The sequence below is a fragment of the Parasegetibacter sp. NRK P23 genome (genome assembly GCF_023721715.1).
GTDB lineage: Bacteria > Bacteroidota > Bacteroidia > Chitinophagales > Chitinophagaceae > Parasegetibacter.
This window is the reverse complement of the sequence record NZ_JAMDLG010000001.1, coordinates 1-57671: the sequence shown is the minus strand read 5'-3', so window position 1 is coordinate 57671 and position 57671 is coordinate 1. Positions and strand designations below refer to the sequence as shown.

The 57671-nt window shown below is 50.0% G+C and carries 35 protein-coding genes (1 of these 35 running past the window's edge); 18 read left to right on the top strand and 17 right to left on the bottom strand.

Annotated features, from left to right (window positions below):
• A protein-coding gene (locus tag M4J38_RS00175) for an AraC family transcriptional regulator (protein ID WP_251757503.1) crosses the window boundary here: on the top strand, positions 1–631 show its 3' portion. It extends 248 nt beyond the left edge of the window; the window shows 631 of its 879 coding nt (coding positions 249–879); the start codon falls outside the window, past its left edge; it ends in the stop codon at positions 629–631.
• A 259-nt stretch (positions 632–890) separates the two neighbouring features.
• Here the strand turns inward: M4J38_RS00175 and M4J38_RS00170 are convergent, their stop codons facing one another.
• Positions 891–3185, bottom strand: coding sequence for a S9 family peptidase (locus M4J38_RS00170; protein ID WP_251757502.1), 2295 nt, complete (start codon positions 3183–3185; stop codon positions 891–893).
• A gap of 448 nt (positions 3186–3633) precedes the next feature.
• Here M4J38_RS00170 and M4J38_RS00165 point away from each other — a divergent pair, with 448 nt between their 5' ends.
• The 3 genes from M4J38_RS00165 to M4J38_RS00155 are packed head-to-tail and all read left to right on the top strand — an operon-like array spanning position 3634 to position 9290.
• The gene (locus tag M4J38_RS00165) at positions 3634–6717 is read left to right on the top strand and encodes a SusC/RagA family TonB-linked outer membrane protein (protein WP_251757501.1); all 3084 of its coding nucleotides are present in this window, start codon (positions 3634–3636) and stop codon (positions 6715–6717) included.
• 10 nt (positions 6718–6727) lie between these two features.
• Positions 6728–8317, top strand: a complete 1590-nt coding sequence (locus M4J38_RS00160; protein WP_251757500.1) for a SusD/RagB family nutrient-binding outer membrane lipoprotein — start codon at positions 6728–6730, stop codon at positions 8315–8317.
• Positions 8318–8342: 25 nt separating this feature from the next.
• Positions 8343–9290 carry a DUF1735 domain-containing protein gene (locus tag M4J38_RS00155; RefSeq protein WP_251757499.1) on the top strand — a complete coding sequence of 316 codons (948 nt, stop codon included), beginning with the start codon at positions 8343–8345 and terminating at the stop codon, positions 9288–9290.
• Between the two features lie 76 nt (positions 9291–9366).
• Here M4J38_RS00155 and M4J38_RS00150 read toward each other — a convergent pair whose 3' ends face one another.
• Together M4J38_RS00150 and M4J38_RS00145 are read right to left on the bottom strand one after the other, a co-directional pair.
• Positions 9367–11925 (bottom strand): alpha-L-arabinofuranosidase C-terminal domain-containing protein, encoded by a 2559-nt coding sequence (locus tag M4J38_RS00150; RefSeq protein ID WP_251757498.1) that lies wholly within the window; start codon positions 11923–11925, stop codon positions 9367–9369.
• Between the two features lie 32 nt (positions 11926–11957).
• Positions 11958–14381, bottom strand: coding sequence for a beta-L-arabinofuranosidase domain-containing protein (locus M4J38_RS00145; protein ID WP_251757497.1), 2424 nt, complete (start codon positions 14379–14381; stop codon positions 11958–11960).
• 272 nt (positions 14382–14653) lie between these two features.
• Between M4J38_RS00145 and M4J38_RS00140 the strand changes: the two genes are divergently transcribed.
• A complete protein-coding gene (locus M4J38_RS00140) occupies positions 14654–16090 on the top strand; it encodes an APC family permease (RefSeq protein WP_251757496.1) in 1437 nt (478 codons plus the stop codon).
• Positions 16091–16123: 33 nt separating this feature from the next.
• Positions 16124–19006 carry a hypothetical protein gene (locus M4J38_RS00135; protein ID WP_251757495.1) on the top strand — a complete coding sequence of 961 codons (2883 nt, stop codon included), beginning with the start codon at positions 16124–16126 and terminating at the stop codon, positions 19004–19006.
• A 335-nt stretch (positions 19007–19341) separates the two neighbouring features.
• On the opposite strand, the gene M4J38_RS00130 is transcribed toward M4J38_RS00135, so the two are convergent.
• From M4J38_RS00130 to M4J38_RS00110, 5 genes are all read right to left on the bottom strand, one after another.
• Positions 19342–21057, bottom strand: coding sequence for a DUF885 family protein (locus M4J38_RS00130; protein ID WP_251757494.1), 1716 nt, complete (start codon positions 21055–21057; stop codon positions 19342–19344).
• A gap of 16 nt (positions 21058–21073) precedes the next feature.
• Positions 21074–22318, bottom strand: coding sequence for an FAD-binding oxidoreductase (locus M4J38_RS00125; RefSeq protein ID WP_251757493.1), 1245 nt, complete (start codon positions 22316–22318; stop codon positions 21074–21076).
• Positions 22319–22378: 60 nt separating this feature from the next.
• A complete protein-coding gene (locus tag M4J38_RS00120; protein WP_251757492.1) occupies positions 22379–23380 on the bottom strand; it encodes a 4-hydroxyproline epimerase in 1002 nt (333 codons plus the stop codon).
• Between the two features lie 191 nt (positions 23381–23571).
• Positions 23572–25128 carry an aldehyde dehydrogenase (NADP(+)) gene (locus M4J38_RS00115; RefSeq protein ID WP_251757491.1) on the bottom strand — a complete coding sequence of 519 codons (1557 nt, stop codon included), beginning with the start codon at positions 25126–25128 and terminating at the stop codon, positions 23572–23574.
• Positions 25112–26056 (bottom strand): dihydrodipicolinate synthase family protein, encoded by a 945-nt coding sequence (locus tag M4J38_RS00110; protein ID WP_251757490.1) that lies wholly within the window; start codon positions 26054–26056, stop codon positions 25112–25114. Before M4J38_RS00110 ends, M4J38_RS00115 begins: the two co-directional genes overlap by 17 nt.
• 336 nt (positions 26057–26392) lie before the next feature.
• Between M4J38_RS00110 and M4J38_RS00105 the strand changes: the two genes are divergently transcribed.
• The 3 genes from M4J38_RS00105 (at position 26393) to M4J38_RS00095 (ending at position 31214) form a co-directional block, all read left to right on the top strand.
• Positions 26393–28777: a TonB-dependent receptor gene (locus M4J38_RS00105; protein ID WP_251757489.1), complete on the top strand. Its 2385-nt coding sequence runs from the start codon at positions 26393–26395 to the stop codon at positions 28775–28777.
• 12 nt (positions 28778–28789) lie between these two features.
• Positions 28790–30019, top strand: a complete 1230-nt coding sequence (locus M4J38_RS00100) for a PepSY domain-containing protein (protein ID WP_251757488.1) — start codon at positions 28790–28792, stop codon at positions 30017–30019.
• 94 nt (positions 30020–30113) lie between these two features.
• Positions 30114–31214: a DNA alkylation repair protein gene (locus tag M4J38_RS00095; RefSeq protein WP_251757487.1), complete on the top strand. Its 1101-nt coding sequence runs from the start codon at positions 30114–30116 to the stop codon at positions 31212–31214.
• Here M4J38_RS00095 and M4J38_RS00090 read toward each other — a convergent pair whose 3' ends face one another.
• From M4J38_RS00090 to M4J38_RS00070, 5 genes are read right to left on the bottom strand one after another with little or no spacing between them, the layout of a single operon-like run.
• Positions 31215–32063 carry a phosphatase PAP2 family protein gene (locus tag M4J38_RS00090; RefSeq protein WP_251757486.1) on the bottom strand — a complete coding sequence of 283 codons (849 nt, stop codon included), beginning with the start codon at positions 32061–32063 and terminating at the stop codon, positions 31215–31217.
• Positions 32060–34465 (bottom strand): GAF domain-containing protein, encoded by a 2406-nt coding sequence (locus M4J38_RS00085; protein WP_251757485.1) that lies wholly within the window; start codon positions 34463–34465, stop codon positions 32060–32062. Before M4J38_RS00085 ends, M4J38_RS00090 begins: the two co-directional genes overlap by 4 nt.
• Positions 34466–34490: 25 nt before the next feature.
• Positions 34491–38087, bottom strand: a complete 3597-nt coding sequence (locus tag M4J38_RS00080; RefSeq protein WP_251757484.1) for a metallophosphoesterase — start codon at positions 38085–38087, stop codon at positions 34491–34493.
• Between the two features lie 58 nt (positions 38088–38145).
• The gene (gene ppk1, locus M4J38_RS00075) at positions 38146–40938 is read right to left on the bottom strand and encodes a polyphosphate kinase 1 (protein ID WP_251757483.1); all 2793 of its coding nucleotides are present in this window, start codon (positions 40936–40938) and stop codon (positions 38146–38148) included.
• Between the two features lie 19 nt (positions 40939–40957).
• Positions 40958–42190, bottom strand: coding sequence for a Pycsar system effector family protein (locus M4J38_RS00070; RefSeq protein WP_251757482.1), 1233 nt, complete (start codon positions 42188–42190; stop codon positions 40958–40960).
• 219 nt (positions 42191–42409) lie between these two features.
• Here M4J38_RS00070 and M4J38_RS00065 point away from each other — a divergent pair, with 219 nt between their 5' ends.
• Together M4J38_RS00065 and M4J38_RS00060 are read left to right on the top strand one after the other, a co-directional pair.
• A complete protein-coding gene (locus M4J38_RS00065) occupies positions 42410–44794 on the top strand; it encodes a PAS domain S-box protein (protein ID WP_251757481.1) in 2385 nt (794 codons plus the stop codon).
• An 11-nt stretch (positions 44795–44805) separates the two neighbouring features.
• Positions 44806–45489: a peptidylprolyl isomerase gene (locus M4J38_RS00060; RefSeq protein WP_251757480.1), complete on the top strand. Its 684-nt coding sequence runs from the start codon at positions 44806–44808 to the stop codon at positions 45487–45489.
• Here M4J38_RS00060 and M4J38_RS00055 read toward each other — a convergent pair.
• Positions 45479–47146 carry a UxaA family hydrolase gene (locus M4J38_RS00055; RefSeq protein WP_251757479.1) on the bottom strand — a complete coding sequence of 556 codons (1668 nt, stop codon included), beginning with the start codon at positions 47144–47146 and terminating at the stop codon, positions 45479–45481. The genes M4J38_RS00060 and M4J38_RS00055 overlap by 11 nt on opposite strands.
• A gap of 193 nt (positions 47147–47339) precedes the next feature.
• Here M4J38_RS00055 and M4J38_RS00050 point away from each other — a divergent pair, with 193 nt between their 5' ends.
• The gene (locus tag M4J38_RS00050; RefSeq protein ID WP_251757478.1) at positions 47340–48209 is read left to right on the top strand and encodes an AraC family transcriptional regulator; all 870 of its coding nucleotides are present in this window, start codon (positions 47340–47342) and stop codon (positions 48207–48209) included.
• A gap of 36 nt (positions 48210–48245) precedes the next feature.
• Here M4J38_RS00050 and M4J38_RS00045 read toward each other — a convergent pair whose 3' ends face one another.
• Positions 48246–48545, bottom strand: a complete 300-nt coding sequence (locus M4J38_RS00045) for a type II toxin-antitoxin system RelE/ParE family toxin (RefSeq protein WP_251757477.1) — start codon at positions 48543–48545, stop codon at positions 48246–48248.
• A complete protein-coding gene (locus M4J38_RS00040; RefSeq protein ID WP_251757476.1) occupies positions 48542–48790 on the bottom strand; it encodes an addiction module protein in 249 nt (82 codons plus the stop codon). Before M4J38_RS00040 ends, M4J38_RS00045 begins: the two co-directional genes overlap by 4 nt.
• 620 nt (positions 48791–49410) lie before the next feature.
• Here M4J38_RS00040 and M4J38_RS00035 point away from each other — a divergent pair.
• Positions 49411–49905 carry a hypothetical protein gene (locus M4J38_RS00035; protein WP_251757475.1) on the top strand — a complete coding sequence of 165 codons (495 nt, stop codon included), beginning with the start codon at positions 49411–49413 and terminating at the stop codon, positions 49903–49905.
• 11 nt (positions 49906–49916) lie between these two features.
• Here the strand turns inward: M4J38_RS00035 and M4J38_RS00030 are convergent, their stop codons facing one another.
• The gene (locus M4J38_RS00030) at positions 49917–50600 is read right to left on the bottom strand and encodes an arylesterase (RefSeq protein WP_251757474.1); all 684 of its coding nucleotides are present in this window, start codon (positions 50598–50600) and stop codon (positions 49917–49919) included.
• Positions 50601–50671: 71 nt separating this feature from the next.
• Between M4J38_RS00030 and M4J38_RS00025 the strand changes: the two genes are divergently transcribed.
• The 5 genes from M4J38_RS00025 to M4J38_RS00005 all read left to right on the top strand — a co-directional run bounded on the left by M4J38_RS00025 (position 50672) and on the right by M4J38_RS00005 (position 57593).
• A complete protein-coding gene (locus tag M4J38_RS00025) occupies positions 50672–51361 on the top strand; it encodes an ABC transporter ATP-binding protein (RefSeq protein ID WP_251757473.1) in 690 nt (229 codons plus the stop codon).
• Positions 51358–53895 carry an ABC transporter permease gene (locus tag M4J38_RS00020; RefSeq protein WP_251757472.1) on the top strand — a complete coding sequence of 846 codons (2538 nt, stop codon included), beginning with the start codon at positions 51358–51360 and terminating at the stop codon, positions 53893–53895. Before M4J38_RS00025 ends, M4J38_RS00020 begins: the two co-directional genes overlap by 4 nt.
• A 110-nt stretch (positions 53896–54005) precedes the next feature.
• A complete protein-coding gene (locus tag M4J38_RS00015) occupies positions 54006–56198 on the top strand; it encodes a S9 family peptidase (RefSeq protein ID WP_251757471.1) in 2193 nt (730 codons plus the stop codon).
• An 83-nt stretch (positions 56199–56281) separates the two neighbouring features.
• Positions 56282–56881, top strand: a complete 600-nt coding sequence (locus tag M4J38_RS00010) for a TetR/AcrR family transcriptional regulator (protein ID WP_251757470.1) — start codon at positions 56282–56284, stop codon at positions 56879–56881.
• A gap of 82 nt (positions 56882–56963) precedes the next feature.
• On the top strand, positions 56964–57593 hold the full coding sequence (locus M4J38_RS00005; protein ID WP_251757469.1) for a nitroreductase family protein: 630 nt from the start codon (positions 56964–56966) through the stop codon (positions 57591–57593).
• Positions 57594–57671 lie beyond the last annotated feature (78 nt).

Below are 57671 nucleotides of genomic sequence, written 5' to 3'. Positions count from 1 at the left end.
AAGCAAAAAGAAGGTTCAGGCGCTTACAGTATTCTTTAACCCGAATGGGAAACTCCAATACCTTTTTGACCTTTCAGAACTGAAATCCATCCGGACTTTCCTGCAAAAACACCGCAGCGGGTTCAGTATTCCCGAACAATATGTAGCGGATATAGGTCATAAAATGAACCAACTCAGTGAAGCCTCCGGCATAGAACAGTTCCTGCTTTTCGTGGAAATCCTGAAAAAATTCGCCGCTATACCAGATGTAAAAGAACTGGCCACCGTAACGGAACTTTCGAGTGTAAGCGAACACGAAGGTATTCGTCTCAGCAATATCTATCATTTCATTATGACCAATTACGCGCAGCCCATCACACTGGAAGATGTGGCCAAACAGGCGCACATGACCCCGCAGGCCTTCTGCAGGTATTTTAAAAAACGTACGCTCCACACTTTCGTTTCCTTCCTCAACGAGGTGCGCATCAACGAAGCCTGCAAGAAGCTCACCGATGGCGGATTCGACAGCATTTCCACCATTGCCTACAACTGCGGATTCAACAGCATCACCAATTTCAACCGTGTATTTAAGAGCATTGTGGGCCAGGCGCCCAGCGAGTACGTGGAAAGCTATTATAAGAACGCATCATAATAACTCCGGATAGCAAAGCAAGCGCTATTCCGTGTTAATATTCGCAGAATTAAAAGAGGGTGTATCAAAAATTGATACACCCTCTTTTAATTCTAAACGCTCATGAAGACAATTTTCGGTTATGCTATTCTCGGAGGCTTCATTGATTTTTTGGGACAGCCTCTCTTTTTATGAGTATTCCTGATAGAGATAATTTTTATTATACGATACTCGGCACCTTCATTTTATGTTTAGCCATCCTCCTTCACCCTACCGTTTTTTAACGGGTACCCGGTGGCACCGCTATAGCGGCTCCGCTGTTCCGGTCCGGCGGCTCTGCGCCCAGCAGGTTTTTCACGAAAAAATCACGTTTTTTCACCCGCCCGTACGCGCCTCCATCACTGTGGCCCATGCCGGGAACGGCCAGGAAATCGAACGTTTTTCCCGCTTTAATCAGTGCATCCGCCACACGGTAGGTAGACTCCGGGGGCACGTTGGTATCTGCTTCTCCTACGATGAGGAGCAATTTGCCTTTTAACTTGTGCGCGTTGGTAATGTTGGACTGCTCTTCGTAATGCTTCCCAATGGGGTAACCCATCCATTGCTCGTTCCACCATTGCTTGTCTACACGATTATCGTGGCAGCCACAGGCCGAAACCGCAGCCTTGTACCAGGTTGGGTGGAACAATAAACCGCCAAGCGCGTTCTGTCCGCCAGCTGAAGTGCCATATAATCCAACCCTGCCCGTATCAGCCTGCGGGTAGCGGGCCGCCAGTGCGCGCATCCACGAAATCCTGTCGGGGAAGCCGGCATCGGCCAGGTTCTGCCAGCATACATCATGAAAAGCTTTGGACCTGTTCGCTGTGCCCATACCATCGATCTGCACAACGATAAAGCCCAGTTCAGACAAACTTTGCATTTCGCCCGTGGGTGTGAATGATTTCGGTACAAAAGCATCCTGCGGTCCGGCATAGATGTTTTCGATGATGGGGTATTTTTTGGTGGAATCAAAATCGGAAGGGAAATACACCACGCCCCAGATGTCCGTTTTGCCATCCCGGCCTTTGGATACAAATACTTCGGGCAAACGGAAACCTTGTGCCAGGTGCCTGCTGATATCAGCTTGTTCCAGTTGCAGCACGGTTTTTCCATCCGCCACTCTTCCGACAATACTCACCGGAGGCACATTCACAGCGGAATAAGTATCCACGAAATATTTTTTATCCGGAGAAAAACTCAGCCGGTGATTGCCTGGCTGAGGCGTGAGCGACACCAGTTTTTTACCATCAAAACCGATTCTGTAATAGTGAATATGATATGGGTCCTCGCCCGGATTCATGCCGCTCGCCTGGAACCATATTTCCCTTTTCTTTACATCTATACTGTCAATACTTCGTACCACCCATGCTCCTTTGGTTACGGCATTCTTAATGGTTCCGGCCTTTCCGTCCACGAGGTAGATATGGCGCCAGCCGTCTTTTTCGCTTACCCACAGTATTTCTCCCGTATCGGGCATGTAATGGGTAAATATTCTTTGCTCGTAGATGAAGGTATTCGTTTGTTCATCCACGATATTCCGTGTGGAAGCGGTGGCCGCGTCCACTTCAATGATGCGGAAACGCTGGTGTCCGCGGTCCACTCTTTCATACAGGAATTTCCCGGGGCTGTTTTTGAACCATTGCAACCTGGGCGCACTGAAAAAATCGATCACGTCGGTATTGACCTTTTGTGTCGTTTTATTTTCGCGGTTAACGATGTACATTTCGTAGGTGGAAAATTCATCGCCGGGTTGTTTGTAGCTGTGTGATTTCAGTTCTCCCCTGGTGGTTCCTTCCTGTGCCGTAAGAATATAGTATACAGGTTTATCTTCCACCCGGTGCACCCGGTAACCTACGAGGTAACTGCCATCGGGAGACCAGGCCAGGTCGCCGTATGGTTTTTCGGAAGTGCCGTCGGTCGTGTATTGAATAGCGGCCCCGCCATCTTTCGGTTCAATGAAAATATTGTGGTCGCGGACAAGCGCCGTATATTTTCCATCAGGGGAAACACGGGGACTTCTGAACCATTCCCACCGGCCGCGCGTGCGCAATAACCCCGGGTAGCTGGTGGTATCTTTCGGCATGATATCCGTTTTTTCCACCGTATAATCAGCAGGTTTAACCTTCCAGAAATTTCCATCCAACTCAATAATCGCATAAGCGGCGCCGGGAGCAACATACATATTGCGGAGTTGGAAACGATCCTTCGGAATACTTTTACCGGAAGCGGATTCGAGCGCAGCCACCAGTTTATCGCCATCAAATAAGGGGATACGTTTGTTTTTTTGCGTTTCAACATAAATGTATTCCGTGCGTCCTTCCGGTAACCTGTTGGAATACCAGAATGCGGAAGCGCCCGTCCATTGCGGGTTTACACTTGTTTTAAAAATAGTCTGCCTGGAAATACTATCACGCACAGCAGCATTTTCATACCGTTGCGCCATTTCCTGGTTGGAAGGAAAATACGGGGATATCTGAGCGGAAACATCATGCAGCAATAATGCGGCCGCCACCGCGAGCATGGAACGAAAAATCATTTAGAAGGGTATTAAGTTATCCTTCAAAACTACCAAGATAACCCAGGTTGGCATAAACGGATTTTAGCTTGAAGAAGTTGGATTTTGGCCGGATGAAAAAGAAAAAAAAGTTTTTAAATTTTTAACAAAGTTTTTGAAGTGAAATAATATTTTTCCTATCTTGTAGCCACAATCAAGATAACATCTCCTGATATCCTTTTCGAATAACTCCTCCGTTTTACACGATTGCATGCGATCTGAAAAAGTCGTCATTACGCTTGTTTTCCATTATTGCTTCTCTACGTTTATTGTCAACTTTACCTGTTGAATTTTATGCTATACACCAGTCGGCTCCCTGCTGAGGGGAGTAGATAATTCATACATTCTATCACAAGAAAACGCTTAAAATTTATGCCCCTCCGCGGAGGGTGAGTATTCTATTTTTCAAACTCAACCAAATCTAACACACATGAGAAAACTTCGCCGCATTTGCTGGCAGGTTACCTGTATGCTATTGCTATCAGGTGCCGTTTATTCCCAATCTAAAAGCGTATCGGGTAAAGTTACCGATGAGCAAAACGCAGCGCTGGAAGGCGTTACAGTAAAAATCGTAGGCACAAATGCTGTAACAGTAACCAATTCTTCCGGCATCTTTTCCTTAACGATGCCATCTGGCACATCTAAACTGGAATTCTCTTTTATTGGTTATGGTACAAAAACCGTCGCGGTAAGTGGCAATGAACCGTTACAGGTAACCATGGCGCTGAACACCAGTAGTCTGGATGAAATTGTTGTTGGCGCCCAGGGCATTATTGTGAAGAAAAGAGAACAGGGTTACGCTTCCACCACAGTATCGGGCAAACAACTCACGGAAGCGAAGGCGGTGAACCTTGGCGCCGGTTTAACGGCGAAGGTGGCTGGCTTGCAGGTGAATTCCATTAGTGGTGGGGTGAACCCCTCCGTTAGAGCGGTACTCAGAGGAAACAGGTCGTTGCTCGGTGATAACACCGCGCTGATCGTGGTAGACAACGTAGTGGTTCCGGGCACCATGCTGGGTAACCTGAATCCACAGGACGTGGAAGACATCAACGTGCTGAATGGCGCGGGTGCCGCGGCTTTGTACGGTTCAGATGCATCCAATGGGGCCATCATCATCACCACGAAAAAAGGAAAAGCCGGTGTGAACACGGTGAACCTTTCGCATACCACCACCCTCGCTAAAGTAAGTTTCTATCCGGATCTTCAATCAGGTTTCGGTTCAGGCTACCAGGGAGGCGTACCCGATTATGTGCCCTACGAGAATCAGCAATACGGTCCGGCTTACGATGGATCAATGGTACAGATAGGACGTCCTTTGAAAGATGGTTCCATACAAACCGTGCCCTATTCCCCGGTTAACGACCGCAAAACATTCTGGGAAACCGGCGTAACCAACCAAACCGACCTGGCCGTTACTTCCGGCGATCAGAAATCCACCTCTTACATTGCCGCCCAATATGTGGATGTGAAAGGCGTAACCTGGCTCGATAAATACAACCGCTTCTCCATCCGCGCCAATGGCAGCAGGCAGGTGAATAAAACATTTAAGGCGGTGTACAAAGTAAACTATGTACAAAACAGGTACGATCAAACTTCAGCCGGAGGCACCATCTATCAGAACCTACTGAACACACCCGCGCATATTCCGCTGACCGCATACAAAGACTGGCGGAACGATCCTTTCGCGAACCCACAGGGGTATTATAATGATTATTATCAGAACCCCTACTTCTATATTGGCAATAACCGTACAAAAACAAGGAACGATTATTTAACCGGGAACCTGGAACTGAACTGGAAGCCCGCCACCTGGCTGGACCTGGTGTACAGAACAGGGATCACCACACGCAACCAGAGTGATAAATCTACAGTAGGGCGGTTCTTTTACGATAGCTACTATATTACTGGCAGTAAGGCCAATATTACAGGCAGCGTATCAGACGGCGCATTTTATTCCACACAACTTACTGGTGATTTTCTTGCCACGGCTACAAAGCAGGTCAAAGATTTTGACCTGAGCCTTACCCTTGGCCAGCACATCCGCAACAACACCTCAAAGGATATTGGTGTTTCTGTTTCCGGACTGGTTGCGGATGACCTGTTTAATGTAAGCAACAGACTGAATTTCCCCAGCGCCGCTGAATCAAACGCCACCAGCAGACAGGTTGGCGTATACGGAAGGTTCAAAGTGGGATTTAAGGATTACCTGTTTCTTGAAGCTACCGGCAGGAACGACTGGGTATCGGTGCTTGACCCACAGTACAATTCATTCTTCTACCCCTCCGTGAACCTGTCCTTCATACCGCAGGATGCCATCAGCGCCCTGTCGGATATTAGTTGGTTAGACAACCTTAAGTTGAGGGGAGGTTGGTCGAAAGTGGGGAACGTAAACCTGGGCGCATATGCACTGAGGCCCACCTTCGGGCAGGCCAACGGCTTTCCATATAGCACTGGCGCGGGCTTCACCGTTGGTAACAGGATCGTTTCACAGTCACTGAAACCCGAACTTACCACCGGATGGGAAACCGGCTTTGACGCTGAATTTTTCAAAAACAGGATATCAGCCGGCTTCACGTATTACAAAACCAGCACAGTGGATCAAACGGTTCCCGTAAACATCTCCAACACCACTGGCTTTAGCAGCTTCCTTACCAATACGGGCGAAGTCACCAATAAAGGCATAGAAGCATTACTTCACTTTACGCCAGTGCGTACAAAAGATATGGAACTTACCCTGGGAGGAAACTTTACCTGGAACGAAAACAAAGTGGTATCCATCAACGCAGAACTTCCACGCTTGGGATTAGGCAGCCTTACCTTCGCCGTGGCAGGAGAACTCTTTCCGGTACTGATTGGAAGCGACTACCTCCGCGACCCTCAAGGCAGAATTATCGTTGACCGGAAAAGCGGATACCCATCTGTGGATCCGAACACAAAAATACTGGGCAACACAAATCCTAAGCAACGTTTAGGGCTCGACTTCACTTTCAAATACAAAAACTTCCGGATATGGGCGCTGGGTGAATACAGGGGAGGATTCGTGATTTACCAGAATGGAGGCGGCACGTATGATTTCTCAGGTTCTTCGGCCCGCACAGCCTGGTACAACCGCGAACGCTTTGTTATCCCCAATTCTTCGTATGAGGATCCCACCAAACCAGGTGAATATATCGCGAATACCTCTATCACGGTTCGCGACGGAGGAGGTGATTTCTGGCCCAGTTCCGCTTACAACACCGGCATCAACACCAATTACATCACCAAAGGTGATTTCTGGAAACTCCGGGAGGTCTCCATCAGCTACACCGTTCCTTCCACTATTCTTTCTAAAACAAAATACCTGAAAGAAGCCACCATCAGCGTGCAGGGAAGAAACCTGTTTATCTGGACACCAAAATCCAACATCTACACCGATCCAGAATACAACTATTCAGATTCCAACGCCATCGGTGTAACGGCCTTCGGAGAACCACCTGCACGCTTCTTCGGCGGAACCATTTCACTCACCTTCTAATGCCCATACAATGAAAAGAATAAGATCTCAAATATACCTCTTACTCCTTCTGCTCTCCACCTTCACTTCCTGCAAGAAATACCTGGACGTGAATGAGAATCCTAATTCCGCCACTGAAGTGTCGCCCAACCTGGTGCTCCCGCAAGCCCTGGTATATACCGCTTCAACACTCGGCGTTTCTTTCCATGATTACGGTTCCTGGCAGGCCGGGTACTTCGCGAACGCCGGTGGATTCGGCGGCTGGGGCGCCACCATTACGTACGACTACACCACCGGAAGCTTCACCGGATTGTGGAGCAGCACCTACGATAACCTGGAAGACTATGAGTATATTCTTACCACCACCGATAACAATGATACCCTGGCTTATTTCAACGCGGTGGCCAGGATCATGAAAGCTTTCAATTTTCAACTGCTGGTAGATGAATACAATGATGTCCCTTATTCCGAGGCCCTGAAAGGTGAAGGTGGCCTTACCCCGGCTTACGACAACGCGAAAGACATCTACGCCTCATTGGCCAACCAGCTCGATCAGGCCGTTGCAACCATTAATAACGCGAAATTCCCTAACGCGCTGGGTACCGCTGACGTGGTATTCGGCGGCAACATGACCAGTTGGAAAAAATTCGCCAATACGCTTAAACTGAAACTTTGGATCAGGGCCTTCGGAGAAGGTGTTTTCACGGGAACACCCACTTTTACCAACGATGGTTTCCTGACCGACGACGCGTTGGTGAACCCCGGCTACGCAAAGCAGGCGGGCCAGCAAAACCCACTATGGAACACTTACCACAGCTCCGCCACGGGCGCACAGGCCGGCAGTGGAAGATCGAGGATTCCTTCTTACTGGATCGTTACTTTTTATGATGGAACCAAACTCGAAGATTTCGGCCGTGGAGATGTTATCTTCAGAGGATTCAAGAACGGCGTTTATCCCCCAAGGAACCAATTGGGCAATACCACTTCCAGCGCGCAAGCCGCACCTTCCGACAATACTTCCTGGTATACGGAAGCTGTAAACTATGCGAACTCCACCAACAGCGTGGGCGTTTTAAAAGGGCCGTCTCAGGGGCAACCGCTGATATTGGGTGCTGAAAGCTATCTGCTGCAGGCCGAAGCCGTATTGAAGGGACTAATCCCCGGCAATGCCAAAACACTTTTTGAACAAGGCATCACCGCTTCATTCAACTACCTCTATAAAGGAGTGGATGGTAAACTGGCCACAGGATACAATCCCGTGACGGCGGCAGCGGATTACCTGGCCATCAACTCTGCCAGCAAGCTCGCGAACTTCGACCTGGCGGTAACAGATGAAGAAAAACTGGAAGCCATCATCACACAGAAGTATATCGCCTTTAATATGATAGACGGAAGAGAAGCCTGGGCCGAATTCAGAAGAACAGGATACCCACGGATCAGCAACGCCCTTCCGCTGAACCAATACGCCACATTTGTTTCAACGGTTTCCTCCGCCACCACCACGGACAAACTTCCGGGAAGAATCCTCTACCCCACCAACGAGTTCCAGCTGAACCCCGAATTCGTTCCCGATGGCATTACAGTTTTTGGGTCCTACGTATTCTGGGACCGACGCAATTAATTCACTTAACGACAATTGATGTAACATGAGAAAATACGCATTAGTCCTGTGCACCGCCCTTTTCATTTCCATGAGTTCCTGTCTGAAAGATACGGACCAGCTGGATCCCAGCGGCACCAATAATGTAATTGAGTTCCTGAACGTGGACCTGATCGCTTCCCCGATCACCAGCACGTACCCGCTTTATAATGTGAGTTACGACATTACACCCGCCGCCAGCCTGGAGCTCACGGTCAACTATTCCGGCGCTAATGTCGCGCCGCAAGACATCACCGTTGCGGTAGCGCCTTCTCCTGAAGCGCTCACCACTTACAACACAGAAAACGGCACTACTTACACGCTGCTTCCGGAGGCCATGTACAGTATCGCCAACACTACAGTGGTGATCCCGAAAGGACAAAAGAAAGCAACCGTAAACGTTACGTTTAAAACCGATCAGTTCGATCTTACCAAACGTTACGCCATACCCGTAAAAATCACCTCCGCGAGCTATGGTACCATCAGCGGAAATTTCAGTACCAATATCTTCGCCGTAGTGGCCAAAAACAAATACGATGGCGTTTATACGTTAAGGTCGAGGCAGGGCGCGGTAAACGACCGGGCTTTCAGTACTGCACCTTACACCTGGCCCTACGAAGTGTCGCTGATTACAACCGGCCCCAACTCGGTTGTATTGCACAACACCCAGTATGCTAACGATTACACACACCCGCTACAAACACTCACCGGCTGGAGCCGCTTCGGCTCTTACACCCCGGTGTTCACCTTCGACCCAGGTACGGGTGCCCTCACAGGCGCGGCCAATTACTATACCGCCCCTACCAATGGCAGAGGCGGAAAAGTAAACCCTGCCGTAACCACCAGCCGCTACGACGCCGCCGCGAAAACGGTGTACGCCGCCATATTGATGACACAACCAGGTTTTACCGATTATCCTTTCTATGATACGCTTGTTTTTAAACGGGCGAGATAGAACAACAAGTTTTCTATGTTCGATAAGCGGCCGCCTCATTCATGGGGTGGCCTTTTTTTACATAGAAACTTTTACCTTATTGCCGTTTCAACCGCAATACAGTTATTGAATACGGTGCAAATGTGTAAGAAAACCGCATCCCCTTCACACCCAATGCCGTTTTAACCGGAACATATTGCCGCGGCGCAGAAAAACTGTTTTCCACTTCCAATGATGCAGCGCTCAATACGAAAGCATCTCCTGAAGCGACTTCAAAGCCATCTTCTAACCGAACATCAGTAATGCAGGCTTCTTCATGCCCGTTCACCACTTTCAAAATCAGTTCTCCGGTAGCCGTATCTTTCCCCGCCAATCCAATCAGCTTTGAAGGTTCTTCGTAAGTCATCAGCAATTTGTCGTTGAGGTAACATTCCACCTTATCCGGACCTACTTCCAGCCGGATATCGTACCATCTGCCGGTTTCTATCGGAGCAGGAAGCCGGCGTTGCGGGGTAACATCGGCCACGGATTCTCCGGATACAATTTCAAAAGCGGAATTGTTGTTAACGTGTGATCCGATGTGCGCACGGAGGTGTTTGTTTTCATCCTTTACGGCGAACGGAATAATGAATGCGTTGTAGCCACTTATTTTCCGGGCTTTCAGCCTCAGGGTATAGGTCTCGAAATGTTGTCCCGTGAGGATTTTAAGCCGCTGCGCACCCTGCGCTGTTTGCGCCATCGCGCCGTTCTTCACTTCCCATTTGCCGCGTATCGTTTTCCATTCCTCGGGCCTGGTATCAAAATCACTTTTATACACCGTTTTCCCATCGGAAATGACTTCAATATCCCGGTATTCCGTTTCAGTATCCCAGGTGGCGAGGCCAATACCGCCCGCGTATTTAGGACGAACTTTTGCTCCGGCGATCATTTTCAGTTCCGCTTTCAGATTTTGATCGGCCCGGTGCTGGTTCATCATCTGAATAGTGTAGTAGGAAATACGGGCGAAACTTTGCGCGGCGTTAAAATTAATGAGGTTCACGGGCCAGTGGCGCGTATTCACATTTTCAAATAGCGGGGCGTAACTCGACATTTTCACGAGATCACCGTTGTTTTCCATGCCAAGTATATACACGGCATCGTTCAATGCCGCCAGCATGTTTCCGCTGCCCACACCGCCATTGGTGGCGTATTCGCCCACATACACTTCGTAATCCCCGCGTTTGTACCGGTTGAAATGATCATAGTTGGAGAAGGCCCACCAGGCAGCCTTGTAAGCATGTTCATCGGCAATATCGGTAGTATGGATGCTGTCTAGCGTGTGCCGGTTGATGTCCCCGATGCCCATGCTGGAGATGATCTTCAGTTGCGGGTATTTCTTTTTGATGGCATCGTGGAACTGGTTGTATCGTTTCGCGTACCAGGGGCCATGCTGCTCGTTGCCCACTTCCACATATTTTAGCGGAAATGGTTTGGGATGTCCATTGGCCGCACGGACCTTTCCCCATTTGGAAGTAACTGGACCTATGGCATATTCGATGCCATCCAGCACATCATCGATCACCGGTTGCATGGAGGAATCCGGAATAAAAGTGCCGCTTCTGAATTCACAGGACACGCCCGCGTTGAAAACATAAAGGGCATCGGCGTTGATGTCTTCGCAGAACTGAAGGAACTCATGGTAACCGAACCCATCGCTGGACCAGTAATCCCAAACACTGAAGGTACCCGGTCTTTTTTCCACGGGGCCAAGAGATGTTTTCCAGTTGGGCGCACTTTCCACGTTGATGCCTTCTACAAAGCAGCCGCCGGGCCAGCGCACAAAAGCGGGTTTCAGGTCGGCGAGGTATTGTGCCAGGTCTTTACGAATGCCGTTGGGCCTTTTTTTAAATGTTTCCTTCGGGAAAAGTGATACGAAATCGAGCCAGAGTTTACCGGTACTTCCGAAGCGAAAAATAAACTTCGCCTTGCCATCGGTAGCGTTGGGCGTTAAGGTGCAACTGTATTTTTTCCATTGCGCGCCTTTTACGGAACTGAAAGTATGTGAAGCCAGTATAGTGCCGTCTTCCGATTGCAAAGCCACGGTAAGCGGACCAGTATAATCGTCGGCGGAACGGGCATAGAAATAGAGGTTACAGGTCTCCCCTTTTTTCGCGTTGATGCCCCAGAAACCTTCATTCAACAGGTCGTTCTTTCCTGAGGGACTAAGTTTTTTCACTTGTACTTCCATCGAATTGGGCGTGGCCGTATTCAATGGATTTTCTTTCGTGATGCGGATATCAATCTCCGCGTCGGGCGCCGTATTCAACCGCCAGTAAGGGTGTTCCGTTTTCCGCCAGGGCATGCGCCAGTCGGAGGCACGGCCATTCAGGTTATAGTGCGGCGTTCTGTTGGGGACGATGAATCCGTTTTCCAACGTGGTTCCCGGCGGAAGGCGGCTTTCTTCAAATCCCCTGTTCTGGATCATTTCGGCATACAAACCACCTTCTCCTCCATGACTGATCTCTTCAAAGAATATTCCGTGCAGGTTGGGAGAAACTGTGTTTTTTACCGCGCCGGTATGGATCACCATGGATGCGCTTTGCTGGGCGCTGGTATCCACGGAACTGAGCAAAGTTTGCGCGCACAGCACCGCCATGCAGATATTCCGGTATTGCATCAACGAAGTTGTAATATGATGGTTGTAGTTCCTTATTTCACGATCCATTCATGCACACCTGTGGCATGGTCCTGCGGTAATTGAATTTCGATGCGGAGCGCCGTTGTTTTAACGGGTTCGAATTTCACCACGTTGTATTTATCTTTCTCCGTTACATACGGCGCAGTGGTTTTCACCGGCACCCAATTCTCGCCATCCTTGTATAATATCTTCCAGGAAGCGGGAATACGGCATCCGCCGAAAGGACCATCATCGAACCAGTAGACGCTCGATTCTGACACCGTATAGGGCTGGTCGAAATCGTACTGGATCCACTCCTGGGTATTCTTTTTCGGCCACCAGTGCATGTAAACCGCACTGTTGTCCAGGGAGTTTTTCGGTTCGTACTGGTCATTCAAAGCAATCATCATCCTGCGGTCGCGTACGGAGGCAGACACTTTGGCTTTGGAAGCGATGGTGGGTGCGGGTTTGGGACGGGCGGCAGATTCCAGGTAAGGAATCCACACCACCATTTCCCCTGGTCCGCGGTTGTTCCAGGCATAGTAAGGAATGGCTTTTACTTCCTGCTCCTTTTTGATGAGCTGATCGGAATTTAACTGGCGGCTGGTAGAACTTCCTTTTGCGGAAAGCACCAATACCCCGTTCAATAATTCATCGTTGAACTGTGAACTTACAGGCGCCTTTTCATTCACGACAATGTTCTGCACCACGCTATCTGTGTTATCAGGACCTTCCAGGCAATACACCAGTGGGCCACGTTGCAGGGCGAAGCGTCCTTTATCGTCTTCAACTTTGGCATTGGCCAGTACTTTCTCCACTTCCATAGGCAGTTCCAGGGTTACTTTATCCCCTTTCTGCCAGGTACGGTTAAAGACCACGTAGCCTTTGTCCAGCTTGTATTGAACGGGTTTGCCATTCAGTTTCACCACTACTTTCGATCCGGAAGTATCGGCGAAGCGATAAAGATCACCGGGAACAGCTTCCTGGCGTGCCCAACCGGGGATGCGTACCCGAAGCGAGAAGGCTGCTTTTTTAGCTGGATTCACGAGGAGGTCCACATTTCCCTTCCAGGGATACCCGGTCACCTGTTCCAGGGAAAGTTTGGTGGCCGGTAATGTAATATCTGATTTACCCGCGATGAACAGATTCACATACAGATCATTATTACTTTGCGCATATACGTAACCGGGAACAGAAGGCATAAAGCGGGTAACGTTGGAAATGCAGCAGGCGCATCCGAACCAGGCGCTGCGCTGGTGTTGCCCCATAGAGGCCAGCGGATTGGGGTAGAAGAATTTCTTCCCATCGGCCGCGATGCCCGAAAGCAGCCCATTGTACAACACCCTTTCCATCACATCCACATACTTCGCGTCTCCATTCATGAGGAACATCCTGTTGTTCCAGTACACATTGGCGATAGAGGCGCATGTTTCCGCGTATGCCGACATATTGGGCAGGTGGTAGGCCGCACCGAAAGCTTCTCCGGCTCCGGTAGCGCCGATTCCTCCCGTGAGGTACATTTTCTTTTCCACCACATCGTGCCAGATATCGTTGATGGCTTTCAGGTAATCAGGATTGCCCGTAAGCGCGGCAACATCAGCCATGCCGGTGTACATATAGGCGGCGCGTACGGCATGTCCCACCGCTTCGTGCTGGTCGGTCACCATTTTGTGCGACTGGCTGTATTCGGAACCCCGGCCCACGGAACTTTTTCCACGCACATCCAGGAAGAACTTGGCCAGGTCGAGGTATTCTTTTTTACCGGTAACCCTGTACAGCCGGGCGAGGCCCATTTCCACCACCTGGTGGCCGGGGAAAACATCCAGTTTTCCGGGACCGAAATCTTTTACGAGCAGATCGGCGTTTTTGATGGCGATGTTGAGCATCGTTTTTTTACCGGTAGCGATATAGTGGGCAACGGCGGCTTCATACAGGTGGCCGCAATTGTACAGTTCATGGCTCAGGTCCCAGTCTTTCATCCATCTTTTCTCACTGATCCAGGGATGCAGTTTTTCCGGCTTCATGCTGCGGAAAGTATAAAGGTAGCCATCGGGTTCCTGGGCAGCTCCGATGATCGCGATCAGTGAATCGAGTGATTTTTCGAGTGAGGCATCCTTTTTAACCTGGAGGGCGTAAGAAGCGCCTTCAATCATCTTGTAAATATCCGTATCGTCGAAGGGATACTCTGTAATTTTTCCTACGGGCATCTTGCCGGCTGCTTTCAGAAAATTATCTATCCTCCCTGTTTCACGACATTTTTCGAGTACATAAGGAATGGTAACATTGGCGTTCACCTCAATTTTCGGCGCCCAGAAATCATCGTGCAGGTGTACATGCGTGAAGGGAACTGGCTGAATGGGATAATCGCGCTGCATCTGTTGTTGCGCATGAGCTGTGCCCGATCCTATGGCGATCGCAATCATCAGGCCGGCATTCATCACATTTTGTCTCATCATAACGGTTTGCTTTTGTCAAGTGACTGAACGGGAAGAAAAATGAATTTACTGTAATCGATACACTTATAAAGATAGGGATAGTGGCCCGGGGGTGGTTCTTTTGAATTAACTGATGCTGACAGTATTTTATCAATCAAGGAAGGTTTTTTCTCCGGTTGTTCATCAGTGAAAATCTGCCCAACACCGGTGAAAATACGGATAGGCGGATCACACGTGGCACCGATAATATTCTTTAACTTTCCTCCCTAACCAAAATTGAACAACAAGCACTTATGAGTCAATCCAGTTTCAAGCCCACGCTATCCCTTTTTGACGGCACCATGGTGGTGGCCGGTTCCATGATCGGGTCGGGTATATTTATCGTCAGCGCCGATATCATGCGTTACACCGGCAGCGCGGGCTGGCTGATCGCCGTATGGGTGATTACCGGTTTTATGACACTTACCGCCGCCCTGAGTTATGGTGAACTGAGCGGTATGTTCCCCAAAGCGGGTGGACAATATGTATACCTGAAAGAAGCCTACAACCCACTGATGGGCTTTCTTTATGGATGGAGTTTTTTCGCCGTTATTCAAACGGCCACCATCGCCGCGGTAGGCGTGGCTTTCTCCAAGTTCCTGGCCTACCTGGTGCCCGAACTGGGTAATACTTATTTCCTGTTTAATATCGGGCCACTTAATATTTACGCGGGGCAACTGGTCGCCATCTCTATTATCATATTACTTACTTATGTGAATTCAAGAGGAGTGAAGGAAGGGAAATTCATCCAGACCATATTCACTTCCACGAAGTTGCTGGCCTTGTTCGGGCTCATCATATTCGGGTTCCTGCTCGTGAAAGAAAGTTTTTGGGCAGAGAACTGGCAGAACGCTTTCCAGGCCCGCCAGATAGAGCGGGATGCCTCAGGCGCTTTTGTCACCGGTGGCGGCTGGACCAACATCGGCGGAACGGTATTGCTGGGCGGTATCGCCGCGGCCATGGTAGGCTCCATTTTTAGCAGTGATTCCTGGAACAACGTCACTTTCATCGCCGGAGAAATGAAAAACCCCAAACGCAATATTGGATTGAGTTTGCTGCTCGGCACCATGATCGTTACCATCATCTATATCCTCGCCAACCTGATGTACCTGAACGTACTTCCATTGAACGAACTCGCTTTCCCTACCGACGACCGTGTTGCCATTGCCGCAGCGAATAAAATATTCCCGTCCTTCGGCACTTACGTGATCGCGTTCCTCATCATGATCTCCACGTTTGGTTGCAACAACGGGCTTATCCTGGCGGGCGCAAGGGTTTATTACACCATGGCGAAGGATGGACTCTTCTTTAAAAAAGCAGGAACCCTCAATAAAAATAATGTGCCGGCATGGGCGCTCTGGCTACAATGTGTGTTCGCTTCAGCCTGGAGTCTTAGCGGGCAATATGGCCAGTTGCTGGATATGATTTCCTTCGTGGTGGTGGGATTCTATATGCTTACCATCGCGGGCATTTTTATCCTGCGGAAGAAAAGACCCGATGCGGAAAGACCCTATAAGGCATTCGGCTACCCGGTGTTGCCCATTATTTATATCATTATGGGCATGAGCTTTTGTATACTGCTCATCATCTTCAAACCGGAATATACCTGGCCGGGACTTATCATCACACTGGCCGGCATTCCTATTTATTATTTCGTCCGTTCCTCGCGGAAAACAATGGCGGAATCCTAACCAAACGCTAAACAATACAAGCTTTTAACAGATATGAGAATCACCCTTTCCACTGCGGCCCTGCTCCTGCTCACAGGTTCCATCGCCGCACAATCGCCTTACAAACCAACCACCGCCACGCAAAAATCACAAAGTGAACAGCAACGCGGCAAATTGGCCAATTCATCCTGGGTATCGGCGCTCCCATTGAAGAATGTCGGCCCCACCATCATGAGCGGCCGGGTAACGGATATTGACGTGAACCCGGAAAATCCGGTGGAATTTTATGTAGCATACGCCAGTGGTGGATTATGGCATACAAAAAACAACGGACAGAGTTTTACGCCCATCTCCGATAACCTTCCCCATACCTTCATGGGCGATGTTACTGTGAACTGGAAAGAACGCATCATCTGGCTGGGCACGGGCGAACCCAACGCTCAACGTTCCTCTTATTCGGGCACCGGTGTTTATAAAAGCGAAGACAACGGCAAAACCTGGGCCTGGTGCGGCTTACCGGAATCGCACCATATCGGCGGCATCGCACTCCAAAGCGGCAAAAACACCGCGTTGGTGGCCGTTACCGGAAAACTATACACCAACAGCAAAGAACGCGGCATATTCAGAACAGAAGACGGCGGCAAAACATGGCAACAAACGCTATACATCAACGATAGTACAGGCGCCATCGATATTACCAGTGATCCCGTAAATCCGGAAATCGTTTACGCCTGTATGTGGGAGAAAGGCAGAAAAGCCTGGAATTTCGTGGAATCCGGTGAAGGTTCCGGTATCTATAAAAGTACCGATGGCGGGAAAACATGGAACAAACTGAATACGCCCGGCAGCGGTTTGCCCTACGGTAAATATGTTGGAAGAACGGGCATAGCCGTTTATCCGAAGAATCCCGATATCCTTTATTGTGTAGTGGATAACCAGGCACCGCGAAAAACAACGGGCGACAATAGCAACAGCGTCGATGAATACGCACCAAAAGATTTGCTGAAGCTGACCCAAAAAAGTTTTGATACACTCGACAATAAAAAACTGGACGCCTTTATACGCCGTTACCGCATTCCGAATGAAACCGCGGTTTCCGTGAAAGAAAAAGTAAAGAACGGCACCATCTCCCCTACCGCGTTAACGGATTTCATCAGTGAAGACAAATCCATCTTTACCGATCCCTCACCCGATGTTACCGGCGCTGAGATATTCCGCAGCAACGACGGCGGGAAAACATGGAAGAAAACACACGACAAATACATCGACAACGCCTTCTTCACCTACGGTTATGTGTTCGCCCGGATCTGGATATCCCCCGTAAATCCCGATAAGATCGTGACCGTGGCCGTACCATTGCTTTGTTCCGAAGACGGCGGCAAAACCTTCCGTGACCTTGGCAAAGAAAATGTACACGTGGACCACCACGCGTTCTGGTTCGATCCGAAAAACGATGACCATTTCATCAATGGCAACGACGGAGGCATCAACATCAGTTACGACAACGGCGCCACCTGGTTTAAAGCCAACACACCTCCACTGGGACAATTCTACGCCATTACCACCGATAATGCCATTCCTTACAGAATATACGGGGGTATGCAGGACAACGGGGTATGGTATGGCCCCTCCACTTACACCTTCAGCTACAACTGGACCGCAGACGGCAACTATCCCTACAAAAGCATCGGCGGCGGCGATGGCATGCAGGTACAGGTAGACCCCAGGGACAACAACACGTATTATACAGGTTCCCAATTCGGCTACTACTACCGCAACAGCCTTGACCAGTCCGTTCCCTACCTGGGCATACAACCTTCGCATCAATTCGGGGAAAAGCCCCTGCGCTTCAACTGGCAAACGCCCATTCATTTGTCTGTGCACCAGCCCGATGTATTGTACCTCGGCGCCAATAAAGTTTATCGTTCGCTGAACAAAGGCGCGAACATGACCGCCATCTCCCCTGACCTTACCCACGGTTTTGTAAAAGGTGATGTTCCCTACGGTACCATTACCACGCTCCACGAATCGCCCATGAAATTCGGTTTGCTGTACGCCGGTTCAGATGATGGCCGCATTCATGTAAGCAGGGATGGCGGTTTCTCCTGGACAGACATAACAGGTAAACTACCCCAACGCCTCTGGGTATCAAGGGTACAGGCTTCCGCGCACCAGGAAGGACGTGTGTACGCCACATTAAACGGGTATCGTTATGATCATTTCGAACCCTATCTCTATGTAAGTGAAGATTTCGGTAAAAACTGGACGCGCCTGGGAAAAGAGCTTCCGCTGGAACCCCTTAACGTAGTACGCGAAGATTCCGTCAACGAAAATGTATTGTACGTAGGAACAGACAACGGATTGTATGTTTCGTTCAACAAAGGACAATCATTCCACCCCTGGGACAACGGCATGCCCCGCGTTCCCGTGCATGATATCGCCTTGCAACAACGCGACAAAGCCATAGTAGTGGCTACACATGGCCGTTCCATTTACACCGGGGATATTGCATATATACAGCAACTTACAGCGGAGAAAATCGAAGGCAAACCTTTTATGCTGGAAGCCAAACAGGCACCTGTAGCCGCGCCACGGGGCAGAAGGCGGTTCAGCGCCCCCTCCAACGACCAGTTGCCCGCAGTGGCATTTTTTACTAAAGAACCAGGGCCGATCAGCATTACATTGATTGCTGCGGATGGGAAAGAACTGATGCAGGTAAAAGATACGGCGGTAAGCGGTATCAATATAGCGGAAGTGCCGCTTGCCATTGCTACATCAGTTCAGGAAGCATTGCATGAGCAGTGGAAAAAGCAGGGCAACTACGATGAAAACAGGTACGTGCTTCCTCCCGGGAAATACAAGCTGAATATAGTGTTTGCAGATGGGACAGTGCTGGTGAGAGAAGTGGAGGGTGGTGTTGGGCGGAAAGGAAGGTAGTGGTTTCACGCGAAGACGCGAAGGAGCAAGGACGCAAGGCCTTGCTCCTTTTATTAAAGCATTATTTTTTTAGCATTTTGCCCAACAACAGCTCCTTGCGTCTTTGCTCCTTTGCGTTGCGCAGTGCGAAGCACAAAGCAATTGCGAGAAAAAAATAATCTCTCGCAACGACGCAAAGACGCAACGTTTGGAACGTTGGTATTTAGAGAGGTAGAGCCAGGTTAGAAAGAGATTTATTGAAGGAGAATACCTGCTTGAGTATAGTTCGGGATAACTAATTAAAGAAGGCGCATCATTACTGGTGCGCCTTTCTTTTTATTACACAGCAGACTACATTACTTATAGAATCTCCAGGCGCTTTTGTGGTCCTCTTTCAGGGGCTGGTTGGTGAGGATGGCACGGATCATTTCAACCGGCATGGCGTTGAGGGAGATGATGGCGTCGTGAAAATCTTTATGGGATAGTTTCTTCGTATCAACGAGTTCTTTTTTCAGGGCGAAAAACTGCAGGCCACCCATCATGTACGCGAGTTGGTACAAGGGGCTGTAGCCGCCAACAAAGGAACGGCGCACTTCGCCTTCGGCATTGGCGCGTTCATGCCCTACCCTGTCCACAAGGAAGTCGATGCATTGTTGCGGCGTCCATTTACCGAGGTGGTAGTTCAGGGAGAAGATGATGCGCGCGCAACGGTGCATGCGCCAGAACAACATGCCGATGCGGTCCTCGGGGCCTTGCGGGAAGCCCTGTTCCCAGAGCAGAAATTCCCAGTACAACGCCCAGCCTTCCGTCCAGAACGGGGTTTGGAAGTTACGGTAGTTGCGGTAACGGCTGTTCATGAAATACTGGAGGTTGTGCCCCGCCAGCAGTTCGTGGTGCACGGTGGCACGGGAGAAATGCGGGTTGTTGCCGCGCATACTCATGAGGCGGTCGTCGTAACTCATGGTATTGGTGGGGTAAGAGATACTGATTTCACGGCCACCGGTAAAGAACGGGTTCACCAATTGACGTTCGGGCGTCATCATGATCATACCCCAGGTTTCTTCGGCCAGCGGGGGTAAGGTGATCAGGTCTTTTTTCTTGATGAAGTCGACAGATTCGTTGTAGAGCCGGAGGATGAGTTCGGGCTGTTTGCCGGCCGGTACGTAGGATTCTTTTACTTTTTCCAGGGCCGCTTTCCAGTTGTTGCCAAAGCCGAGTTCAGCGGAAGCCTTCAGCATTTCTTTGTCGCACCACGCGAATTCCTTGTTGGCCACTTCAATCAGTTCTTCCGCGGTGTAAGGCATCATTTCATAAGCGAGTTGCTTTTCGATTTCTTCTTTCCCGATTGGTTTGCCCACGATGCCGCTTTTGTCCTGCTGCAACGCGTCGTTGTTCATTTTGGATTGCCAGGTACGGCCATACCCTGTAAGCGCGTCGTTCAGCTTTTCGTAGGTTTTAGGCACCCACCAGGTGTACATCGGATCATAGCCGTTGTAGAATTCGTTTACGCTCCACAAGGCACGTTTCACACCCTGGATCATAGATTCCGCGCGACGGATTTCCAATACGCCAATGTTCTTGGTCTGCTTCAGTTTTTCATCCAGATCCTTCACCTGCTTTTCTACTTTCGCGAAATCGGCGGCAATCTTTTCACCGCTGACGGAAGCACCTCTTCTGCGTCCTTTTTCCAGGTCGTAGATGGGCGCTGTAAAGCTGAACCATTGAGCGATACCGGCGATCTCTTTCTTATCGATCGCTAGCAGGCGCATCCTTTCGGCGAGGTCCCTTTTGAAGAGAATATAGTCCACCTTACATTCCTGCGGTAACGCCGAGAATTTTACGGTCGCCAGTTGCTTTCCATAATCGTTGTACAATTGCTCCATCCGTGCAATGCGTTCGGGAGAGCCTTCCACGGTATAAAAACGGGAAAGCGTGTTTTCGTCCACACGGAATTTGTTCAGGATATCGGGCATCACCTGGCAGGGCACATAATCTTTAACGGTTTGGGCGAAAGTAGCTGCCGGCAAACCTGAGACGACCAGCCATGTGGCAATGGCAAAACGTTTTATCATAGCAGTTGTTTTATTTTCAGCTAAAGCGCTCCGGATCAAATGCCGCAACGGAAATACTGGTGGTCTTGTGGCCGGCCAGTTCAGCGATCAGTTTGCCTGTGGCGGGTCCGAGACTTAATCCCATCATCGCGTGTCCACCGGCGATCAGCAGGTTGGAAACTTTCTGCGACGCTCCGATATAGGGGATACCATCAGGAGAACAGGGCCTGAAGCCGTGCCAGACATCTTTTTCAGCGGGCATCTCCAGTTCCAGTCCGGGGAAATAATCGGGTACCGATTCTACAATGCCCTGCACGCGCGTCATGTTCACCTTGTTGTTCACCGCGCCCAGTTCCATGGTGCCGCCGTAACGCATTCTGCCGCCCATAGGTGTAATGGCCACGCGGGCTTCACATAATATCGCAGGGATGTTCAATACTTTTTCAGGAGACGCTAACGTAAATGAATAACCTTTGCCAGGCATCAGCGGGATGGAAACGCCTACCATGCGGGTGATTTCAGGCAGCCAGGAACCGGCCGCCGCCACCAGCACATCCGTGGCAATCTCTTCTTTCGCCGTAATCACCTTCTTCACAAAAGTTCCTTCCACTACAATTTTACGGATATCCGTTCCTGTTACAAACTTCACCCCGCTTTCACGGAGCCATTGCACCAGTTGCCTGTTCAGCGCGTTGGGATAAATATGCGCATCGCATTTGTAGTGTACCGCGCCCAATACATCCGGATCCATCTGTGGTTCCAGCGCCTTCACTTCTTCCCGGCTGAGGGCAACGGCATCCAGGCCCATGGAGCGGGCCTTTTCCGCAAGGTGAATTTCTTCTTCAGCAACGTGTTCCGTTTTGTAATACATCATGATCCCCTTCTTCTCGAAAGAGAAATCGAAGCCGGGTAAATCTTTCAGTTCCTCATACAACCCTTTACTGAGGAGGTTGATATCGCGCAGCGGAACAGCAGCCGATTCTACATTGCGTGCATTGGCGCTCTTCAGGAATTTGAGTCCCCACGAAATCAGGTTCATACTGAGCGAGGGTTTCACGTAGAACGGACTTTTCGCGTTGAACATCCAGCGGATGCCCTGCGAAACGATGCCCGGCGCCGCCAGCGGCACGAAATGACTGGGAACGATCATGCCGAGGTTTCCGTAGGAACAGTTGTCGGAAAGATCGGTTTTATCTACGATGGTAACGTCCCACCCATCTTTCCTGAGATAATATGCGGAGCAGAGGCCGATAATGCCTCCGCCGATGATTGTTGCTTTCATGAGAGAAATTTTGAAATTAAGGCCTCCCCCCCTTCCCTCTCCGGGGGAGAGGGGCGAAAATTATATCACCTGGAAACCATGCGCGTACGGATCCTCATCGTCAATGATGATGGTATTGTATCCTGTAACCATGGCCCATCCTTCAATACTGGGTACGATAGCGGGTTTGCCGCCGATGGTGGTTTCTTCTTCTATTCTACCCGTGAATTTAGAGCCGATAATACTTTCGTGGATAAACTCATCTCCTTTCTTCAGCTTTCCTTTGGCGTACCATTGCGCCATCCTGGCGGAGGTGCCGGTTCCACAGGGTGAACGGTCGATCGCTTTGTCGCCGTAGAATACGGCGTTCCTTGCGGAAGAAGTCGCATCAAGTGGTGCACCGGTCCACAACATGTGGCTCAATCCTTTGATGTGTTCATTCTCGGGATGAATGAAAGTGTATTTTTCGTTCAGGCGCTGTCTGCAAACACGGCTCCAGGCAATCAGTTGATCAGCGGAGAAATGTTGCAATCCCGGAAAATTCGGTTGCGGGTCAACGATAGCATAAAAGTTACCGCCATAAGCCACATCCACCGTGATGGTACCCAGGTCGGGACATTCCACTTCCAGCGCTTCAGCGGCCAGGAACGACTTTACATTGGTGAGTTTTACCGACTTCACCTTTTTTCCTTCCTGCAAATAGTCGATGAGTACCAGCCCGGCAGGTGCTTCCATCCTCAATTTACCGGGGACTTTCGGCGTAATCAATCCTTCTTCGATGGCGATGGTGATGGTGCCGATGGTACCGTGTCCGCACATGGGCAAACAGCCACTGGTTTCTATAAAAAGAACGGCCACATCATTCTGTGGATCGTGGGGCGGATAAAGAATGCTTCCGCTCATCATGTCGTGCCCGCGGGGCTCAAACATGAGTCCTTTCCTGATCCAGTCGTATTCAGCAAGAAAATGCAGTCTTTTCTCCATCATGGAGTCACCTTTCAGCATAGGACCGCCTCCGGCCACGAGCCGGACGGGATTGCCGCAGGTATGCGCGTCGATGCAAAAGAATTTTTTGTGTGACAAGTTTGGATATTTTAGCCTCCCCCCGGCCCCTCTCCCGGGGGAGAGGGGCCGGGGGAATGAATTTATTGTAATCGATGAATTTTGAATATAGAATGATGAATTTTAAATGTTAAATGGAGCTTTATTTTGCTGCATCATGGATTATAAACTTTAAACCTCATCTATCATTCAAAATCCAACATCAAAAATTCCTATACATTCTCTCTAGTAAATTCACCATTCAGTTTTCGCATAATGCCCAACGTGTTTTCATTCCTCAATGCCACAGGCAACATCTCTGCCGGGCAATCCTGGAAACAAACGGGGCGCAGGAAACGTTTGATGGCCTCTGCTCCAACCGATGTGGTACGTGCATCAGTAGTGGCGGGGAATGGACCGCCATGCACCATGGCATGACAAACCTCTACGCCTGTGGGCACCATATTGTAAATGATGCGGCCGACTTTTTCAGTGAGCGTATGAATCTGCGGGGCGAAAGCGGCAATATCCGCGGCATTTCCGAAAACGGAACCCGTCAATTGGCCATGGAGCGCATGCAGGGCCTGTTCCATTTGTGGTACGTCTTCGCATACGACCAACAGTGAGGAAGGACCGAATACTTCCTCCTGCAAGGCTGGCTGGGCGAGGAAATCTGTGGCGGAAACCTGCATCAGCGCGGGAGTTCCTTTGAATCCAGCCGCAGCGTCTTCCCCTTCCAGCAATACGGTTACGCCTTTGTGTTGGGAAAGTTTGTTCCTGCCTGTATAATAATTTTTGCAGATGCCTTCGTTCAGCATGGTGGCGCCGGGTACTTTGGCCAGGGCTTCCGCCAGTGATTGGGTAAACTGCGTTGTAGCGTCAGATTGTAAAGCGAACAGCAAACCTGGATTGGTGCAGAACTGCCCCACGCCCAGTGTGATGGAACCTGCCAGCGTTGCGGCAAGTGTTTCCGCGTCGGCTTTGAGTTTTCCGGGCAGCAACAACACAGGATTGATGCTGCTCATTTCCGCGTATACGGGAATGGGCACGGCTCTTTCAGCGGTAGCGGTGCGGTAAAGCGCCATGCCGCCGGCATAGGAACCAGTGAAACCAATCGCTTTAATGGCAGGATGCTTTGCCAGGGTTTGTCCCAGTGCAATGCCGTCTCCATTCAGGGAAGCGAACACTCCTTCAGGAAGGTTACATTTCCTGACGGCGGTTTGGATGGCTTTCGTCATCAGCGCGTTGGTACCCAGGTGCGAAGGGTGTGCCTTCACGATTACGGGGCATCCGGCAGCGAGGGCCGAGGCCGTATCGCCACCTGCGGTGGAAAAAGCGAAGGGAAAATTACTGGCACCAAAAACAGCCACCGGGCCAATGGGCATATTCATCCTGCGGATGTCGGCACGGGGCAGTGGCTTGCGTTCGGGCAAGGCGGGATCAATCACGGCTTCTACATAAGAACCTTCTTTCAACACGGCGGCGAACAGCCGGAGTTGCCCCACGGTACGGTCGCGTTCTCCGTTCAACCTTGCGAGCGGAAGTCCGGACTCAAGGTGGGCCCTTTCAATCAGTTCCTCCCCCAGCGCCATAATTTCAAGGGCGATGGTTTCCAGGAAACTGGCGCGCTCAGCGGCGGAAGTCTGGGAATAGTCTTTAAACGCGGAGACCGCCCCTTGCAGGGCGGCTTCCACTTCATTATCGGTAGCAACGGCGAAATCACCGGGTAAAAAATCTCCTTTTACGGTACTGAACGACCGCAGGGCCTTTGCATCAGGCGTAAGTTGCATGCTCTTCCATTTTCAGGTTCAGGTAATCGGGCAGTTCGGGACGTGTGGCGAGGGCGGTTTCAATCACTTTCAATACGGCGGCGCGTTCTGCTCCGGTTACTTTTAAGCGGGGTGCGCGCACGTGTTCGGAACCGATACCGGTAGCCACGGCGGCCATTTTGATGTACTGCACCAGTTTGGGATGGATATCCAGCTCCAATACGGGCAGGAACCAGCGGTGAATCGCCACGGCTTCAGGGATGCGTCCGGCTTTTACCAGGCGGAAGATCGCCACGGTTTCGCGGGGGAACGCGTCTACCAGTCCGGCCACCCAGCCATCGGCACCCATGCAAAGGCTCTCGGTAGCGAGGGTATCTACGCCGGTAAGCACTTTAAAGCGGTCGCCAAAGCGGTTGAACATCCGGGTAACGTTAGTAACATCTCGGGTGGACTCCTTCACAGACTGGATATTATCCAGTTTCGCGAGTTCCTCGAACATGTCCAGGGTTACTTCTATTTTATAATCCACGGGATTATTGTAGATCATGATGGGCAAAGTGGTGTTGCGGGCAACGGTTTTGAAGTACTCCACCGTTTCCTCATCGGAGGATTTGTACCGCATGGGGGGCAGCAGCATCAGACCGTCCGCGCCATTTTTTTCCGCGTCCTGCGCCAGGGCCACGGCCGCTTTGGTGGTTTGCTCCGCGATGTTCACGATCACAGGGAAATCCTTATCCAGCGTTTCTTTGGCATAAATCAGCAAATCTCTTTTCTCTTCATTCAGCAAAGAACTCGCTTCGCCCAAAGAGCCTCCCAGGATGATTCCATCCACTCCGGCCGAAACCTGGGCATCCAGGTTCAGTTTGAACATATCGAAATCTACTGAATCATCTTCCTTGAAGGGGGTCAGTAAGGCGGGATATACACCTTTCCATTTTACATTGCACATAGGAGCGATATATTTAATTTACACCAAAATTACAGCGGGCATCTTCTACCCTGTTTTCCGGTATTAATGGAAAGTTTACGGATTTTAACTGATTTTCAAAACTTCCGTTTAAACTTACCTTGTTAATCACTTTTCGGGCTAAAATTCTGTCTTAATACCCTCAAAGCCAAAGCCGGAATAATTTTTCCGCATTTCGTAAATGGTTTTCCTCATCGCGTAAACGCGCTTTTCTCCCCTGACTGAACTTTGCGGCCAATTCAACAAGATAGTAAGATGAAGCGATTTTCTCTGTCAGCACCAGTTTTTTTGTTTGTACTAGCACTATTTGCAGGCACTATGGCCCTCGCAGGACCCGGTGAAGATGCGGGCGGCACCATTAAAGGGATGGTCACCACCAGCGATGATGTACCCGGCGCCTCCGTTTCCGTTGTATTGAAGAACACCAAAAAAACCGCTTTGACGGATGAAGATGGCACTTTCCGCCTTACCAATGTTCCAGCGGGAACTTACCAACTGGAAATCAGCTTAATAGGATACGATACACATGTTGAGGACGTTAAAGTGGAAGAAGGCAAGATCACCGCCGTGAACATCCGCCTTAACCTTTCCAACGCGGAACTGCAGGAAGTGATCGTGAAATCCACCAAAAATAAACTGGTGGTGCGCAGCAGCGCTACCGTCGCTAAAATGCCACTCACCAACTTAGAAAATCCTCAGGTATATAATGTGGTGACCAAGGACCTGATGAAAGAACAAATGGTAGTGAGTTTTGATGATGCCCTGAAGAACGCGCCGGGTGTAAGCAGGCTCTGGAGTTCCACCGGCCGCCCCAACGATGGCGCGGGTTATTTCTCCATGCGCGGATTCAGTGTACAACCCACCATGATTAACGGTGTACCCGGACTCACCAATGGCGGTATCGATCCCGCTAACATTGAAAGGATCGAATCCATTAAAGGTCCTTCCGGTACATTGTTCGGCAGCAGCCTGATCTCTTTCGGGGGATTACTGAACATCGTGACCAAAAAGCCTTATGATTTCTTCGGTGGAGAAGTGAGTTATACCGGCGGCGGATTTGGCCTGAGCCGCGTAACCGCTGATGTGAATACGCCTTTGAACGAAGACAGGTCGGCTTTGCTCCGTGTAAACGCCGCTTACCATTCTGAAGGAAGTTTCCAGGATGCCGGTTTCAAAAAATCTGTGTTCCTCGCCCCCAGCTTTTCTTTCAAAGCGAACGACAAACTTTCTTTCCTGATCAATACTGAATTTTACAACGCGGAAGCAACCAATACGCTGATGGTATTCCTCAACAGGAGCCGCCAACTGATCGCCAGAACACCGGAAGAACTGAATATGGACTTCAACAGGTCGTACACCAGCAACGACATCACGTATAAAACGCCTACCGTGAATCTGTTCGGACAGATGACCTACAAGATTTCCGACAAATGGACCTCACAAACCAACGTGGCGAGAAGTGTGCGGAAGAGTGATGGTTATTATTCATATGTGATGTTCCTGGATGGAAGCGCCAGTGGCCCGATAGCCGCCAACGACACGCTGCTCAGCAGGTTTGCCTACTACCAGAATTCTACTTCCACCACAACTGATATTCAGCAGAACTTCATCGGTGATTTTAACATCGGAAAATTCCGTAACAGGGTGATCGCCGGATTTGATTTCATGCAACTCCAATCGGTGAACGATAATTCAGCTTACGCTCTGTTCGATTATGTAAATGTTACGAAACCAAATGATGCGCGCTATGGCATGCTTACCCGCGCGGCTGTGGACGCCAAACTCGCTACCACTGCCGGCGCCACTAAAAGCCGCACCAACAACTATACCTACAGCGCTTATATTTCAGATGTGTTCAATGTTACGGACAGGTTGATGGCAATGGCCAGCATACGCTTCGATCACTTCGACAATAAACCCACCATCAACCATATCACCTCGGCGAAAACAGGGAAATACAACCAGAACGCTTTCTCGCCCAAATTTGGGGTGGTGTATGAGGTAGTGGATAAACAAGTAAGTCTCTTCGCCAACTATATGAATGGTTTCCGCAATACCGCACCTGTTCCGGGCAATGAAGCTGCAGGTTATCCGGTTAATTTAAAACCACAGCAGGTGGATCAGAAAGAAGCCGGTGTAAAAGTTGATATGTTTGACCACAAACTGGCACTTACCGCCAGCTACTACGATATGCTCGTAACAAACATGTCATTGGGAATTACCGTAAATGGCCTGAACGTAACCATCCAGGATGGAGAGCAGGAATCAAAAGGCGTTGAATTCGACCTTATCGCCAACCCCATTCCCGGACTGAACATTGTTGCGGGGTACAGCTACAACCACAGCAAAATGCTAAACTCAGCCGCTGCAACGAAAGACAGAAGGCCCAACTCAGCGGGACCGGCCAACCTGGCCAACCTATGGATCAGCTACACCGCCAGGGCCGGTAAAATGAAAGGATTCGGCGCCGGATTCGGTGGCAACTACGCCAGCGACAATTATATCACCAACTCCCTGGCCACAGGTACCTTCGTGCTGCCAGCCTATACTGTTGTGAATGCTACATTATTCTATAACGCCGACAAATACCGTCTTGCACTGAAAGCGGATAACATCGCCGATAAAGAATATTTCGGGGGATGGACCACAGTGGAAAAACAAATGCCGCGTCGTTTCTCGGCAAGTATCGGTTTCAGGTTCTAAATTCGCACCTGCATGGTCAAAAAGAAAAAGAACTTTAAATACTGGATCGGCAGGATCCACCTTTGGCTGGGGCTTAGCTCCGGCCTTGTGGTTTTAATTGTGAGCCTTACCGGGTGCATTTTCGTGTTCCAGAAAGAGATCAGCGAACTGGTTTACCGCGACAAGCTTTTCGTTACCCCTCCTGCCAATACCCAGACGCTGCCGGTGAGTACCCTGCTCAAAAACGCGCAGGCCGCTATGGGCGATTCCATCGTGATCCGCAACTTCACGGCTTACAAGCAACCCGATAAAGCCTGGGAATTCATGGCCTTTAAAGGCGGTGACCCCAAGGCGCTCACCTTTTATGGTTCCGTGGCGTACTACCAGTCGGTGCACCTGAATCCTTATACCGGGGCCATTACCGGGAAAACGGATTACATGAAGGAATTCTTCATCACCGTAAAGTACCTGCACTGGAGTTTGTTGCTGAACACGCCTTACGGTCAGCCTATCGTAGGCTATGCCACGCTTATTTTTGTGGTGATGCTGATCTCCGGCATGATCCTCTGGTGGCCGAAGAAATGGAACCGCGCCAACCGCCAGAAGAGCTTCCGCATCAAATGGAACGCGAACTTCAAACGAAAAAATTACGACCTGCACAATGTGCTCGGTTTTTATACGCTTATTCCCGCTTTGCTGATCGCACTCACCGGTATGGTGTGGGCCTTTAAATGGTGGCAGGCCACGGTATATGTCGCGGCCTCAGGTTCCACCAAAGCGCCGGAACAGGTGAAGGTTGTATCGGCTAAGCCGGAAAACTTTACGCCAACCGGAACCGATCCACTCGATATCGCTTATACCGATGCGTTAAAGCGTATGCCCGATGCCGACAGGATCGCGGTGCTCTCCCCCGCTACGCCCGAAGCGCCCATCCGCATCAACGGATACCGTGGTAAAGAAACTTACCACGATAGAGATGAACTTTTCTTCGACCAATATTCCGCGCAGTTCCTGAAAAGAAGAAACGATGCCGAAAAGAATGCAGGGGAACAGTTGATAGAAGCGAATTACGATATTCATATCGGGGCCATCGCCGGGCTGCCGGGAAAGATACTGGCGTTCCTCGCGAGTTTGATTTGCGCGAGTTTGCCGGTAACCGGTTTTATGGTGTGGTGGGGCAGGAAGTTTAAGGAGAAAAAGAAGAGGCCATCTGCGGTTGCGGGAGAGGCGAAGCTATTTATTGAGGAGGCGGTGGGGGTTTAGTTTGCTGCACACGACACTATTCGAGCATGAAAAACATTGCCCCTCTCCCGAGGGAGAGGGGGCGGGGTGAGGCTCCAACACCTTATATTTGCTTATGGCCTCTCTACTCAAAGATTCGTTCAATACACAATACTTTTCGCTATTCTGTTCCGCACTGAAAAAAACGGTGCCCTCCTTCCGTGAAAAAACATTTCTTTCCCAGGTATTTTCTCCCGATTGGGAAGGAAAAGAACTGAAAGAAAGAATGCGGCACGTAACACTTCTATTACCCGCTCACCTTCCCGGCGATTTCTCACGGCAGGTAGAAGCGCTCACCCAAACGCTGGAAAAAATATACAAAACCCGCGGGGGCGGGCACTTAGCTGATCTTATATTCCCTGATTTTATAGAAGTATTTGGATTGGCGCATCCACAGGAATCATTAAACGCCATGGAGACCATCACGCAGTTCATCTCCTGTGAATTCGCGGTACGTCCCTTTCTTAAAGCCGACCAGGAAATGGTGCTGCGCAAGATGCTGGAATGGTCGGAACACCCGCACCACCATGTAAGGCGGTTCTCAAGTGAGGGCTGCCGCCCGCGATTGCCCTGGGCCATGGCGCTGCCCGCTTTGAAAAAGGACCCGGCCCCTATTCTGCCGATCCTGGAGAACCTGAAAGCAGACAGTTCACTGTTTGTGAGAAAAAGTGTGGCCAATAACCTCAACGATATCGCGAAGGACCACCCAGGTGTGGTGAAAGAACTGATTGGAAAATGGAAGGGTTATTCTCCCGAAACAGACTGGATCCTGAAACACGGCAGCAGAACGCTTTTGAAAAAAGCCGATCCCGAAGCGCTGGCCTTCTTTGGCTGGGGCGGGAAACTGAAGACTTCGGTTACCGCATTCAAACTATCGAAAAAGAAAGTACAGATCGGGGAAGAAATGAGTTTTTCCTTCAACATTGAAATGAACGAAAAGAAAGCTACTCCCGTGCGCATCGAATATGCCGTACATTATATGAAGGCGAACGGCACACAAAGCAGAAAGATATTTCAGTTGTCGCAAACCAGCCTTGAGCCCGGCAAACAATACACGTTCAAAAGAAAGCTCAGTTTCCGGGACCTTACCACGCGCAAACACCATAAAGGCGCTCACCAGTTGGGAATAGTGGTGAACGGGAAAGAAGTGGAAACACTCCCCTTCATACTCGTGTAATTACAGGACCGGCGGTGTTTTGGGCGCTTTCTGTTGCACCCTTTTCTGTTCCCAGTAATACAATCCACGGGTAATGAAATGCCCCATCAATCCGCCTACCAGTACATCGCTGGCCCAGTGGCGGTTGTCGTAGATGCGGGAAACAGCCGTTAAACCAGCGATGGAATAACAGGCCACCGGCACCCATTTGATGTGTTTGTATTCCAACGCAAGTGCGGTAGCTACCGAGATAGCCGTATTGGTATGTCCCGAAGGGAACGAGGTATATTCCTTTTTAAAAGGTGTGTGGAAGTCAAAAGGATTGTCGGTATAGGCCGGACGGTTGCGCCGCGTGAATCCTTTAAAGGTGGTGTACACAGCCGTGGACACCAGCAGGGAACGGGCGCCCATCAACGAGGCGTGTTCCATCTTGCGGTCCTTTGTTATTTTGCCGGCGGCGAGCATGCCCATCATAATGAACGGGAAGTAGTTGTTACCAAAGGGCTCCACCACACGGGAGACTTCGTTGCCGAACGTAGTCCGGTTGGCCTGTGTGAACTTTTTGATCTCGTAATCGAATACGAGCGTTGTTCCGATAGCGAGTCCAGCAATGCCCGCGCGTTTCCAGTCTTTGCCCTTCCAATGGAAAGGCTGTTTCACAGTGTAAAGAAATCCTTGCGGAATGGTTTTAACGTAAGCCCAGTTCAACCGAAGGTATTCCTGCTGAACGGGAAGCGTATCTGTTATTTCAACCACGGAATCGAGTGGTACGCGCACCGGGTCCTGTACAATCATGGTGTCCTGCGCGGATGCTGTTTGACCCAATAAATTTCCAGCAAAAACGAAAGCGAGGGCAAGGGATTTTCTCATGCAAATCCGGTGATTTTATTTTCCTTTTTTATTTTTTCCATATTTCCGTAGGCGAGGTTCACCCCTACCCTGATGGCATGTAAACCTGATACGCCTTGCAATTCCTCCAGTTCCAGTTCTTCCAGATCGTTCAGCAGTACGCCCTGCTCCTGCAGGTAATGAATATACGAAATATATTCCGCGGCTTCTTTCTGGTTGAAATACACGATGGCGATCTTACCGGGTTGGGTCAACCGCTCATTGGTGTTGCGGATACAAACTTTGTCGATCCGTTTTTTGATGATGTGGTAACGGATATTGTACGTGCCTTCCACATCAAAACGGCGTTCATCGTTGCGGAACGAGATATCGATGGGATGACTGTGCACGAAGATCAGTTGAGTGGTACGCAACGGCACCGCCATTTCCGGGAGCAACGCATGTGTTTTCCGGGCGATGGCCGCCATGGAATCCAGTTGCCACAACCGCAGGTTTTTTAGGTAGATGTTGTTGAAGGTTTTATCCGGGGAAAGCGATTGACCGATGTACACATCATATTCCACCCCATCCGTTCTGAATTTTTCGAAATAGAACGGAAACTGCTGTTGCAGATCGGAGCTCAGTACATCAAGTTGTGCGCTCACGGTTTCGTTCACCAGGCGCATAGAGGCTTCGAGCCGACGGCGGTTTTCATATACCACACCGGTTGAGTCATCTATGGCGGAGAAGTATTTATTGACCAGTTCCTCCGTTTCGGGATGGGAATGCCTGATGTGCACAAGGAACGGATGCACTTCGGTTTCGAGGAATTCATTCACCCAAAGCTGGTCGTTATCGGCCTCTCCGTTCTCCACCGCTTCCATTCTCTTGCGGCATTTGAACATCATTTCATCGATCAGCGCAAGCGGCACTTTCGCGCGCAAAGCGGAAAAGGTTTGTTCCAATAATCCGAACTGGCGGCGGAAATCCACGTGGAGCGCACTGTTCCTTTGCACAGTGGAATCCCGGATGTCGATAGCGCCATATAACGGATATACCTGTTCGAAAGTGATGTTTTCCATGCGTGGCGCGGCATTTCCCGCCATCTCGGCCCGCATGAATTTCCAGGCCACTTCATTGAATTTCCATTGCACGGCGGGTTGAAGGAACGTGAACTTATCTTTGATCACCGATTCCACCTGCGTTTCCAGGTCCTCAATGGTATGTACGAGTAATTGCGCGAGCAGCGGCATGGCCGGATCGAGCCGCGACATTACTTTTTCATCCAGTACATCTTCTTTCCTGGTGTATACTTCCACCATCCCCACCAGTTCATGGTTGTTGAAAACGGGCACCAGGGCATAAGCGCTCACGCCATGGTGGTGCAACATCTGCAAAAATTCATATTTGGCGGCCAGTTCACCCGTGATCTTCCTGAAATAAATGAGCCGCGGCTTCTTCACATATTCTTCCGCCAGCGAATGGTACAATCCTTCCGCCTGCCCCTGCCCCGTGGCAATGCTCAGCAGAATGCTCTGGCGGCAGATTTCAGGATAGAACTTCAGTTTTTTATTGATGCGCAGCAGCGGGAAAATACCGAATTCAATCTTCTTATCCTGCACCAGGGTCTGCAACGCATCGATGACGTTTCCATAACAATTGGATAATTTTTCAGAAGCATCATTCAGAATAATATTCTTAATGCTTTCCACCGCGTATTCTTCCGTTACTTCCGTGAGTGTGATCACCGTGATGCCTTCAAAAGCAAAATGATCGAGTGGAAGGATTTTTTCGAAGATGGAAAAGTCGAGTTGCTCCTGGATGCTGGATTCTACGTTTTCAAAAGTAATATCCGGTAGTTGCTGTTTCGCTTTCACCTCCAGGAAACGTGTATCCAGGTTCACTTTGAAGTACCTGTTCAAACCGGTATGTTCGTCGCGGATGGAATACACCATATCTTCCCGCTGGAGGAACTTAAAGTTGAACAGTCTTTCGAGGATGAAGGAGTAAATGAACTTTACGGTATGGTCCTTGAATTCCATACCATACATGGTGCAATGATCGGGGTACACTTTATCGTGCTGCATTTCATCCACGAGCCTGTAAAGCGCGTCGGTACCATAAAACACCACAGGTGTGAGCGGCGTTCCCAACGCCCACAATACATCCTTCTCTTCTTCAAAAGACGGGGAGAGCAGGGCGTACATTACTTCCAGCACATCTTTGTACTGGTGCAGTAAGGTTACATCCACCCCTTCTTCCAATTCGGGATAGGGCGCGAATTTATCGAGTACATACTGGTAAAAATCCTTGCGCAGCGTCTGTTCTTTCGAAGCCTTTTCCCTGATAAAACGGAGAAAGGGACCGAAGGAAAGGTGCACATCGGAATTCTTACAGAAAGAAAGATCTTCTTCCGGGTTCAAATTGAGTAAAACTGCCTGCATAAACTTCCATTTTCGTTACTGATCCTCAAAACCTTAACCCCATGGAGAAATACGGATAGAATCCTTCCTTTGATTTTCCCACCAGCAGGTTAAAAACCGCCAGTTGCGCCGGTGAGAAATAAAGCCCACCGCCAAACCCATGGTGCCAGCGGTGCGACACTTCGTTTTTCTGCCAAACCCTTCCCAGGTCGTTGAACGCCACGAACCCAGCCTGTCCGGGCAGGATATAACTTGCCACATTGGCCAGTTTTATCCTGAGTTCCAGGTTGTGGTAGAAATTATGGTCGCCCGCGAACCGGTATTGCCTGTAGCCCAGCAGGTTATTTTGCCCGCCGAGGAACATGGACTGGTAGAAAGCCGACCTTCCAAAGGTAACACCTCCGCCGATCCTGTTGCCCATCACAATGGTTGAACGGGCATTCAGGTTGTTGTACACGCTGATTTCCGGGACAAGTTGCGCGAAATCCTCCGAAAATCCGTTCATCCCTTTGTAAGCCTGCAGCCTCAGGGCAATCCTGTAACCCCAGTTGGTAAGGACCACGTTGTTCCGTTTATCCAATTCCAGGCCCGTTGTTAATCCGAGGTGGAATTTTGCCTTATTGACGGTAACACTGTCATAAGAACCGATTTTGCCGGTTTGCTGGATGAAGCGGCCATCGTTGTCTTCCGCATCGAATTTGTAATACTGGAGCGAGGGGCCGATAAAGTAGCTGAACCCTTTTTGTTTGCGCCATTGGAACCCGGGATCGAACTGGTAAACTGAAAAACGTGTCCGGTGGAATTTAATGTGTTCGCCGGTCTTTTTATAGTCGGTTTCATTGCCCCGCCCGAAGAAGTTAATGGTATTGTCCGGAGCCCTGATCATCGCGTTGAGGGTGAGGTCGGCCTTCCCTACCAGTTGGTTCCACTCTCCGCGGTAACGCATCCGGTAAGCGCTGGTGGAAAAGGAATGGGCCAGCATAAATTCCTGGATATGTGTGTAGGGCAGTTTTCTGAAACCGGATTTACCGGTATAGCGGAAACCGCCACCCAATATAAATCCATCATCCAGGTTGAGTCCGATGGTAAGGAGCGGCATCCAGGTATTGTAGAGGTTTACGGGTACCAGCGCGGTATGCAGACTATCGGTCCCCAATTTCTTCCGAAGGCCGGTAGTATCGCCATAAGCCAGCAGTTTTCCGGGTCGCGCATATACTTTGGCGTTACGGGCATTGCCTTCAAAGTGCATGGGCAGTTTCTTCTTACCGCCAATGAACCGCAGTTTTGTATGGCCGGAATTTTTCGCTATGTGCACGCTGTCGTGGCCATCAAAAAGGTAGAAACGCAATTCGCTGGTTACCGCGCGGGAGAAGGTGCGGTGCATCAAGGTATCTTTCAGTTCCCCGTCTTTATTGATCTTTTGCATCAGCACTTCGAGGTTACCCGAAGCATCTTCTTTGATGGAGAGCAATTCATTCTTATCGGAACCGGCGATGTCCACTTTCCTGGAGATGAATTTCCTGAAGCGTTGCATGGCGGCAACCAGTTCGGACCTTCTTCCTTTCAAGTTGCGCAGCAATTCATCGTGGCGCAGGGCGTATTGTTCCGCCGGCAGGCGTGAAAGCGCTTCTTCCAGCACTTCATCCGTCATGGCAGACACAAATTCATTCACCACCTGCAGCCATCTTTCATCCGAGAGTTGGGTGGCGGGGTACGGGTCGAGGAACTTCGTTTTGAAGAGCGAGTACCTGGCGCTGTTGATCTGTTCATCGAAACCCTGCAAGGTAGGTACGAGCCATTGCCTGGAAGCGAGTTTCGGGAACCAGCCCTCCGTTTTATGGAATACCTGGTCGCGGTCGCGGGGCACGGGCAGGTAGAATTTGTTTTTCCCTTTTTTCGTGTCGGCCCAGCGCCACTGGTCCTCGTGGCGGTCCCAATCTTCTACCAGTATATCGAGCAATCTTGCACGGAGCCACATTTCGCCATCGAAGGTATCGTCGTTATCGGAACGGATCTTTTCCAACATCTTCAGCGTATTGTCCGACGAACCGATGGGTTCTCTTTTTTCGAGCAGGCAGACTTTATTGGCGAACACAACATTGTGTTCCCCCAGCACCGGATCCGGGGCCACGATACCGATGATGGGCTCGGCGTGCGGCACCCCGGCCGCTTTGGCGAGTGGCGGCATTACGAGTGCGGAATAAGGGTGTTGCGCACTCATGGCATCTTCCACCCAGTCGCTGGCGAAGGTCTCTTTCAGTCCCTCGGGCAGCAAAACGTCCGGCGCTTTTTCCACGGAACGCAGTACCCATTCATTTCCCTTCGCATCTTCAAGACGCAGCGATTTCGTTTGCATACCGCCGCCCCTTTTCGTGGGTTTCAGTCCGCCCATGATACTGGAAACACGGATCACGGGTATCGTGGTGGGCGTTGCCCATTCCTTGCGGTAGTTTTCTCCAAAGAAGCGCCGGTGCGACCTGGACACACTATCGTAAGCTGGTTTTATAGCCACGGTGGCGCTGTCTTTGGTGTAGGTCTGGGCCACGGAAAGTTCTTGCTCCGCAACAGAACTATAATTTTTCGTATACGTGTAAGCGTTATCCAACCTCTCACCTTCCACCGTAAAATATTTCAGGAGCAACTGGTTGCCCGGCATCAGGTCGGCCACCACAAATCCGTTATGGGAAGTGGCATACAGGCTCCCCTTCCCTTTATAGGTAGCGGAATTTTTAGCGCCTGAACCACTCACTACCTGAAGGATCTCCTTCTCAATCAATTGCAGCCCATGATCGTGTCCTGAAACGTGCACCATGTTCTGGTGGGCTTCCGCGGCTTTGCCCACCTGGCGGATCATATCCCTGTACAACGGATGCCCTTTGTCTTCCGCATTTGTGAACACTGTTCTCAACAAAGGATACAGTGAACCTACCAAAGGGAGTGGGATGTACAGGTTTTTATTGGCGGCCGTAAGCGGAAAAAGATGGTCCTTAAAAGAGAACCTCCCGCCATGAACACCATAGGTTTCAAACGGATGGTGCGAAGCGAGCAACACCACTTTATGGCGGTTCTTGTACAACAAAGCCTGCATCCTTTCCGCAACATCGGCTTTTGTCTGGCATGCGCATTCCGCGCCGGGATTGTTTTTGGGGTAAGGGAACAGCCACCATTCACTGTCGAAGGCGATGATGGACAAACTATCGGACACTTCAATTTCAACGGGATCGGGGCAACCGTCCGCAGGTACCAGTTTTAACAACGGATCGTTCTGCGCTTCCAGGAACTGCCATTGCAGTTTTATTTTCGCGAGTCCATCGGGCCCCATTCTGTCCCAATCGTGGTTCCCGGGAATAAAATAAACGGGCGCCCCCTTGGCGCGCATGGGTTCGTATTGTGAACGGAGTATTCCTTGTCCCCAGGTGGAATCGCCCTGTCCGGGCAGGTTCATGCCGCGCGGGTAAACATTGTCGCCCAGGAACAATACCGTGGTGCGGCCCGGCAATACCTGTTCCGCCGCAAGGCGCATCAGTTGTTGTTGCTGGTCATCTTTTAATCCCGCGTCGCCTATCAGAATTACTCTTGCAGTCTGGGCATAGCTTCCCGCCGCCAGCAGCATGTATAACAATAAGTGTAGTGCTGTTTTCATATATATCCTCCTCCGCTCCGCAAGCGCGGCGCGACTTAAATAAATTGACCTGTTCTCTTTACTGCTTTTGTTGCTTCCAGCGGAAAAGCAGCAGGTTGGCTACTGAGATATCATCGCCTTCATTGGAAACGTACATATCGCCCGAAGACGCGAAAACCAGTCCTTCGGGCTGCCTGAAAACCGATGGTGAAAGGCGGTAGGTTTCCTTTATCTGCCAGTTCGTATCGGCCACCAGCAGCAACTTGTTCGCGGAAGCCATGATGTACCAGTTACCCGTAAGCGGATGTTTCGCCATCGCTGAAGGATGCAAAGAGAAATTCTTCTTCTTAAACTGCTCCGGTATCTGCGATTCCGCCAGTTGGAACGAACTAGTGATGATTAGTTTTCCCGCGGTATCCGCCCGCAACACATACCCTGTAACGGCGGGCTGCTTTTTATTTACTTTACAGGTTTTGCACAATACGTATATCTTGCCGTCATCTATATCCATGGCTTCATATTCACCCTTGGGAAGTATGTTTTCGTATACCTCGGGTTCCACGAAACCTGCGGAATCTGCATTCAGCGGAAAGCTGATCAGGTGACCGTTGCTTTTCAGGACCCACACCTTGTTGTCGGCGATGGAAACATCTTCGTAATCGCCGCTTTTGGCGAAGTTTACTTTGTGAGGTTTCTTCATGCCCGGTTTAAAACGGAACAGTTTTCCTTTTTCATCCTGAACGGCGTACATGCTATCTGTTCGGTCTCCGTTCAAAGCAATCCCGGATATCTCGGTTAGATCATCTGAGATAAAAAATTTTTCAGGGGCGGTAAAATCGTAGCCTTCCGGGCTTTTGTGGTCGTTCACCATACCGCAGGACACGAAAAAAAGCAACAGCAGCGCCAGCGCCATTTTGCTGAGGAGCCGGTCCCATATCGCGTATTGCGAGCGCACGAGTTTGCCGTTGGTTTCTGCCGGAAGCGGACGTGCCTTTACATTATCTTCCACCTGCAGCTGCATCATTTCCTGTAAGATTGCTTTCGCCACCGGATCATGTACCGGAAAGCATACTTCTATTCTTCTGTGGAGGTTCCTGTTCATCCAATCCGCGGAGCCGAGGAACACTTGAGTATCCCCATTGTTGTGAAAGCAGAAGATCCGGCCATGCTCCAGGAAGCGGTCCACGATCCTGCGTACCGTAATGTTTTCGCTGAGTCCGGGTACACCAGGCACCAGACAACAAATTCCGCGCACCAGCAAGTTAATTTGTACGCCTGCCTGCGCGGCTTCGTACAGCAACGCGATCATCGACCGTTCCTCCAGGTTGTTCATTTTGATGTGGATGGAAGCCGGGCGTCCTTGTTGCGCATGAGCTATTTCGCGGCGGATAAGGGCGGTGAACTGTTCTTTCAGGTTGAACCGCGCTACCAGCAGGTGCTGGAACTGAAGATCGCCGGCTTCGGAAGGTTTCTTTCCCGATACCAGGAAATGAAAAAGGCGCTGCAATTCTTCCAGCATATCTTTTCGTGCGGTGAGCAACAGGTGATCGGTATAAAAACGGGCGGTCGTTTCGTTGAGGTTACCCGTGGCGAGGAGCCCCAGCAATTGTTGCCCCTGTTCCGATTGCCGCACCACCAGCGCTATTTTGGCGTGCACTTTCAACGAAGTGCGGCTGTGCACCACTTTCACCCCGGCCTTCTTCATACGACGCGTCCAGCGGATGTTGTTGGCTTCATCGAACCGGGCTTTCAGTTCCACCATCACGAATACTTTCTTACCGTTCTTCGCGGCGGAAATAAGCGCCTGCGCGATTTTCGACTGATCGGCCACCCTGTAAAGCGTTACATACACTTCCTGCACCGAAGGATCAATAGCGGCTTCATTGAAGAAGCGCAGCACATTATCGTAGGAATGAAAAGGCGGATGGAGCAATATGTCGCGTTTTCTCACTTCGTCCAGCAAACAGGCGATTTCTTCCAAACCATCACTCACCGGCGGCATGGGTTCGTAGCGCAGATCGGGGTTGTGCACGGGCAGGGAAGCCAGGTCTTTCAGGTGGTGGTACCGCCCTCCTTTTACCAGGTTGGCGCCATTGAGCTGAAAGAACCGGATCAACATGTCCAGTTGCGCTGCCGGCATGGCCGGATCGTACAATACGCGTGTGGCGAGTCCAAAATCACGCTTCGATATTTCTTCTTCCATCCTATCCACCAGTTCTCCCTGGTAATCATCTTTCAGGTTCAGTTCCGCGTCGCGGGTGATCTTAAAACTGAACGCTTCGGCGGTGGCCGGATCCTTTGTGATAGACGGGAGGTGCATGCGCACCAGGTCATCGAGGAAAAATATATAGGTGATCCCGTTTTCTTTTATGGTCCAGAAACGCGGCAACTGGTCGGAGGGCACATTGAAGATCGTGTTCCCGGCAAGCAGGTAAAGCTTATTGTTTTCGGGGAAAAAATCTGTTCCTTCCCGCATCACAACAGGCTGGAGGAAACCGAGTACCTGCGTATAAAAATAATGCCCTGCCCTTTGCCGCACCGACTCCGGCACGGGCTTATCGTACAACAATACGTGTCCTTCCATTTCCAGTACCGGCAAGAGTTTGCGCATGATGTTGCCGAACACCTGCAATTGCCCGTCGATCTTTTCTTTCACCAAAGGCAACACATCTTCCTTTTCCGTCTCAATATGCTGGAGCGCCAGCAAAGCGGGTATTCTTACCCGGTAGAATTCATCCAGGTTGGAAGAATAGATGGAAAGGAACTGAAAACGTTCCATCAGCGGCACACCCGGGGCGTCCGCTTCTTCCAGCACCCTTTCATTAAAAGAGAGCCAACTTAAATCCCTGTTGTAAAAAATCGGTTCCTGCATTGTAATTATTTGCCATCGATCAGCGCGCCACCAGTACCGACGCCACTACAAAGGCCAGTACTGATACCACGATTCCGAACATAAACACGTTATAGCCTACCCTTAATAACTTATATTTCCTGCCCAACACTACGCCCTGCGAATAGATATCCCGGATCAGACTGCCATAAAGAAAGGCCCGATCGCCCATCACCGCTTCCATTCCTTTGGCATATTCCTGTAAGCTCATCTGGTAGAAATTCCCGAAGAAGAGCAGGTTCACCTTTCTCTCCTTAATGTCCTCTTCCGTAAAAGTTCCCGGTGGAATAGTGGGCCTGGTGGCCAGGATACTGAACACCATGGTGACCACGCAAACGAACAGCAGCAGGATCGCGGGAATGGTGAGGTGCGGGTATTCCTCCAGCTTGCGCAGCAATACCGACAACAACACGGATATGATGATGGAAGTGGTCGTGATCATGATGTGCGCCTTGTTATCGGCCATATCACTCAGGCGCTGGTGGTTGTTGGAGCTGATGCGGAACATGGTTTCGATGCCGCGGTCGGGGCGGTCCGATTTGTCTTTTTTCCCTTCGCCTTTTGTTGCTGCCGGCGGTACCATGCCCGGGGGAAGCGGTACAGGCATTTCCTCGACGGGTGCGGTCGCTTCGGCTTTGGCGGCTTCCGCTTTGGCGATCAGTTTCTTCAGGTTTGCCTGTTTTTTTTCCGCGAGGTGTGTTCTGGCGTATTCCGTATGGTATTGGTGCGTCTGGAACAATTTGATGGTTTTGTTCCGCCAGGCTTCTTTGTCGCAGTTTTTGGCGAAAAAGAACGTGCATTCTTTCCGCATCAGTTTACTTTTCTCCGGGAACTCTTCTTTGCCAAGGTGGAACAGGTCGGCATCACAAACGATCTGTTCCAGCAGGTTACCCGGATTTTGCGGCATGCGGGTGGCGAGGATGCAACCGTGTACGGCAGCGATATCTTCTTCGGGCGCGTTGTTCTCTTTTAGGAAGTCCGCGGCCATTTCCGCACCTCTTCTTTCATGGTCGGAAGGTTCCACGTAATACCCAAGGTCGTGGAACCAGGCAGCGGTATTCACCACAAACCTGTCGCGTTCACTTAACTTATAATGATCCGCCATCAACATCGCGGCGCTCACCACGCCTTCTGTGTGGGAGCGGTTGTGGTATACGAGTCGTTCATCGCGGTGCGATTGGAAAAAAGCATCTACTTTTTCCAGTAACCTGCCTGTAAGGAATGAATAATCCATTGGTAATAATTAAATCTGCCCTCCCAAACTACTATAAAGTTAGCACCTGTTAAAATATTCCGCACCCGCTTGCAAGATGCCGCTAAAAAAGCGGATCACCACTGTACAAATCTTATAAACAGATGTAAAATTCAATGATTTCATTCAGAAAACATATACCCCCGGGGTTCGATAAGTTTCCGGCACAGTTAACTATCGTATATTTGAAAAAAGCTTTTCTTGGATCCCATCACCTCCTACCAACAGGCCAATATCAGTGAAGAAAGAATGCGGTTCGCCCTGAATGCCGCGGGTATCGGCCTATGGGACCTTGATACGATCAACAATATTGTGGAATGGGACGAACGCTGCCGTCAGTTGTATGGATTTCCCCCCGACGAGGTAATCACATATGAGCAGGTGCTGCAATATACACATCCGGACGACCTGCATCGGCTGGCACAGGCCGTAACCGCCGCACTATCTCCCGGTTCCGGCGGCGATTTCGATATCCAGTTCCGCGTAATCGGTGCCAGCGATGGCGTAACACGATGGCTGCATTGTACCGGGAAAGCCTATTTCAATAAAGAAAACATCGCCCACAGGTTCTCCGGCATTGCCCGGAACATCAGCGAGGAAAAAAGAAAAGAAGATGCCCTCCGGAACGTTGAAAGGCGTTTCCAAACCGCGTTCGACCATGCGGCGCTGGGCGTGGTGGCCACGGATATGGAAGGAAGACTCCTGATGGTAAACAGAGCATTCGCCGATATGCTGGGCTACAACCAGGATGAACTCTACAATCAGGGATTCATGGAAATCACCCACCCTGAAGATGTGAAAGTAAGCCAGGAAATGGTGTCCTCCATGATCACCGGAAAAACAGAATCCGACACACTTTTCAAAAGATACATCGCCAAAAATGGTGATACGATCTGGACGAGCCTGCACACCACACTTGTAAAGGATGAGCATGGCAACAACGATTGCTTTTTCTCCATCATCCAGGACATCACGGAAGAGATCGCCTGGAAAGAAGAACAGCAACGCCTGTTGCTGCGCGTGGCGCAAAGCGAAAGCCGGTTCCGGATGATGATTGAACAGGCCCCGGTGGCCATCGCCCTGATGAAAACCGAAAAACTGATCATCGAAGCTGCAAACGATGAAATGCTGAAACTCTGGGGCGGCAAAAAAGCGGCGGCCATCATTGGCAAAACTTTTCTCCATGCCCTCCCTGAAATGAAGGGCCAGGGTTTTGACGACCTCCTGCTGAATGTTTACCGTTCCGGACAACCGCATTACGGTTACGACACGGCCGCCCGAATCATGCACAATGGGGAACTGGAACTCCGTTTTTTCAACTTTGTGTATGCGCCTGTTTCGGAAGGTCCAGGTGAAACTTCCGGCATCATCGTGATCGCCACGGATACCACCGGGCAGGTTCAGGCACGGAAAAAACTGGTGGAAAGTGAAAAAAGATTCCGCACGCTCGTGGAAGAAGCACCCGTGGCTACCGCCGTATACCTGGGAGAAGATATGGTGATAGAAACCGCCAACGACGCGATGATACAGCTCTGGGGTAAAACCAGTGATGTCATTGGTAAAAAACTGGAAGACGCGCTGCCCGAACTGGAAGGACAACCGTTTTTAGGGTTGCTACGCAACGTGTACCATACAGGTATCACCTACAAATCAGAAGATCAGTCGGCCGACCTTATCGTAGATGGAGAATTAAAAACCTTCTATTTCAACTTCACCTACAAACCGCTCAAAAACAGCAAAGGAGAAGTGTACGCCATCCTCAATATGGCGGTAGACATCACCTCCAAAAAAATGGTGGAACAGGAACTGGAGCGAAAAGTGCTGGAACGCACCGAACAACTGCACAATACCAATAAGAGCCTGGAGGAAGCCAATGCCCACCTCCTGAAATCGAACCTGGAACTGGAACAATACGCTTACGTAGTGTCCCACGACATGCAGGAACCGGCCCGAAAAATACTCACGTTTTCCGAAATGTTGGAAAGCACGCTGGGCAAGGAATTAGCACCCCGCACCCAACTTTACCTGTCGAAAGTACAGGCATCCGCGGCGAGAATGCTCACGCTGATCAAGGACCTCCTCAGTTTTTCCCATTTATCGAACGCGCAACGGAACTTTGTACCGGTAAGCCTGAACCACCTCCTAGACCAGGTTCTCATCGACCTGGAACTGCTGATAGAACAGAAAAACGCCCTGATCCAATGCGATGACCTTCCCGAAATAGAAGCCATCCCGTTACAGATCAGCCAACTGTTTTACAACCTCGTCAACAATGCGCTTAAATTCCACAGAGAAGGTGTTCCGCCCCAACTGACCATCCAATACAAACCTTTAGAGAACGGGCTTATTGAATTGCACTTCTCCGATAACGGTATCGGTTTCGAAAAGGAATACGAAGAAAAAATATTTGCGCTGTTCCAGCGCCTGCACGACAGGAGCCGGTTTGAAGGTACAGGCATCGGACTGGCACTGTGCAGAAAAGTGGTGGAGAACCACGGCGGCACCATCAACGCGAAATCCGTTTATGGACAGGGTTCCGATTTCATAGTAGTATTGCCCCTCCGGCAAACGCGTTCATCTTCCTAAACAATATGCTCATGCGAAAATCAACTGTAGTTCTCCTGCTTTGTATCGTCTTTTCCATCCTCACCACAAAGGCGCAGGAACACACCTATGTTTCCATCACCACGGCTTATGGAACCGCTATCGTAAAGCTCTACAATGAAACGCCGAACCACCGGAATAACTTTATCACCTATACGAAGAAGGGCTACTTCGATAAAACCCTGTTCCACCGCGTGATCAAAAATTTCGTGATACAAGGCGGGGATCCCGACAGTTTTTTCTTGGCCCCGCAACCAGGTTATTACACCTTCGGCGACAAAAGACTTGCCCCCGAATTTAACGACAGCATCTTCCACAAACGCGGCATCCTCGGCATGGGTCGTGATGACAACAAAGAACAGGCTTCGTTCTTCACCCAACTATACCTCGTACAAGGCAAAACCTACACCGACGCACAACTGGACCAGATAGAACAGAAATACCGCGCGGGAAAGAAGTTCCCCGCCTACCAGCGCGAACATTACAAAACCATTGGGGGCCTGCCCCACCTCGACGGCCACTATATGGTCATCGGAGAAGTGGTGAAAGGCATGGAAATGGTGGATGCCATCTCCGACCTGAAAACAGATCAAAATGACATCCCCCTTGAAAAAGTATGGATGAAAGTTAAAGTGCTGAAGAAAAAAGCGGTAAAAAAATTACTGGTTACAAGCTAACCCCTCTTTTCCACGGAATGAAATCGTCCTGACCAAGCTCCACGGCTTTCGGGATCACTTCACCGCTTGCGGCACGGATACAATATTCGAGTATCTCCTCCCCCATTTGTTCAATGTTTTTTTCTCCCTGGATCACAGCGCCGGTATCAATATCGATGATATCGGCCATTCGTTTGGCGAGCGCTGAATTGGTGGCCACTTTAATAGTAGGCGCCACGGGATTCCCGGTGGGCGTACCCAATCCGGTGGTGAACAAAATCAACGTTGCCCCGGAAGCGGCTTTGCCGGTGGTGGCCTCTACATCGTTGCCGGGTGTACACACCAGGCTGAGTCCGGGTTTGGTAGCGGGTTCGGTATAATCCAGCACATCCACTACGGGAGAACTTCCGCCTTTCCGTGCTGCTCCGGTAGACTTAATAGCATCGGTAATTAACCCATCTTTGATATTCCCCGGGGAAGGATTCATGTGAAAACCGGATCCGGCGAGTTCGGCCTGGTGGTTGTATTCCGTCATGAGGCGGATGAACTTTTCAGCCGAAGCCGCATTGGTACAACGGTCCAGCATTTCCTGTTCGGCACCGCAGAGTTCAGGGAACTCGGCCAGCAACACTTTTCCACCCAGGGCCACAAGCAGATCGGCCGCATAACCCACTGCGGGATTGGCGGAGATACCACTGAACCCATCGCTGCCCCCGCATTTCACGCCGAGGCACAAAGCGCTGAGCGGAGCCGGTGTTCTTTTGTATTGATTGATTGTGGCCAACCCGGTGAAAGTCTGCCGGATGGCATCTTTCAGCAGTTGTTCCTCACTTTCAGATTGCTGTTGCTCAAAAAACAAGATGGGCTTATCGAAAGCGGGATTTCTTTTTTTCAGATCGTTGACGAACTCCTCCGTTTGCAGGTGCTGGCAACCCAGGCTCATCACGGTGATGCCGCCCACATTGGGATGATCGGCATAAGCGGCCAGTAATGCACCTAAAGTAGCCGCATCCTGCCTTGTACCGCCGCAACCACCGGAATGGTTCAGGAACTTGATCCCGTCTACGTTAGGGAAAAGCCGTTCGTGGGCAGGAACAGCGGAAGGCTCCAGGTTGATGGACGAAACATCTTTTCCATCCCTTACCGCGGCGGCCAGTTCCTTCGCATAACGTTTATACTTATCCGTTTTCGCATAGCCGAGTTCGTTCAGCAATGCTTCCCTGATCACATCCAGGTTACGGTTCTCACAAAATACCATCGGGACAAACAACCAGTAGTTGGCCGTACCCACCCTTCCGTCGGAACGGAGGTATCCATTAAAAGTACGACCGGCAAACTTCGACACGTCGGGCTTTTTCCATTCCTTCACAAAACCGCGGTAAGCGAACGGCTCGGCGGCGTGTCTGGTATTTTCGGTGGTCATGCGTGTTCCGGCAGCCGTGAACACTGTTGTTTTGCCCACCAGCACACCATACATCCGTATTTCGCTGCCGGGTTCCATGTCGTGTTCAAACACCTTGTGCTTCGCGGGAATCACTTCTTTGAGCAACACGGCCGATGCGCCGGTATCGATGATGGTATCTTTCTGCAAATCGCTCAGCGCCACCAGCACGTTATCGGAGGGATGAATGCGCAGCCAGCTTACGGCGTTTTCCTTTGTGGTCGTGTTTTCCTTCATGGTGCTAAAATTATTCTTTCGGAACATGCAAAACAACCATTTCCGGCGCAATACCATTGCGCGGCTTTATGCTTTTCATTCAGCCGGATTAACATTGAAAAAAAATCTTCCGGAGTTGAAGGGCTTCCAAAATAATTCAGCTAAATTAGCACGTATTTGATTGTAAGATGCCAATTTCAGCCAAAATCACACAATGAGACCGCAGTTATTAAAAGTTTCACAGGGCCCGGGACACTCCTTCAGCGTACGCCGCGACCTGGTGCCGCACATCAACAACCGCTGGCATTACCATTCCGAAGTGGAACTGATCCATTTTGAACAGGGGGAAGGCACCCAGTTTATTGGCGACCATATCAGCCGGTTTGGTCCGGGTGATGTGGTGCTGGTGGGGTCCAACCTGCCGCATTACTGGCGCTTTGATGAACCCTATTTCCAGGAAGAACCCATCGCCGAAGCCGATACCCGCGTGGTGCATTTCTCCGAAAACTTCTGGGGCGAAGCGTTCCTGCACCTGCACGAGAACCAGCCCATCCGACACCTGCTGGAAAAAGCCGGCAGGGGATTGCAGGTGGAAGGTCCGGCACGGGAAGAAGTAGCGGGAATTATGATGAAGTTGTTGCAGACGGAAGGTCCAAGGCGCATTTCATTGCTGGTGGAAGCGTTGTGTATAATAGCGGAAAGCGGATCGGTAACGCCGCTCTCCTCTATCGGTTTCAAACACGATAAAGCTGAAGCCGAAGGCGATAGGATCAACGCCATTTATGAATATACCTTGCAGCATTTCAGGAAGAAGATACAGTTGGAAGAGATCGCGGAGATTGCGAACATTAGTCCGAATTCGTTTTGCAGGTATTTTAAATCGAAGACGCGGAAAACGTATTCACAATTTATTATAGAGATACGGGTGGGCCATGCGTGTAAGCTGCTTATTGAGAATAACCTTAGTATAAAGCAGTTGTGTTATGAGAGTGGGTTCAATAATTTTACGAGTTTTCATAAGTATTTCAAGCAGATAACGGGGAAGAGTCCGTTGGCGTATCAGAAGGCGTTTAATGAGGGGTGAGGGGGGATTGCCATCTGATTCACAACACAAGAGGCATCATCTTTTGTACTTTAAGCGCGGATTTCTGCTGAAGTGAAAAATATATGATACAAAAACGATCCTATCTTTCTTGAATACTTCATAAACAATCACATAAGGAAAAGTATCCATGGTAGTTTCCCGAAATGATTTCCTTTTCTTTGGGTACCGTTCAGGGTCATCCGCAATCTGATGTAATCTTTTATTCAGCAAAGTCAGAAAGCGTTCTCCCAAACCTTCAGAGCGATCTTCATACCAATGATATGCATCCGCCAATTCTTCGGAGGCTTCATCGTGCAGTAAAATCTGGTAGCTCATTTTCTCTTACCGGTTTTCGAAGCCAGAATTTTCATCTTTGTATCTTCCCAGCTTACCCCTTGAACCCTTCCTGTTTTATAATCTTCAGAACGACGATCCAAATCAGCCACAAAATCTTTATCATTCCAATAATCGTAAGCTACTTCAATTTCATCTTCCAGCATAGTATATATAGCTTTCACTTTGCGCATGTCCGCCACACGGATATAATCGTATAATTTTTGCCGGATATTTGCAGTTGCCATAATATTAACAGTTTCAACAAATTTAATGTTTTAGTTTGAAACATGCCATAGTTGTCATGAATGAAAAAATGCAGAAACCCTCCTCAAAACCTGTATTTTTAAGGAATATTCGTGGATTTAACACTGCCCAAGATAGCATGATTATTTACTGGTGCCGTAGAATCAAATTCTATTAAAACAGGAACATTGGAGCAGATATCACCTCTTTTTGATTTATCAAATTTTACAGACCCGGAATAGCGTTGTCCTTTGTATTCAAATTCATAGTACAGGTCATGCATTGAACTTCTATAATTTTTATTGAACTTCTATAATTTTTACGGCATTACACGGTAAGCCCCATCACAGTTCCGCGGTTCAATAACAATTCCGTCCTTTCAATTCTTCTTCTGCGCTCAATAAAAAAAACGACTACTCCAAATAACAACAATACAGTAATTTCAAATATTGGAAGTTTACTTCTTTTAGCAATGCTCATTATCTTCTATTTATGAATTGCTCATCCTGATTATCATGAACAAACTTATCCTTTTTAAAACCGACTCCAAAAAGCACTTCTAACTTCCTTCGGAGGTTAATTTTCCCTACCTTCGCACCTCAACCAAGCAACCACCCTTCGCATGAAACCCAACGCGTTGCCACCCACTGCACTCCGCGGAAAAATCATCTTACTGTTTCTGCTGGGCCTTCAGTATTTCCTGCTGCTGCGTGGTACCATGAAATCAGCCTTCGATTATACCTTCTGCGAAATATGCCCTACAGATTACCTGCTGATCGCTGATTGGATATCACTGCTATACCTACCCGCTATTTATTACCAGTTGTACAAACGCCGCTGGTGGGGCTGGATGCTGCTGGTCATCAACAACATACTTTTTGTTACCGTTAACATCGCGCAAACGAAAATACATTCGCCGCACTATCCTTTTCAAACGGAGATGGATATAACGTTCCTGCTGCCCCCTATCGTGAAAACACTGGTGGTGCTGTTCCTTTTTAACGGGAACGCATGTCGTTTTTTCAACATAAGTAAAGGCGTTTTTTTCCGTACCGTATTGGCCGGATTAATACTCGCTGCGGGCACCTGGTTATGGTTGCAACATCATGCAGTCTGAATGAAGCCGGATTAAAGCAGTTCCTTCAACACTTTCCATACATTTTCCGCCAGTATCAGATGTCCTTCCGCGGTGGGATGAATGCCATCGCCCTGGTTGAGCTCCGGGATACCGCCCACGCCTTCGAGGAGGAAGGGCACCAGCGCGGCCTTGTTTTTTTCCGCCAGTTCACCATACAAAGAACGGAAGCGGTCACTGTAGGCTTTTCCCATATTAGGCGGCACCTGCATGCCCGCAAGTACAATCTTTGCTGTGGGATATGCCGCTTTCACCTTATCGATAATGGATTGAAGGTTCCTCACCGTTTCATCCAGCGGTATACCGCGCAATCCATCGTTGGCGCCCAGTTCAAGTACAAATATTTCCACCGGCTGTTTGAGTATCCATTCTACACGCGTATTGCCTCCCGCCGATGTTTCTCCGCTTAGCCCGTCGTTCACGGCCAGGTAAGGCAGCTTTAAAGAATCGATCCGCTGCTGGATCAGGGCCGGAAAGGCCTGTGAGGGATCAAGCCCATAGCCCGCGGTAAGGCTGTTTCCAAAAAATACAATATGTTTTACTTCTCCCAGCAACTGCACTTCAGCGGCACCTGCAGAATCTTTTTCTGAAACTTTAGCGTCGGGAACATTGTTGTTACCACATGCCACCCATAAAAAAACGGCCATAAAAAAGCTGATCCATCGTAGATTTAACATATACCACGTTTAAAGTTGACTGCCTGTTTGTACATTTAAAATTACCAAAAACATACCACGCCCTTCGAAATATGAACCAGATACTTTCCGTCAACAACCTTACCAAGCAATACCGTAGCGCCGAACGCGAACTAACGGTGCTCCACAACATCAGTTTTTCCATTGATGCCGGCGGAACCGCGGCCATCATCGGTCCATCGGGTAGCGGCAAGACCACATTACTGGGTCTCTGCGCCGGACTGGACCGCGCCAGCGAAGGAACCGTTGTATTGAACGGCATTACATTAAATGAACTTGGCGAAGACGAAAGGGCCGCCATCCGGAACCGGCACGTGGGATTCATTTTCCAGAACTTCCAGTTGCTCCCCACCTTAACCGCACTGGAAAATGTGATGGTGCCTATGGAACTGCGTGGTGAAAACAACAGCCGGAAACAGGCGGAATCCCTCTTACAGAAAGTGGGACTGGCCGAACGCATCCACCACTACCCTTCCCAGCTTTCCGGAGGCGAACAACAGCGGGTGTGCATCGCACGGGCCTTCTCCACCCAACCGGCCATTCTTTTTGCCGATGAACCCACAGGCAACCTGGACGCTGAAACCAGCGCCCGCATCATCGAACTGCTTTTTAACCTGAACAAAGAAGCCGGCACCACCCTCGTGATCGTGACCCACGACCCGGAACTGGCCGCCCTTACCCAACGCATCATAAGGCTGAAAGGCGGGCACCTTATTTCAGATGAACCAACTTTAAAGCCATGAGTAAAACCCCACTCAACATAAGCTGGCTCTGGAAAATGGCGCTTCGCGACAGCAGAAGAAGCCGATCCCGCCTGCTGCTTTTTATGAGCGCCATCGTATTGGGCGTGGCCGCACTGGTTTCCATCTTCTCCCTCGGCGATAATGTACAAAAAGACCTGGATGCCCAGGCCAAAGAACTTGCCGGCGCCGACCTGATCGTGGAGACCAACAGACCGCCCTCCGCCTCCACCCTTCAGTTCCTGGACAGTATAGGTGCACAACGCGCAAGGGAAGCCAGTTTCGCCTCGATGGTGTATTTCACAAAATCGAAAGGCACCAGGCTCGTCCAGGTGCGCGCACTGGAAGAAGGCTATCCTTTTTACGGCAGCTTTCAAACATCACCCGTAAACGCTGGAAAAACATTCCGGAAAAAACAATCGGCGCTGGTGGATCAAACGCTGCTGCTTCAGTTCAACGCGAAACCCGGCGATACCATCCAGGTGGGCAATCTGTTTTTCGAAATCGCGGGCGCGCTGGAACAGGCGCCGGGCAGAACGGGACTCTCCACCACCGTGGCACCGCCCGTTTATATTCCCTACGAATACCTGGAAGCAACAGGACTGCTTCAGAAAGGAAGCAGGGTGAGTTACAACTTCTACTTCCGGTTCAATGGTAACAGTCTGGCGCAACAACTTCCAGCACTGGAACCACGTTTCGAAAAAGAAGGACTTGATTTTGAAACTTCCGACTCCCGCAAAGCGGAAACGGCAAGGGAGTTCAACGACCTCTCCTCGTTTCTGACACTCATCAGCTTTATTGCATTGTTGCTGGGCTGCATTGGCGTGGCCAGTTCCATTCATATTTACATGCGGGAGAAAATCGCCTCCATCGCTATACTAAGATGTCTTGGAGCCAGCGGCCAGCAAACTTTCCTCATTTTCCTGCTTCAGGTAGCTGTTATTGGCCTGGCCGGAGCACTCGCCGGTTGCGCATTGGGCACGATCGTTCAACAAGGACTTCCTTACCTGTTAAAAGATATTCTTCCGTTGCAACTCACCACGGCCATTTCATGGCCGGCCATCGGCAAAGGCTTGCTTACCGGGCTTTTCATTTCACTGTTGTTCGGCATTATGCCTTTACTTTCTATCCGTAATATCTCCCCGCTTTATACCCTGCGGATTTCCACTGAAGCGCAACCAGGCTGGCGCGATCCCCTGAGGTGGCTGCTTTACTTGCTGATCTTCGTTTTCATTACCGTGTTCACCTGGTGGCAAACCGGTAATAGCACCAGCGCTTTGCTGTTCACTACTGGTATACTGGTTGCGTTCCTGCTGCTCGTGGCGCTTGCCTGGTTGCTGCGCGCGGCCGTAAAACGTTTCCTGCCCCATCAACTCGCTTATGTATGGCGACAGGGTTTCGCCAATCTATACCGTCCGAATAACCAGACCCTGATCCTGGTAGTCACCATCGGACTGGGAACAGCGTTCATCGGTACACTTTACTTCGTGCAGCATATACTCGTGAACAGAGTAGCGCTTTCTTCCAGCGGCAAACAACCGAACATTGTACTTTTCGACATACAGCCTTCCCAACGGGAAGCTATAGCCGATCTTGCGCAAAATTTCCGGTTGCCCGTACAACAACAGGTGCCCATCGTAACCATGCGGGTGGAAACGGTAAATGGGAAAAACGCCCTTCAGGCAAAGAACGATACCGCAGTTGGTACGCCCGCACGGGCTTTTGAAGGTGAACTCCGGGTAACCTACCGCGATACGCTCACCGATTCTGAAAAACTACTGGAAGGAAAAATGGGTACCACAGTGAAAGGTCCCAACGATCCTGTATTGGTGTCTTTAGAGGACCGCTACGCGAAAAGACTTCGGGTATCGGTTGGCGATAGCATCACCTTCAACGTGCAGGGCATGCTGGTAAAAACGATCGTGGGCAGTATCCGCCAGGTGAACTGGCAACGGGTGCAAACCAATTTCAGGGCCATCTTCCCGCCCGGTGTGCTGGAAGCCGCGCCGCAGTTCCATGTACTCATCAGCCGGGTGCCTTCACGGGAAGTATCCGCTAAATTCCAGCAGGCGGTGGTGGCCAGGTTTCCCAACGTATCCATCATTGACCTGAACCTGATCCTCGAAGTACTGGATGAAGTATTGGGAAAGATAGGTTTCGTGGTGCGCTTCATGGCGGCATTCAGCATACTCACCGGCCTGATTGTACTGATCGCATCCGTATTCATCAGCAAATACCAGCGGGTACAGGAAAGTGTATTGCTCCGTACATTGGGCGCGAGCCGGAAACAGATCGGACAGATCACCGCGCTCGAATACTTTTTCCTCGGCGCACTGGCAGCGGCCACGGGACTGGCATTGGCAGCAGCGGCCAGTTGGGCCCTGGCGGTATATATGTTCGACGCGCCCTTCTCCCCTTCCATCCTTCCGGTACTTGTTATATTCTTTAGTATATCGGGGTTAACGGTACTTATTGGTTGGCTGAACAGCAGGGACGTGGTGCGCAAACCACCGCTGGAAGTGCTAAGGAGGGAATAATCGTAAAAAACAGGTGAATATTGGTGAATCCGCCTGTCGCCTTCCTGCCTACTTTTCTCCCTTCAATTTTTTACACGAATACATTACGTTATCCCAGAAATCCATCATTGATGCGCAAGAATATATTCCCTGTATTGCATTTGATTTTATTGCTCGCCTGTTTTGTTCAGAAAGGCATGTCCCAACCCGGCGAACGCGCCTGGACCAAAGATGGCAGCGGCTTCTGGTCGCTGGAGCTCGCCGGTTTTCAACGCACCAAACTCCCTGAAAATAAGAAAGAACTGGTAGTGCCCGCTGAATGGTATAAACCCGAAGGCGCTGGCGGCCCCATGCAAATCGCCAACTTTTCCTGGGACAGCAGCGAAACACAAATGCTCCTGTTCACCAACACGCGCAGGGTTTGGCGCTACAATACCCGCGGCGATTACTGGCTGCTGGATACCCGTACCAAAGCGCTGAAAAAACTGGGCGGCACATTGCCCTCCGCTTCACTCATGTTCGCGAAGTTCTCTCCCGACGGGAAAAAAGTAGCGTATGTAAGCAATTACAATATTTATGTGGAAGACATTGCCAGCGGAAAAATAACGCCGCTCACAAAAGACGGGAACAGAAGGAACATTTACGGCACTTTCGATTGGGTATATGAAGAAGAGTTTGGTTGCAGAGACGGCTTCCGATGGAGCCCCGATGGAACATCTATCGCCTTCTGGCATTCCGATGCCGAAGGCACCCGCGATTTTCTGATGATCAACAATACCGATTCCATCTATTCCTATACTATCCCTGTTGAATACCCGAAAACAGGAGAATCACCATCGGCCGTTAAAGCAGGTGTGGTTTCCATTGCAAGCGGCAACATCACCTGGCTGCAGTTGCCCGGCCATTCCAGGGAGCATTACCTGCCCCGCATGGAGTGGATCCCCGGTACAAAACAACTCATCCTTCAGCAACTCAACCGCAAACAGCAGGAGAGTATTTTGTTTACCGCTGATGCTGAAAAGGGCACCACAAAAGCCATTCATAAAGAAACAGATAACGCCTGGATAGATGTAAAGTCTACCTGGGGCGGCAATATCGCCGGCTGGGACTGGCTGAATAATGGGAAGGAATTTGTTTGGGTAAGCGAAAAGGATGGCTGGCGCCATGCATTTCGAATGAGCCTTGATGGAAAAAAAGAACAACTGCTTACGAAAGGTGCTTACGATCTGGAAAATATCATCCGCATCGATGAAAAAAACAACAGGCTCTATTTTACCGCATCGCCTGAAAACGCGACACAAAAGTACCTGTATGTTTGTACGCTTGATGGAAAAGGAAGCCCGAAACGACTTACACCCGCTCAACTTGCCGGCACCAACAGTTACGAAATAACGCCGGATGGCAGGTTTGCCTTCCACCGCTTCTCCAGCCACCAGGGCATGATTTCACCCGAATGGCTATTCCTTCCTTCACACCAAACGCTTTCCGGCAAAAACCAGGAAGAAGCTTTCGCCGCGGCGAGTTCTAAAACAAGTCTAACCAAATTCTTCCAGGTCACTACCGAAGACGGCGTAACCCTTGATGGCTGGATGGTGATGCCGGACAATTTCGACTCCACACTGAAATACCCCGTTGTATTCCATGTTTACGGCGAACCCGCGGCCACCACAGTGAACGACCAACTGGGCGCGGGCTCCAACCGTTTGTACAAAGGAAACATGAGCGCCGACGGGTACATCTACATCTCACTGGACAACCGCGGCACCCCAGCGCCCAAAGGGCGCGAATGGCGGAAAAGCATTTACCGGAAAGTAGGTGTTATCAACGCACGCGACCAGGCCATGGCCGCGAAACAAATCATGAAATGGTCCTTCGTCGACCCCACGCGGATCGCCGTATGGGGCTGGAGCGGCGGCGGTTCCATGACCCTTAACCTGCTGTTTCGTTACCCTGAAATCTATACCACCGGTATCGCCATTGCAGCGGTGGCCAACCAACTGACCTACGATAATATCTACCAGGAAAGATATATGGGACTGCCGCAGGAAAACCGCGCTGATTTCCTGGAAGGATCCCCGGTAACTTATGCTAAAAACCTGAAAGGTAACCTGCTGTACATCCACGGAACCGGCGACGATAACGTGCACTACCAGAATGCGGAACTGCTCATCAACGAACTCATCAAACACAACAAACAATTCAGCCTTATGAGTTATCCCAACCGCTCGCACAGCATCAGCGAAGGGGAAGGCACCAATGAACACCTGCGTACACTTTATACCGAATACCTTAAAAAACATTGTCCGCCGGGTGGCAGAAAATAGCCCTCCACTTATAAAAAAAGGTTAAAGCGCTTGGCGTTCTGAAAAAAGTCCTACATTTGCCTAACACTGTTAGAAAAAATACAATGGGCATTTCAGAACGTAAACTCAGGCAAAAGCAGGAACTCCGCCAGAACATACTGGTAGAGGCACGCCGGCTGATGAAGGAGGAAGGCTGCGCGGCCATTTCCATCCGGAAGATAGCCGATGCTATTGAGTACAGTGCCCCCGTGGTGTACGAACATTTCGAAAACAAGGATGCCCTGCTGAAAGAATTTGTGAAAGAAGGATTCGGCATGCTGGCGGAATATGTGGGGAAAGCCGCGGATGAAATGGAATACCCTTCGGCACAGCTGGAGGCCATTGGCCAGGCTTACTGGAACTTCGCTTTCGAGCACAAAGAGCATTACCAGCTGATGTTTGGCCTGGGGATGCCTTCCTGTGAAACCGTGCGCGAGGTGGAAGAAGTGCAACGCTTTACCAGTGTACTTTATGCGCCACTCACCACTATCCTGGAGCAACATGGCAAAAAGGAAAACGCGGTCTTAAAACTGCATTCCTACTGGTCGATGTTGCATGGCCTGGTCTCCATTAACCTGATGAGTACTGATGCCTCCAAACAGGAAATGAATCAACTGGTATTGAAAGACATGATCTCCGTTTTTATAAAAGGACTGGGAGGCTGACTTTGTAGTCACTTTTTTTTGGCCCCAAAAAATAACACTGTTAGAAATTATACATTATAAATAAATATTAACACTATCAATCATGAGTATTCTGAACGCACTGCAATGGCGCTATGCCACCAAAAGAATGAACGGCCAGGCTGTTCCTGAAGAAAAAGTAAACGCTATTCTCGAAGCAACGAGATTAAGTCCATCCTCGCTCGGACTTCAGCCCTATACGATCCTGGTGATCACGGATCCTGAATTAAAAAAGAAGATTCAGCCCATCGCTTACAACCAGCCGCAGATCGTGGAATCGTCTCACCTGCTGGTATTCGCCGCCTGGGAAAAAATAGCCGATTTCCAGGTAGATGCCTATATCGGGCAGATAGCGGAAGAAAGAGGATTGACTTTGGAAGCACTGGATGGGTTTAAGTCGATGATCACCGGTGCCACCTCCGGCAAAGACCCCGAACAAAGCTTCCAATGGAACGCGCGCCAGGCTTATATCGCGTTCGGAACCGCCATCGTAGCCGCGGCCGAACAAGGTGTTGACGCCACGCCGATGGAAGGCTTCAACGGACCGGAGCTGGATGTATTGCTGGGGTTGAAAGAGAAAGGATTGCGCGCGGTTACTTTACTGCCACTCGGTTACAGGGATGCAGCACAAGATGCCTTGGCTTCGGCGCCTAAGGTGCGGAGGAAACGCGAGGAGTTGTTTGTGGAGTTATAGTTTTTTTCGTGTCACGCAAAGATTCTGTGTTATTGCGGAACTTTTATTTTCTTAATTTTAGATTTCTAAAGCGGCTTT

What these genes read in the sequence shown, in the direction of transcription:
- M4J38_RS00170 (WP_251757502.1), bottom strand. Translation starts at nt 3,185, where the DNA reads ATGATTTTTCGTTCCATGCTCGCGGTGGCGGCCGCATTATTGCTGCAT.
- M4J38_RS00165 (WP_251757501.1), top strand. Translation starts at nt 3,634, where the DNA reads ATGAGAAAACTTCGCCGCATTTGCTGGCAGGTTACCTGTATGCTATTG.
- M4J38_RS00160 (WP_251757500.1), top strand. Translation starts at nt 6,728, where the DNA reads ATGAAAAGAATAAGATCTCAAATATACCTCTTACTCCTTCTGCTCTCC.
- M4J38_RS00155 (WP_251757499.1), top strand. Translation starts at nt 8,343, where the DNA reads ATGAGAAAATACGCATTAGTCCTGTGCACCGCCCTTTTCATTTCCATG.
- M4J38_RS00150 (WP_251757498.1), bottom strand. Translation starts at nt 11,925, where the DNA reads ATGCAATACCGGAATATCTGCATGGCGGTGCTGTGCGCGCAAACTTTG.
- M4J38_RS00145 (WP_251757497.1), bottom strand. Translation starts at nt 14,381, where the DNA reads ATGATGAGACAAAATGTGATGAATGCCGGCCTGATGATTGCGATCGCC.
- M4J38_RS00140 (WP_251757496.1), top strand. Translation starts at nt 14,654, where the DNA reads ATGAGTCAATCCAGTTTCAAGCCCACGCTATCCCTTTTTGACGGCACC.
- M4J38_RS00135 (WP_251757495.1), top strand. Translation starts at nt 16,124, where the DNA reads ATGAGAATCACCCTTTCCACTGCGGCCCTGCTCCTGCTCACAGGTTCC.
- M4J38_RS00130 (WP_251757494.1), bottom strand. Translation starts at nt 21,057, where the DNA reads ATGATAAAACGTTTTGCCATTGCCACATGGCTGGTCGTCTCAGGTTTG.
- M4J38_RS00125 (WP_251757493.1), bottom strand. Translation starts at nt 22,318, where the DNA reads ATGAAAGCAACAATCATCGGCGGAGGCATTATCGGCCTCTGCTCCGCA.
- M4J38_RS00115 (WP_251757491.1), bottom strand. Translation starts at nt 25,128, where the DNA reads ATGCAACTTACGCCTGATGCAAAGGCCCTGCGGTCGTTCAGTACCGTA.
- M4J38_RS00110 (WP_251757490.1), bottom strand. Translation starts at nt 26,056, where the DNA reads ATGTGCAATGTAAAATGGAAAGGTGTATATCCCGCCTTACTGACCCCC.
- M4J38_RS00105 (WP_251757489.1), top strand. Translation starts at nt 26,393, where the DNA reads ATGGCCCTCGCAGGACCCGGTGAAGATGCGGGCGGCACCATTAAAGGG.
- M4J38_RS00100 (WP_251757488.1), top strand. Translation starts at nt 28,790, where the DNA reads ATGGTCAAAAAGAAAAAGAACTTTAAATACTGGATCGGCAGGATCCAC.
- M4J38_RS00095 (WP_251757487.1), top strand. Translation starts at nt 30,114, where the DNA reads ATGGCCTCTCTACTCAAAGATTCGTTCAATACACAATACTTTTCGCTA.
- M4J38_RS00090 (WP_251757486.1), bottom strand. Translation starts at nt 32,063, where the DNA reads ATGAGAAAATCCCTTGCCCTCGCTTTCGTTTTTGCTGGAAATTTATTG.
- M4J38_RS00085 (WP_251757485.1), bottom strand. Translation starts at nt 34,465, where the DNA reads ATGCAGGCAGTTTTACTCAATTTGAACCCGGAAGAAGATCTTTCTTTC.
- M4J38_RS00080 (WP_251757484.1), bottom strand. Translation starts at nt 38,087, where the DNA reads ATGAAAACAGCACTACACTTATTGTTATACATGCTGCTGGCGGCGGGA.
- ppk1 (WP_251757483.1), bottom strand. Translation starts at nt 40,938, where the DNA reads ATGCAGGAACCGATTTTTTACAACAGGGATTTAAGTTGGCTCTCTTTT.
- M4J38_RS00070 (WP_251757482.1), bottom strand. Translation starts at nt 42,190, where the DNA reads ATGGATTATTCATTCCTTACAGGCAGGTTACTGGAAAAAGTAGATGCT.
- M4J38_RS00060 (WP_251757480.1), top strand. Translation starts at nt 44,806, where the DNA reads ATGCGAAAATCAACTGTAGTTCTCCTGCTTTGTATCGTCTTTTCCATC.
- M4J38_RS00055 (WP_251757479.1), bottom strand. Translation starts at nt 47,146, where the DNA reads ATGAAGGAAAACACGACCACAAAGGAAAACGCCGTAAGCTGGCTGCGC.
- M4J38_RS00050 (WP_251757478.1), top strand. Translation starts at nt 47,340, where the DNA reads ATGAGACCGCAGTTATTAAAAGTTTCACAGGGCCCGGGACACTCCTTC.
- M4J38_RS00045 (WP_251757477.1), bottom strand. Translation starts at nt 48,545, where the DNA reads ATGAGCTACCAGATTTTACTGCACGATGAAGCCTCCGAAGAATTGGCG.
- M4J38_RS00040 (WP_251757476.1), bottom strand. Translation starts at nt 48,790, where the DNA reads ATGGCAACTGCAAATATCCGGCAAAAATTATACGATTATATCCGTGTG.
- M4J38_RS00035 (WP_251757475.1), top strand. Translation starts at nt 49,411, where the DNA reads ATGAAACCCAACGCGTTGCCACCCACTGCACTCCGCGGAAAAATCATC.
- M4J38_RS00030 (WP_251757474.1), bottom strand. Translation starts at nt 50,600, where the DNA reads ATGTTAAATCTACGATGGATCAGCTTTTTTATGGCCGTTTTTTTATGG.
- M4J38_RS00025 (WP_251757473.1), top strand. Translation starts at nt 50,672, where the DNA reads ATGAACCAGATACTTTCCGTCAACAACCTTACCAAGCAATACCGTAGC.
- M4J38_RS00020 (WP_251757472.1), top strand. Translation starts at nt 51,358, where the DNA reads ATGAGTAAAACCCCACTCAACATAAGCTGGCTCTGGAAAATGGCGCTT.
- M4J38_RS00015 (WP_251757471.1), top strand. Translation starts at nt 54,006, where the DNA reads ATGCGCAAGAATATATTCCCTGTATTGCATTTGATTTTATTGCTCGCC.
- M4J38_RS00010 (WP_251757470.1), top strand. Translation starts at nt 56,282, where the DNA reads ATGGGCATTTCAGAACGTAAACTCAGGCAAAAGCAGGAACTCCGCCAG.
- M4J38_RS00005 (WP_251757469.1), top strand. Translation starts at nt 56,964, where the DNA reads ATGAGTATTCTGAACGCACTGCAATGGCGCTATGCCACCAAAAGAATG.